Here is a 57671-nt window from a genome sequence, read left to right on the forward strand (position 1 = left end):
TGATCACCAGCAGGCTGCGCTCGGGGCGGAAGCGCCTGGCGTGTTCGGCGCGCAGCAGCGCGGCGTCGGTGGAGCTGATCGATTCGGCGGTGGCGGTGGTGCGGCCATACGGATGGTCGCCGTAGACGGCGCGCGAGATGGCGCGCTCGGCGCGGAAGGCCGGGCGCGCTTCGGCCGCCTTGAGCGCCTGCAGGGCGTTGGTCTTGGCCAGCGTGACTTCCTCTTCGGGGAAGGCCGGTGTGCGCGCCACCTCGGCCAGCAGCGCGGCCATGGCGGCGGCGTTCGACGCCAGCGCGTTGCCGGACACGGTGATGCCGTCGTTGGCGGTGGAGGCGCCCACGCTGCCGCCCATGCCCTGCGCCGCTTCGGCGATGGCGCGCGAGCTGCGCTTGGCGGTGCCTTCGTTGAGCAGGTTGGCCAGCAGGCTGGCCATGGCCGGATGCTGGGCGTCGTCGGCCGCGTAGCCGGCGCCGCGCACGGCCAGCACGAAGTCCACGCGCGGCAGGCCCTGGCGCGGCACCACCCATACTTCCAGGCCGTTGGCCAGGGTCTTCCTGGCGATCTTCGGCACCGGCAGCGGCTTGTCGGCGCCGTAGGGCGGCACCGGCGACACGGCCGGCGCTGCCGGCGCCGCGTCGTCCTTGGCGGCAGCGGCGGTCTGGGCGTGCAGCAGCGGCGCGCACAGCGTGGAGATGGCCACGGCCAGTATCAGTTTTTTCATGGTGCGCTCCTTATTTCGTGGCGGGGGCCGGGGCCGGGGTGGAGGCCGGGGCGGCCGGGGCTTCCTTCGGCGCCGGCTTGCGGTCGATCACGGTGCGGTTGGCCCGGGTCAGGTAGGTGGCCGCCACGCGCTGGATGTCTTCCGGCTTGACGCCCTCGATCCAGCCGGGGATCTTGTTGACCACCCTGGCGTCGCCCCACAGCGTTTGCAGCTTGGCCAGGGTGTCGGCGCGGTTGATATAGCTTTCCAGCTTGTTGTACCAGTCCGCCAGCATGGCCGTTTTCACGCGCTGCAGGGTGGCCGCGTCCACGCCGTCCCTGGCCACCCTGGCAATCTCCTCGTCCATGGCCGCCAGCACTGCGTCGGCGCTGCTGGTGGGCTTGTACATGGCGAACACCGTAAACAAGGTGGGGCCGTCGTATTCCCATGGGCCGGTCAGGCCGTACAGCGGCGACAGGTTGAGCGCCAGCTCGCGGCCCTTGACCAGGCCCTGGTACAGGCGCGAGGCGTCGCCGCCGGCCAGCAGTTCGCCCAGCACGGCCATCGGCGCCTGGTCCTTGCTGCCGCGCTGCGGCATCTTCCACGCCGCCGCCAGCGCCGGCACCTGCGCCAGCGCGTCGCTCTGCTCGACGCGCTTTTCAGCCGTGTTCAAGCCTTCGCTGAAGTCGCCGAAGGCCGGCGTGGGCCGCTTGGGGATGGCGCCGAAATACTTCTGCGCCAGCGCGTAGCCCTGCTGCGGCGTCACGTCGCCGGCAATGGCCAGCACCGCGTTGTTGGGGCCGTAGTAGTCGCGGTGGAAGGCGCGCACGTCGTCCAGGCTGGCGCCTTCCAGATCCTGGAAGCTGCCGTAGCCGTCGTGGTTGTTTTCCCATTTCTGGAACGCGTGCTGGCCGATGTCGATCCACATGAAGCCGCCGTACGGCTGGTTCTTCACGTTCACGCGGATCTCCTCCTTCACCACGTCCTGCTGGTTCTTCAGCGTTTTCTCGTTGAAGTCCAGGGTCTTCATGCGGTCCGCTTCCAGCCACAGGATGGCGTCCAGCGCGGAGGCCGGCGCGGTCTCGATGTAGTTGGTGAAGTCGGCGCGGGTGGAACCGTTGTTGCGCCCGCCGCCGCCGGTGATGGTCTTGTCGAACACGCCCTTGGGTGCGTTCGGCGTGCCCTGGAACATCAGGTGCTCGAACAGGTGGGCAAAGCCGGTGCGGTTCTTCGGCTCCAGGCGCATGCCCACCCGGTACACCACGCTCACGCCCACGGTGGGCGAGCTGTGGTCTTCAGTGACGATGACGGTCAGGCCGTTGTCGAGCTGCTTGACGTGGACCGGCACGTCCCAGCGGTCGGCGCCGGCAGCGCGCGCGGACAGGGTGAGCATGGCGGCAGCCAGCAGGACGGGAAGGTGGCGCATGCGCATAGGGGAGCCTTTCGAGAGCCTTTCAATCGGAGAGCGTTTTCGGCTTTTGCCGAATCAGCAATTTTGCCTGTTACATCGCAAAAGATACTCACCAATTATTGCGAATGCCACCTTTTTTTTTGGGCTAAGATGGAGCCACATCCACAACCGCCGGAGGCGCTCCATGAAACGCAGGCTGATGCTACTAACTCTTGGTACTTCCCTCCTGCTGGCCGGGCTGCCGGCGCGCGCCGCCGAACGCGGCACGCCGGAAGAAGCCATGGCCATGGCCAAGAAAGCCATCGCATTCATCAAGGCCAACGGCAAGGACAAGGCCTTCGCCGAGATCAACGATGCGCACGGCCAGTTCACCGACCGCGACCTGTACGTGGTGGTGTATGACCTGAACGGGAAAAACCTGGCGCACGGCCAGAACCCGCGCATGATAGGCAAGGACCTGATCGACATCCGCGACGGCGACGGCAAGTACTACATGCGCGAGCGCATCGAGATCATCAAGACCAAGGGCAAGGGCTGGCAGGACTACAAATTCCTCGATCCGCTGACCAAGAAGATCGAGCCCAAGTCCATGTATATTGAAAAGGTCGACGACCTGATCGTCGGCTGCGGCGTCTACAAACCGCAGTAAGGCGCACCGCCCCGCCCCTCCAAACCGTGACAGCATGCGGGTTTGCAGGTAACATGTCTGGTAAGCAACAACACCAAGAAAAATCCATGTTACTCGCCACGAAGGAGGGCTGCGATTGGCAGCGCTAAACGACGTCGCGCACTGGCGCGGCCAGATCTTCAAGCGCATCCTGCAGTTCGTCCTGGGCCTGGGCGTGGTTACGGCCGTGCCCAGCATCCTGCTCAGCATTTCGGAAAACCTGTGGTCGGTGGTGGTGCTGGACGTGGTGGCGCTGGTGTGGATACTCGGCATCCTGCGCCTGCCCGGCATCTCCTACGGCGCGCGGGTGCTGAACTTCCTGGCGGTCACCTTCATCTTCGGCGTGGGCCTGCTGGTCAAGGTGGGCCCGGTCAGCCAGATCTACCTGATGGCCGTGCCGGTACTGGCCGCGCTGCTGCTCGGGCTGCGCGCCGGCCTGTGGGCGCTGGCCATCGACACGCTGGCGCTGCTGGTGATCGGCTTCTACACCAACACCATCCCCGACCTGCAGGGCCTGGAGCTGGCCTCCTTCCTGAAATGGAGCGTGATCACCTCCAACTACCTGTTCATCACGGCGGTGCTGACCCTGTCCTGCGGCGTGCTGCTGCAGCGGCTGGAAACCTCCATCGGCGAGCTGCGCGCCACCGCCGCCTCGCTGGAACAGGGGCAGCAGGAGCTGACCGCGCTGAACGCCGAGCTGCGCCTGACCGCCGCCGCCGTGGCGCGCCTGAACGACATGGTCAGCATCGCCGAAGTGGCGGGCACCGAGCAGCGCATCATCTTCGTCAACCGCGCCTTCGAGCGGCGCAGCGGCTACAACCGCGACGCCATGCTGGGCGGCAGCCTGCGCCTGCTGCAGGGGCCGGACACCGCCACCGGCACGCTGGACCGCATCAACCAGGCCATGGCGCGCAGCGAGGCGGTGCGCGCCGAGCTGCTGAACTACACCCGCTACGGCGAGCCGTACTGGGTGGAGCGCGAGCTGGTGCCGATCTCGGATGAAGGCGGCAACAACACGCACTGGGTGGCGGTGGAGCGCGACATCACCGAGCGCAAGAAATCCGAGGACGACATCCACCGCCTGGCTTACTTCGACGTGCTGACCGGCCTGCCGAACCGGCGCCTGCTGATGGACCGCATCGACAAGCTGCTGGCCAGCTCCGAGCGCAACAGCCAGTACAGCGCGGTGATGTTCATCGACCTGGACAACTTCAAATACATCAATGACGCGCGCGGCCACGCCACCGGCGACGCGCTGCTGAAGAACGCGGCCGCGCGCCTGGCGCAGCTGATGCGCAAGGCCGACACGGTGGCGCGCATCGGCGGCGACGAATTCGTGGTGCTGCTGGCGCACCTGAGCGGGGTGCATGCCACGGCGGCGCACGCGGCGCTGGTGGTGGCCGAGAAGATCCGCGCCACCATCGCGGAGGATTTCGTGATCGACGGCCAGGCCTACAGCAGCTCGGCCAGCATCGGCGTGACCCTGCTGCCCAAGGGCGCAGCAGGCGCGGCCGGCGAGCAGAGCGCGCAGGACTTGCTGCGTGAAGCGGACATCGCCATGTACCGCGCCAAGGCGGACGGCCGCAACGGCATCGCCTTCTTCGAGGCGGCCATGCAGGCCGAGGTGGAGCAGCGCCTGAACCTGGAGCGCGATCTGGCGCAGGCGATCGAGAACCGCGAGCTGGCCATGCATTACCAGGCGCAGGTGGACAGCGACGGCGCCATCATCGGCGCCGAGCTGCTGATGCGGTGGCAGCGCGCGGACGGCAGCTGGGTGTCGCCGGCGCAGTTCATTCCGCTGGCCGAGGAATCGGGCCAGATCCTGGCGCTGGGCGCCTGGGCCATGCGCCAGGCCTGCGACGCGGTGCTGCGGCTGCAGGCGGCCGGCCATGCGCTGCCGCTGTCGGTGAACGTGAGCCCGAGCCAGTTCCGCCAGCCGCAGTTCGTGGAACAGGTGCGCGCGCTGCTGGCCGAAACGGGCGCGCCGGCCGAGCTGCTGATCTTCGAAGTGACCGAGGGCTTGCTGGTCGAAAAACTGGAGGACACGGTGCTGCGCATGCGCCAGCTGGCCGCCCTGGGCATCCGCTTCTCGATCGACGATTTCGGCACCGGCTACTCCAGCCTGGCCTATTTGAAGAAGATGCCGCTGTATGAGCTGAAGATCGACCGCAGCTTCATCCAGGACACCCCGGCCGACGCCTCGGTGACAGCCATCGTGCAGACCATCCTGGCGATGGCGCACCACCTGGGCCTGAAGGTGGTGGCCGAAGGCGTGGAAACGCAGGCGCAGGCGGACTTCCTCATCAACAGCGACTGCCACGGCATGCAGGGCTACCTGTACGCCCGCCCCGCCCCGCTGGACGCCCTGCTGGCGCGGCTGGCCGCATAATTTGGAGGGGGCGGTGGCGGCATGCCGCCGCAGCTCCCTCTGTATAAGCTGTCTTGTTCCGCCATCTCATTTTGTCTCTTTTGAACTCATTCTGTCTCGCGCTGTCCAACAGACAGAACGAGACAAAACGAGACACAATAAGAAAGGGGAATGAGCATGGTTATACAGACGCAGGCGGCAGGGGTACCGCCAGCTGCATACCTCGAACTGACGACTTATCTGCGGACATCGAACAGCACCCTGAGCGCCCCCGAGGCGCTGAGCCACGCGGTCAAACACTGGATCGCCGCCCAGCGCGAAGCGGCGGCCGCGATGCGCGGATATCAATGGAAATGCCTGTTCCTGCCATCGCGCCAGTTCACCCTGATGATGGCAGGCCCCGGCAACGCTCACGCTAATGCAACGCATCCATCACACGTCCACCCACCAATTGGAGCGGCGCATTCCCAAGCAGCGCCGGCTCGAAAATGGCGCGCTTGACGACTGATGGCGGGCGCTGTGCGCTAAAAACGGGGCGGTGTGGGCGCGGTCCGCTATCATTAGCGTTCTTCGCACCTTCCTGAACACTATGGAATTGATTGTCGTTGCGGTATGCCTGCTGGCTGCCGCCCTTGCCTACTCGTTTCGCGCCGCCGGCACCAAGCCGGTCAAGGGCAGCGATTTCTACGTGGTCTCGCGCGACGGCCGCGTGCTGCGCACGCGCGGCCCGCAGGTGAAGTGCCTGCGCGCGCTGGCCATGCCGGACGGCTTGCGCGTCACGCTCAGCAACGGCAGCCGCACCGGCCAGTTCTTCGTTCACGACCTGGTGGCCGAAGCCCACCTCCCCAACCCGTCCGGCCGCACCCGCGTGCGCCACAAGGACGGCAACAAGCGCAACAACGCCGTTGCCAATCTGGAGTGGTATTGAGGACGGCGCCTAGTTGGCCTTGGCGGCAACGTCAGCCACAGCAGGGATGGCGCTGACGGCCGGCGATGCAGGCGCTGCTGAAGGCGCGCCGATCACGTTTTCGATCTGGCGCATCACGATGGTCACGCTGGCCGGATAATCAAAGCCGGCGCCAGTATTGCGGTCGATAATATAACCAATGCCGCCGCCCACCAAGATGTTGCCCCACACCGCGCCGTTCGACTTCGACACGACGTTTGCATTGCCCGCGTAACGGTCTTTCTTGCAGTCGATGGCAAGATCGCCAGTGCTCTTGTGCACCGTGACGCTAGCCGGGCTAGTCAGAAACCAGCTACCTGCATCGTTAGTCAACGTGCAGCCGATACCAGCCACTTCCTTGTTGTCGTGCACTGTGATTACCGACAGCGGCTGCATTTTTTCGCCCGAGATCGACGCGCAGCCCGTCAGTGCCAGCAGGGCTGCCAGCGTAGCCAATTTGATCATCATGTTATTCCCGTTTCATTATATTGTTTTGGAAACCCAGCTTAGCCGATCATTGCCTACCGAAAACTAACCAATACTCACGGAAATAAAAAAAGCCCGCCGCGAAGAGACGCAGCGGGCCGGCTTCAGAAAAACAATTGCGGTGCTTACTTTTTTGTGTAGGTTTTCAGCCAGTCCAGCACCGTATGGTGCCACTGCACCGAGTTGGCGGGCTTGAGCACCCAGTGGTTCTCGTCGGGGAACACCAGCAGCTTGCTGTCGATGCCCTGGCGCTGCAGCGCGGTGAAGGTGCCCAGCGCCTGGGCGGTCGGGATGCGGAAGTCCAGGTCGCCCTGCACCACCAGCATCGGGGTCTTCCACTTGGCCACGTGGTGCACCGGGTTGAACTTCTCGTGCGACTCAACCGCCTTGTAGTACGGGCCGCCGTATTCCCACTCGGTGAACCAGATCTCCTCGGTCGAATACGCCATGCCGCGGATGTCGAACACGCCGTCGTGGTTGACGATGCACTTGAAGCCGTCGGCCCAGTTACCCTCGATCCAGTTCATCATGTAGCCGCCGTACGAGGCGCCCAGCGCGCAGCTGCGCTCGCGGTCCAGCCACGGGAACTTGGCCACCGCCGCGTCCATGCCCTTCTTCAGGTCTTCCAGCGGCTTGCCGCCCCAGTCGCCGCTGATCGAATCCGTGAACGCCTGGCCGTAGCCGGTGGAGCCGTGGAAGTCGATGAAGACCGTGGCGTAGCCGGCGCCGGCGTACACCTGCGGGTTCCAGCGGTAGCTCCACGAGTTGCCGAAGCTGCCTTGCGGGCCGCCGTGCACCAGGAAGGCGATCGGGTACTTCTGGCCCGGCTGCGCGTTCCACGGCTTCATCACGTGGCCGTACACGGTGTCGCCGTTGGCGCCCTTGAAGGAGAACTGCTCATACTCGCCGAAGCGCACGTCGGCCAGCGCGGCCTCGTTCACACTGGTCAGCTTGTCGGCTTTGGCAGGGCCGGCACCGGCGGCGCCGAGCTTGAACTTGTACAGCTGCGCGCCCGACGCCAGCGAGGCTTGCGCCATCACCACCGTGTCGCGCGCCACGCTGAAGGCCGACACGTAACCGGGGCCGGAGACGGCGCTGGCCTTGCCGCTGGCCGCGTCGATGCTGAACAGGCGGTGCTGGCCCACGTCGTCGGCCGTGGCCAGCAGGGTCTTCCCGTCCGGTGCCCAGCGGTAGTCGGCCACCGAGCGGTCCCACGCGTCGGTGAGCGCGCGCTGCTTGCCGGTGGCGACGTCCATCAGCACCAGGTGGAAGCGGTCCGCCTCGAAGGTGGGGCGCTTCATGGCGGTGTAGGCCAGGGTCTTACCGTCCGGCGAGAACTGCGCGCGGGTGTCCCAGGCAGGATTGTCGACGGTCAGGTTGCGCGGCGCGCCGCCGGTGGCCGGCACGCTGAACAGGTCGAAATTGGTGGACCAGGCTTCGGTCTTGCCGGCCACGCGGGCCGAGAACACCAGAGTCTTGCCGTCCGGGCTGAACTGGTACTCGTCATGGTCGCCGAAAGGCTTGGACGGCACGTCGCCGTCGATGGTGCCGCTCAGGCTCACCGGCGCGGCGCTGACCTTGCCGCTGGCGTCGATGGGCGCGGTGTACAGCACGTTGTTGCGGCCGTCGTTCCAGGTGTCCCAGTGGCGCACGAACAGGCGGTCGTAGACCTTGCCGGTGGCCTTGTTCTTTGCTTGCGCTTCCAGGCGCGCCTTGCTGCAGGCCAGGTCGGCGCAGTCGCGGAACACGGCCAGGCTCATGGCCAGGCGGTCGCCCTGCGGCGAGAGGCGGAAGTTTTCCACGTCCACCGGCAGGTCGGTCACGCGCGCCGCCTCGCCGCCGGCCAGCGGCAGGCGCCACACCTGGTTGCTGCCGCTGCGCGCGGACAGGAAGTAGACCGCGTCGCCGGACGGTGACCATTCGGGATCGGTGCTGCTGGCGTCGGCCTGGGTCAGGCGCACCGGCGCCGGTTTGGCCGCGCGCAGGTCCAGCATCCACAGCTGGGTGTTGCCGCGGTTCTTGTCCATATTCGTGGAACGCACCGTGTACACCACCTTGGACGCGTCCGGCGACAGCAGCGGGCTGCCGACGCGTTCCATTTTCACCAGGTCTTCCACGGTAAAGCCGCGCGGGGCGGCTTGTGCGTGCTGAGCACCGGACGCGGCAAGCGCGGCCGCCAATACCAGCAGACGTAATTTCATGCGGTTATCTCCGACATCGTTATAAAAAAGGCCAGCTTGTGGCCGGCGCAGTCGGACATAATACCAAGAATTGCGGGCGAAAGAGGCCCGCCGGCGCCCCGCGGGAGCCGGCGGAAAAGGGAGACACCGCGGACGGCGGACTCGCCCGCGGCTTGCTACAACACCCTCAGCGCGGCGGCCCGGCATTGGTACCGGCACAGCGTGCGCCGCAGGGACGCGCATTCGCGTCCCGCTAAGATTCAATATAGCGAGCTTTCGCGGCGCCGAGATAGTATTTTTCTCGCCCCCGCCCGCCGCACATAGCGTCCCTGCATGCCCCTGCGCCACGTGCACGCCCTTGCGCTACAATGGCAGCCACACCCGTCCCCTCTCCCATCACGCCCCCGAATTTCGACCATGCACATCGACTTTGAAACGCCGGACCAGCCCGAAATCATCGCCCTCATCGCCGACCTGGACGCCTACCAGCTGACCCTCTATCCGCCGGAAAGCGTGTACGCGCTGGACCTGGCCTCGCTGAAGCAGCCCAATGTGCTGTTCGCGGTGGCGCGCGGCGCGGATGGCGCGGCGCTAGGCTGCGGCGCCATGGTGGTGACGCCGGCGTTCGCCGAGGTCAAGCGAATGTACGTGCGGCCGGAAGCGCGCGGCCAGGGCCTGGCGCGGCGCATGCTCACGCTGCTGGAACAGGCCGCCGCGCAGCGCGGCGCGGCGCTGTACACCCTGGAGACCGGCCCGTCGCAGCCGGAGGCGATCGCGCTGTACGAACGGCTGGGCTACCAGCGCTGCGGCCCGTACGGCGACTACCGCGACGACCCGCTCAGCGTCTTCATGCGCAAGGCGGTGCAATGATGGCGCAGCCGGCCGCACCGCAAGACAGCCTGCTGGAACTGCGCGACCTGGCGCGCGCCTTCGCGGCAGAGCGCGACTGGGGCCAGTTCCACACGCCCAAAAACCTGGCCATGGCACTCACGGTGGAAGCGGCCGAACTGGCCGAGCACTTCCAGTGGCTGCCGACCGGCGCCGACCACGAGCTCGACGCGCGCAAGCGCGAAGGCATCCGCCATGAACTGGCCGACGTGATGCTGTACCTGATCCAGCTGGCCGACAAGACCGGCGTGGACCTGCGCAGCGCGGTGCTGGAAAAAATGGAGCTCAACCGCGCCAAATACCCGGCCGAGCAGGTGCGCGGGGATATGCGGAAATATAACGAATATTGAGTGCATGGGCGGCGCATTGGCGGCGCATTGGCGGCGCGTTGGCGGCGCATTGGCGGCGCGTTGGCGGCGCGTTGGCGGGTTACGCGCTGCGCGCTAACCCGCCCTACGGCAGAGCCGTCGCCCTCGTATTTTCCGTAGGGCGGGTTAGCGGCAAGGCCGCGTAACCCGCCAGGCGCACCTCACCGCAGCCCGAGCGCCTTGCGGATCTCGCCCAGCACCAATACCCACGCCGGCGAGGTGGCGGCCACCTCATCATAATGGCTGGCATTGGGCAGCACCACCACCTCGGCCGCGTCGCCCGCCGCCCTGGCGCGGCGCGCGTAATCCTGCGCCACGCGCACCGGCGACACCGTATCAAGCTCCCCCGTGACGAGCACCGTGCGCACCCCGGCCGGCAGCAGCTCGGCCGGCGACGTGTCCGCAAACACGTCCGGCCGCGCCGCGCTGGGCAGGCCGGTGAGCTGCACCATGTCGCGCTCGCAGCTGGTCTTGATCAGCTGCTCCTCGTTGCGCAAATCCGCCAGCCCGCCCAGGCTGATCACCTGCGGTATGGCCAGCGGCGCCGCGCGCCACACGGGGCTGGACTGCGGCAGCCGGTGGCGCGACGCGGCCCACTGCGCCAGATGCCCGCCGGCCGAATGGCCCACCGCCACCACGCGCGTCAAATCCAGCCCGTGCGCGTCCGCCTCCTGCCTGAGCCGGTCCACCGCCGTGGCCACGTCCTGGTACATGCCTGGGTAGCCGCCTCCCTCCTCGTCCACCCTGCGGTACTCCACGTTCCACACCGCGATGCCGTGCTTCACCAGGTCCCCCGCCATGTTGTGCATCTGCGCGATGCCGCCGAAATGCACGGTCCAGCAGCCGCCGTGGATCAGGATCACCACCGGGAACGGTCCCGGCCCGGCCGGCTTGAACAGCTCCACGAACTGCGACGGCGCGCCGCCGTAGGCCAGGTGGCGGTCCGGCTTGGGGCCGGACAGCGCCAGGTAGTCCTGCAGCGTCATGGGCGCGGCCGTGGCTGCGGCGTGGCCGCCGGCTGCGCCGGCAATGGCTGCGGCACACAGGGTCTTGCGGAAGGTGGTCAGCATGGGCTATCCATAAAAAACGGGACAAGGCGCAGCATACCGCGCCTTGCCCCGGCTGTCATGCCGCCTTAGAACTTGTAGCTGGCGCGCGCGTAGTAGTAGCCGCCATTGATACCGAACGGCGAGAACGAGGGATAGACCGTCACCGCCGAGTTGTCCAGGTTGGCGCGGTACACGGCCAGCAGCTGGGCGTTCACCTGGTCCGGATACTTGTTGAACAGGTTGTTGCCGCCTGCCGACAGGGTCCAGCCGTTGCTCATGCGGTAGCTCACTTCCAGGTCGGTGACCGCCGTCACGCCGATCTCGGTCTTGTAGTAATCCGCGCCGTCCGGCGTGCCCCATTCGGACGACTTGCCATAGATCGCCTCGCGCAGGTTCACGGTCCACGCGCCCTTCTTCCACAAGGCGCCCAGGTTCAGGCGCATTTTAGGCGACGCGGTCTCGATGTCCGAGATGGCGGTCTTGTCGAGCAGGGTTTGCGGCCGCAGCTGCACCGGCGCCTGGTTCACCTTGATGACGGTGACCTTGTTGTAGTTGGCGGCCGCCGACCAGTCCACCCTGCCATAGTCGCCGTAGTTGCTGTTCAAGGTGGCCACGAACTCCAGGCCGCGCGAGCGGGTGTTGACGGCGTTGGAGAAGATGTTGATACCGGTCTGCACCACCGTCGGATCGAGCACGTTGCCGTTGGCGAGGATGGCCGCCGTGACCGCCGGCGAGTTGTCCGCGCCGCCGGAGCCGTACAGCGAACCGCTGCCGACGATGCGGTCGCGGATGGTGATCTGGTAGGCGTCCAGCGTGAGCGCGACATTGCTCGACGGGTTGAGCACCAGGCCGGCGCTGAAGTTGGTGGACTTCTCCGGCTTCAGGCCATTCACGCCCACCAGCGCGGCGCCCGGCGAATTGGGCGCCAGCTGCACGAAGGCGCTGCGCGGCGACACATTGGTGGCCGAATAGTACTGCTCGGCCAGCGTGGGCGCGCGGAAGCCGTTGCTGACCGTGCCGCGCAGCGCGAAGGCGGGCGAGAAGTCGTAGCGGCTGGTGATCTTGCCCACCTTGGCGTTGCCGAAGTCGCTGAAGTGCTCGTAGCGCGCGGCCAGGTCCACCGTCAGCGCGTCCACCGGGAATACGATCAGGTTGGCGTACACCGCCTTGTTGTTGCGGTCATGCTTGCCGGCGTCGGTCAGCGAGAAGCCGGGATAGGACTGCGAGCCCTCCTTGTAGCGCGAGAACTCGTCGCCGGCCTGGATCTGGTACTTGTCCACCCGGTACTCCAGGCCGAGCGCGAAGGTGGCCGGCCTGGTCCCCACCAGGTTCAGTTCACGGCTGAAGTCCAGGTTGTTGGTCCACTGGGTGGCGATGAAGGCGCCGGCGGCAAACACGGTGGGCGTGAATCCCTTGTCCTGGTACAGCGACACGTTGGCCGAATCCTCGACCCCGATTTCCGCCTTGTCGCGGCCATAGGTGGTGCTCAGCTCCCAGTTCCAGGCGCCCGCGAGCTTGCCCTTCATGCCGGCGGTGAACGCATAGTCCTGGTCCTTGATGGTTTCCTTGGGGCTGAAACCGAGCGGATAAACCTGCGGCAGCCGGTTGGGCATGCGGTAGTTCTCGTAGGCGCGCGCCTCCTTGCGGCCCACGGTGCCGAAGGCGTAGAGGGAAGTATCGTCGTCGATGTCGTAGCCGGCGTTCACGCCGAAGACGGTGAGGTGGTACTGCGCGTCGCCGCTGATCTTGTTCAGGTTGGGGTAGCCCGGCGCCTGCAGCAAGGGCATGTTCTTGATGTTGGCCGCGTCCACCACGCGCGGATCGAGGCCGCCGCGGTTGGAAAAGTCGTGGTATTTCGATTCCGCGCTCAGGCTCACGAAGGCCCGGTCGAACGGCGTGAAGCCGGCGTTGCCCATGCCGTCGGCGGTCCTGCCGCCGCCGTCGGAGTAGCCGCCGCCGTTCACGTTGAAGGTGCCGCCCTTGTTGTTGGACTTGAGGATGATGTTGATCACGCCGGCGATGGCGTCGGTGCCGTACTGGGCCGCCGCGCCGTCCTGCAGCACCTCGATGTGGTCGATCATGGCCACCGGGATGTAGCTCAGGTCGGCCGCCGCCCCGCCCTGGAACGGCCCGCCCAGCACCGCCAGGTTGGAGGTGCCGTGGCGGCGCTTGCCGTTCACCAGCACCAGGGTGTTGTTGGGGCTCAGGCCGCGCAGGCGGGCCGACAGGGTCAGGTTGGCGGTGTCGCCGCCGAAGGCCTGGGCCGTGAAAGACGGCAGGTTCTGCGCCAGCGCCTGCATCAGGTCGGGCTGGCCGGTGCGCGCCAGCGAGGCGTTGTCCAGCACCTGGATGGGCGAGGCGCTGTTCTCCACCTTCAGGCCGCTGGCGCGGGTGCCGGTGACGATCACCGCGCCCGCCGACGAGGGCGTGACGGCGGCGCCGGCCACCGCGTCGGCCTGCGCGCCGCTGGCTTCTTCCGCCGCATACGAGAGTCCCGAGTACAGCACCATGATGGCTGCTGCGCATGCTTTCAGTCTGGCCTTCTGCATAACGATACCCCTTCAATGTTGATATGGTTTGGTGCTTATTTTTTTGCGGCGACCACTTCGATTTCCACCAGCCAGCCCGGCACGTTCAGCGCGGCCACCTGCATCACGGCGCGCGCGGGCAGGTTGGGCTGGCTGCCGCCGAAGTACTGCGTGTAGGCTTCCATGAAGCCCTTCACGTCGGCGCGGCCGCCCTTGGCCGGGTCGCCCACCAGGAACACCTGCATCTTCACCACGTCGCCCATGGCCAGGTTCATGCTCTTAAGGATCTCGTCGATCTTTTTCAGCACGCCCATGGTCTGGGTCTTGGTGTCGCCATAGGCCGCCAGCGAGTCCGGCGCGGCGGCCTTGTCGATCACCGGCGGCACCTGCCCGCTGATGAAGTGGATGGTGGCGTTGGGCGGCAGCGTCACCGCCTGGGCGATGGGAAAATCCGAGCCGGGGATCTTGTGGCGGACAATCTCTTGCGCCTGCGGCTGGACCTGGGACTGGGCCTGGGCCAGGCCGGCCGAGGACAGCAGCGCCAGCATGGCGAAGGCGTTCGATACGGTAGTTTTGTTCATGGCTGCTTTCAGTGTTTGTTGGACATCTGGCCGTTCGCGTATTGCGGCACGCCGAGCTGGCTGCGCAGCGCGCCCACTTCTTCTGCCTTCAACGGCGGCGCCTTGTTGCCCCAGGCCGCGCGCGCGAAACTGAGCACGGCGGCGATGTCGTCGTCGCTCAGGCTGGCGCTGAAGTCGGGCATGCCGCCGCGCCCCTGCAGCAGCACCATGGCCACCTCCGGCGCGGGCCCCTGCACCAGCGGATTGCCCGCCAGCGCGGGGAAGGCACCCGGTATGCCCTTGCCGCTGGCCTGGTGGCACGCGGCGCAGTTCTTCTGGAACAGCGCCTTGCCGTCGGCGCGCGCGTGCGGCGCCGCTGCCAGGGCGGCGACGGCCGACGCGGCCGCCATCAACGTTGCGGTGGAACGCCTCATGCGCTGGCCCTTTCATGGATCTTGGCCAGCTGCTGCCAGGCCGACTCGATGGCGCCGGCCTGCCAGCCGGTCAGATAGCTCAGGTGTTCGCCGGCCAGCAGCACGCGGCCCTCGCCCTCCAGCAGCACCGGGTAGGCCTGCTTGCGGCTCTCGTCGTTCCAGTCGGCCCAGCCGCCCAGGTTGTACTGCACCCGGTGCCAGGCCACCGAAAAGGCGCTCTCGAACGATTCGCGGTAGGCGGGGAAGATCTTTTCGCCCGCCGCCACGGCGAATTCGGCGCGCTCGGCCGGCGTCATGGCGCTTACCTCGATGGCCGCCGTCTGGTAGTTGTAGTAGCCCAGCAGCACGCCCTTCTGCTTTTGCCAGCTGGACGAGGGCAGCGAAATGGTGTTGATGCCCTTGATGTCGGTGAGCACGTGGCCGCCGTAGATCTGGTCGTCCTCTTCCCAGAAGCGGCGCTTCATCTGCAGGCCGATTTTGCCGACCGGCGCATAGGCCACCTGCTTGATGGCGGCCTTGAACTTGGGAGAGAAGTCGGTGTCGATCATGCGCAGCACGGACAGCGGGATGGTGCACAGGCAGTAGTCGGCCTGCACGGTGGCGACCTTGCCGCTGGCGGTGTCCTTGTAGGTCACCGCCACATGGTTTTCGCCGTGGCGTATGGTCTGCACCTCGGCGCGGAAACGGATGTTTTTTCCGACGCGTTTTTCAAACGCCTTCGCAATCTGGTCCATGCCGCCCACCGGCTGGAACATGGTGTTCTGCATGGGGAAGTCCTGCACGGCGCTGTACACATTGCCGACCTTCGATTCCAGCAGCTCCCTGAAGCCCAGCGGGTCGGACTCCTTGCCCGCGCCGGGCATCATGCCGGCGCCGGGATTGACCGCGTAGCCGCGCCCGCTGCGCCCCTTGTAGCGCAGGTCGCCCGCGTCCAGCTGGCCTTCGTGCGCCAGGTAGTCCAGCAGCAGTCGCTGGTCCTGCTCGGTGAGCGCCTGGTCGATCTGCTTGGATTTGACCGACTTGGCCAGCAGCTCGGCCACGTGGCCGCGCATGTCGGCCTTGATCTGCGCGGGCCGCAGGCGCTGCCGCGACAGCGGACCGCCGTTTTCCAGGTAGACGATGGAATGGTCGTTATCGTTCACCATCACTTCCAGCGGCACCTCGAACAAGCGCGTGTAGTGCAGCGTGGACTGGTGGTGCAACGGGATGCGCCACGGACCGTGGTTGATGTACTGGCCCTGGTCGAACTGGCAGCGCTGCTCTTCGCCGCCCAGCTCCGTGAGCGCGAAGCCCTTGCGCGCGGTCTGGCAGCGCCCGCCGGCAAAGGCTCGCGCTTCCAGCACCTGGCACTGGTAGCCCAGCTTGGCCAGCTCGAACGCCGCCGTCATGCCGGCCAGGCCGGCGCCCAGGATCACCACCTTCTTGCCCTTGCCGCTGCCGCTCAGGGCGGGCGGCGCGGACATCGTCGACTCGATGCCCATGCCCCAGGCACTCATCGTGTTCAGCATCAGGCCCGTGCCGCCGACTGCTGCGGCCCGGTACAAGAAATCTCTCCTGCTTATCATCGGCAACCTCCAGGTAGTTGAAACTACCCTGATTGCTTAGCAATCGCCGTGCCAATAAATCATAAATGTAATATACATATGCGAAATAAAACAAAGATCGGCAAAGCGTAAAAACAATGTGGCTGCGTGGCGGCGCCGCCCCAGAGCGGCAGCCGGCGGTCCGGCGCGGCGGCGGCGAACGGACTCTTTTCCCGCGCGCGCAACTCTATTTTGCAGTGCAGCATACTGCCGTCCACGACAATGAAAAAGGCCGTGGCGGGTAAGCGCCACGGCCTGTCACTTTCAATGTGCTATTTTGATGCAGCGCACCATCGCGATGCCCCGCCAAGGGGAATGCTAGCCTGCCAGCGCGGCCACGATGCGTTCGAAACTGGCGTACTGGCCCGGCGGCGCAATGTGCTGGCGGGCCAGGAAGTCGCTGGCGCGCAGGCGCGCCACCTCGGCCGACGACAGGCGCCGGTGCGCCACGCTGCGCTCGGCGATATGGCAGGCGTGGAAATGCATCGGCGCCTGCGGGTCGAGCAGGTAGATGGTGTCCAGGCTGGAGGTGTCGCACGCGACCTTCACGTGCCACTGGCCGCGCTGTGCGGCGCGCTCGAACCAGCGCCCTTCCACCGCCCGCCCGCAGCTGTAGTAGGTGCCGTGCAGGCAGATCCCTTCGGCGGTGACAACCGCGTCGTGCACCGGCAGCAGGCTGCAATGGACCAGCTCCTCGGCGTACTGCCGCAAGGCCGTGCCGCGCTGTGCCACGCCCCAGTCCCACAGCTGCTGCGGCGTGGTGCCGTCCGGCTGGCGCGCGTGGTTGTAGGCCAGCACGCCGTTGATGACGATGCGGGTGAACTGCTCCAGGTCGAGCACGGCGTCCAGCCGTCCGCACGGCAGCGGCGCGGCCACGCCAGCCTCGCCCGCGGCCGCTACCGCTTCAGACGCAGCTGCCGCTGCGGCGGTGTCGCTGGCTGTGGCCGTGGCCGTGGCTGTGGCTGTGGCTGTGGCTGTGGCTGCGGCTGTGGCTGTGGCTGTGGCTGTGGCCGTGGCTGTGGCGGTGGCTGTGGCGGTGGCGTTGGCTGCGCCCTGGCCAGCGGCAGCGGCATCGAGCGGGCGCAGCGTGAAGCGCTTGCCCAGCTCCGCGCTCCACGCCGACGGTGCCTGACCCGGTGCGACCAGGCAGCGCACGTTGAAGTTGTTCAGCAGCGTGCTGTCGGCGCCGTCGTCGGCATTGCCCAGCAGCGCCGCGTCGGCGAACAACAGTTCCGGCAGGTGGCGCGAGGGCCACGCGCCGGACGGGATATCGAGGCCGTGGCGCAGGCAGTAGCGGCGCTTGTCGGCCGCGCTGTTGGCCAGCGCCATCAGCGCGTGCGGCCAGCTGGGTTGCTCCATGCTGACGTAGACGCCCGCCACCACGCCGCTGAAAATGTCCGTTACCACGTACAGCCAGGGCTTGCCGGTCGCCTGGTTGCGGTCCGCGCGCGACACCAGCTGCACCTCCGCCCGCACCGCTTCCACGCGGAAGGCCGCGCCGGGACGGCCAGGGCGCGCGATGTCGCTATCGGCCGCCAGCGGCGGCGCCATGCGCTGCGGCTCCATCATGTGGTCCTGCTCCAGCCAATAGCTGAACTGGCCGAAAGTGGGCAGCTCCTGCACCGCATCGTGGCGCTGCACGCGCAAGGTGCCGGGGGCGATGCTGCGCCGGCAGAAGAAGTCGCGCAGCATCTGGTCGAAGATGGCGCGGCGCGACAGGCCCGGATGGGTGGCCGGATGGCGCGCCACGGCAACGCGGAACACCGCCCGCATCTGCGCGTCCACGTTCACGCCAGGCGCCGCGCCTTCCTTGCGCGGGCGCCCGCGCTTGACGCCTTCGGAGGCCGCGCGCGTCTTGCCGCGCCCGCCGGATTTGGCGTAGTCGGGCAGCAGCGCGTTCGGCGTCTGGCCGCGCTGCCAGTAACGGCGCAGGTAGCGGTAGATGGTGGGGTGCGACACGCCGTGGCGCTGGGTGTACTCCGACACCAGCTGGCCGCGCCGGCGCGGCTCATAGATGGCCGGCTCCATGGCGGTCAGCTCGCGCACGATCTCCCAGGCGCGGGCGCGCAGCTTCAGGTGCTTCTCCGGCAGCATGTCCTGGTTCACCACCACCATATAGGGATCGTCGGGCAGCAGCCGCGCGCGCCCCGAAGCCAGGTCGGCCTGCAGCACGGCCATGCGCGCCAGCTCCGCCTCGGCGCTGAGCGCCTGCACGTCGTACACATAAGCGGCGGTTTGCGCCGCATCTATCCACAGCACGCGGATCGTTTTGCGATCCGGCCCCGCGTATTCAAGAAGGTCATTTCGGGATATCACGTCACCCTCGCTGGACAGGAAAATAATGCTGTAGAAGCAAATTCCAGGCCAGATGGCAAAAAACAGTGCTTGCGGGGCGTGGCGGGGATAGCGCTAGCAAACCGCGCCCTGTTCCCGGGATGTTTTGGTGCGCCGCAGCAGCGGGCTGCACCGCCAGCGTGCGCGCGGACGAAAAAAAGGGCCTTGCGGCCCTTTGGGTTTACTGCATTCCTCGCGGATTACTTGAACTTGTTGAACTTGCCCGGCTTGCGCAGCGGCTTGTCCGTGCCCGGCACTTTTTTAGCCGCCACCTTGCCCGGCGCCGCTTTCGGCGGCGTGTGCTTGGCCGATTCCGGCGGCATGGCGTCGGCGTGGCTGATGCGCAGCTGCTGGCCGCCCACCCACACCTTGCCCAGGTGCTGGAACACGTCGTCCGGCATGCCGTCCGGCAGTTCGAGCACGCTGTGGTCGTCGAAGATCTCGATGCGGCCGATGTACTTGGCTTCGATGCCCGCCTCGTTGGCGATGGCGCCGACGATGTTGGACGGCGTGGCCGCGTGCTTGCTGCCCACCTCGATGCGGAAGGCGCTCATCGGCAGGCTGACCTTGTTCTTGTCCTTCTTTTTCTTCTTCGGTGCGTCATCGTCGAAGGCCGGCTCGCTGTCGTCGGCTTTCGGGGCCAGTTCCGGCTCCGCCTTGGCGGCCTTCTTCGGCGCCGGAGCGCGTTCGGCCGGGGCTGCGCGTTCTGCCGGAGCCGCACGCGGCGCGGCCGGAGCACGGGCCGGGGCCGGTGCCGACGCAGCTGCCGCAGGGGCCTGCTCGCCGTCGCGGCTCAGGCGGATCACCTGGCCGGCGATCTTCACGCCTTGCAGGTGGCTGATGGTGTCCTGCGCCAGGTCGCTCGGCATGTCGAGCACACTATAATCGTCGTAGATCTCGATGCGGCCGATGAACTTGGAGTCGATCCCCCCTTCGTTGGCGATGGCGCCGACGATATTGCCCGGCTTGACGCCGTGCTGGTAGCCCACCTCGATGCGGTAGGTCTGCATGCCCGCTTCCGGTTCGCGGACCACGCGTTCCTTTTTCGGGAAGGCGCGCTCGCCGCGGTCCGGGCGCTCGGCGCGCTCGAACCTATCGCCACGGTCGCCGCGGTCGCCACGGTCAAAGCGCTCGCGCTCCGGGCGGTCGCCGCGCGCGGCCTGGGCGGCCGCTGCCGCCTGCGGCGAGTCGTGCCAGCCGGTTTCCTTCTTCTTGTCCAGCAGCAGGGACTTGCCGCCGCGCGCCATGCTGGCCAGCGCCGCCGCCACCTCGATCGCCGGCACATTGTGCTCGCGCTCGTAGTCTTCGATCAGGCCCTGGAAGTGTTCCAGGCCGCCCTTGGCCAGCACGGCGGTGATCTCGTCCTTGAACTTGGCCACGCGCACGTCGTTTACCGCCTGCAGCGACGGCAGCTCCATCACGGACACCGGCTGGCGCGTGGCGCGCTCGATGGCCTTGAGCAGCGGGCGCTCGCGCGGGGTGATGAACAGGATGGCTTCGCCGCTGCGGCCGGCGCGGCCGGTACGGCCGATGCGGTGGGTGTAGCTTTCCGGGTCGTGCGGCACGTCGTAGTTCACCACGTGGCTGATGCGCTCCACGTCCAGGCCGCGCGCGGCCACGTCGGTGGCCACCAGAATGTCGATCTTGCCATCCTTGAGCTGGGCAATGGTGCGTTCACGCGCCGCCTGCTGCATGTCGCCGTTGATGGCGGCAGCCGAGAAGCCTCTGGCGTTCAGGCGCTCGGCCAGTTCCTCGGTGCCCATCTTGGTGCGCGAGAAGATGATCATGCCGTCGAACGGCTCCGCTTCCAGGATGCGGGTCAGCGCGTCCAGCTTGTGCATGCCGCTCACCAGCCAGTAGCGCTGGCGGATGTTCTCGGCGGTGCCGGTCTTGGCGGCCATGGTCACTTCGGCCGGGTTGTTCAGGTAGGTGGTGGCGATGCGCTTGATCACCGACGGCATGGTGGCCGAGAATAGCGCGGTCTGGCGCGTGGCCGGGGTCTCTTTCAGGATGCGTTCGACGTCGTCGATAAAGCCCATGCGCAGCATTTCGTCCGCTTCGTCCAGCACCAGGGTCTTCAATTTGGAGATGTCCAGCGAGCCCTTGTCCAGGTGGTCGATCACGCGGCCGGGGGTGCCCACCACCACGTGCACGCCGCGCCGCAGCGCCGACAATTGCGGGCCGTAGCTCTGGCCGCCGTAGATCGGCAGCACGTGGAAGCCGGGGATATAGGCGGCGTAGCGCTGGAAGGCCTCGGCCACCTGGATCGCCAGTTCGCGGGTCGGCGCCAGCACCAGCGCCTGCGGCGCGGTCAGCTTGGTGTCGATCTGGGACAGGATGGGCAGCGCGAAGGCGGCGGTCTTGCCGGTGCCGGTCTGGGCCTGGCCCAGCACGTCGCGGCCGTCCAGCAGGTAGGGGATGGTCGCGGCCTGGATAGGCGACGGCGACTCGTAGCCGACCTCTTTCAGCGATTTGATCAGCGCGGGGCTGAGGTTAAGGTCGGAAAATAGCGTAATTTCGGTATTCGGTGTTCCAGACATGGCGTCACTCACAAGTATGTTCGAATCGCCCAATGCGAAACAAAAGCGCTAGTTTACTCTCTCCGGGCCGAATAGGGCCAATTCACGCCAATTCGGGCGAATTACGGGCATATCGCCGGCGGCATCCGGGACCGGCTAACGCCCGCGCGGCAGCGCAAAACTGCTCGACATTTCGGCCGGGGTGAAGAATTTCCGGGTGCGCGCCAGCAGCTCGCCGTCCCGGCTCAGGTGCTCCAGCATGGCCGCCAGCTGCGCCGCATCGTCCGGCGCGGTCTTGCGGGAGATGTAGACGCCGCTGGTGGAAGGCGGAATGCCGGCCAGCCGCGTGTAGTGCACGCGCTGGCCCAGCGAGTCGCGCAGGCCCGCCTCCTCCAGCGCGCCGGCGAAGGTATTGGAGGGCATGTAGGCATAGCTGGCGCGGCCGATGTCCATCTTGCGCGCGATGGTCTGCGGATCCTTCACGTATTCCAGCCTGCCCTGCTTGTCCAGCCGCGCCAGCAGCGCCAGGTAGGCCGGGCCGTAGTTATAGCTGCGCACCACGTTGAGGCGGATGCCGGGGCGCGCCAGCAGCTCCTCGGTGGAGCGCGGCGGGTCGGCGTCGGTAGACACCAGCATCCATTCCGTGCCTATCATGGGCACATAGCGGCCCCACTGGTCGCGTTCGGGCACCTGCACCGCGCCCACCATCAGGTCCGCCTCGCCCTGGCGCAGCATGGCCTCGGCGCGGGCGCGCGGCACCACGGGAAAGACGAATTCGCAGCCGGCGCGGCGGCCCCGCTCGCGCAGCAGCTCGGGGTAGACCCCGCCCACCTCGCCGCTGGCCTCGTTCACCGTCATCATCCGGCCCAGCGAGGACGCCGGCACCACGATGGCGCGCGAACACGCGGCGCCGGCACAGGCGGGCAGCGCGGCGGCCAGGACGGCGGCGGCAAGGAAGGCAGTGCGTATCATCGGCGCATGTTAACACGGCCGCTCCATGGCTGCAGGCGCATACCCGGTATAGCCACAGCCTGCGGTTCGGCGCGCCGCGCGCCCGGCATGATGGGCCTCCACAAAGGAGCCTCCCATGAATATGAACACCATCTTCCGTCCTCCGTTCAGCGAAGAACAAGCCGCCGTGCTGGACCCGATCAACGAATATTTTGCAGGCCACGCCAACGACGACGCGGCCCGCATGCGCGCTGCCTTCCTGCCCACTGCGCACATCGAATCGATGCGCGAAGGCGTGTTCACCTCCTGGCCGCTGGACCTGTACTGCGAACGTTTCAAGGGCGCCCCGGCCGCCGACGAGGCCGACCGCGAGCGCATCGTGGACTGGATCGACGTGCAGGGCAGCGCAGCCTGCGCCCGCATCACGCTGGTGCACGGCGCCACCACCTTCACCGATTACTTCGTACTGCTCAAGACCGAAGCGGGCTGGAAGATCGCCAACAAGGCCTTCCACGGCCAGCCCACGGCCGACTGACCCTCGGCGCAGCTATCCCACGCAGCTACGCCAGGCCGCAACGCCATGTTATAAGATAGCCAGCCGGCGCCGCCCGCCACACGCGGCGGTGCCGCCCTGACCGATCAATCCGAACATGGAGCAGCAATGCGTCTGACCTCGCGCCTTACCCCCTTCGCCATCGCCGCCGGCCTCACCCTGGCGGCCCACTCCGTCCATGCCCAGCAAGCCATCGTGCGCGAAGCGCCGCTGCGCGCCCACCTGTCCTTCCTGGCCGACGACCTGCTGGAAGGGCGCGGCACCGGCCAGCGCGGCGGCGACCTGGCGGTGCGCTACCTGGAGACCCAGGCTGCGCTGATGGGCCTCAAGCCGCTGGCAGACGGCACTTACCGCCAGCCGGTGCGCTTCCAGGGCACCAGGCTGCTGCCCGCCAGCTCGGTGGCCTTCTACGCCGGCAGCGGCACGCGCCTGACACCCATCCCCGGCCAGGGCATCGTGTACGGCACCGGCAGCGGCAAGGCCAGCCTGAACTTCGAAGCGCCGCTGCTGTTCGTCGGCTACGGCGTCAAGGCGGAAGAGGAAAACTGGGACGACTACAAGGGCGCCGACGTCAAGGGCAAGATCCTGGTCATGATGGTCAACGACCCGCAGCCCACCGCAGAGGAGCCGAACCGCTTCGCCGGCAAGGCCTACACCTACTACGGCCGCTGGCTGTACAAGTTCGAGGAAGCTGTTCGGCGCGGCGCCGCCGGCGCACTGCTGATCCACACCACGCCGTCGGCCTCCTATCCGTGGTCGGTGCCGGCCAATGGCTTCAGCCACGAACGCTTCCACCTGAACGCGGGCGGCAACAACATCGAGGGCTGGCTGCACGAGGACACGGCGCGCGAGCTGGTGGGCGCCTCCGGCTTCGACCTGGACGAGCTGCGCCGCCGCGCAGAGCGGCGCGACTTCCAGCCGGTGGACCTGAAGGCCACCGCGCGCGTGGAGCTGCGCAGCGTGGTGCGCCAGGTGGAGCAGTTCAACGTGGCCGGCATCGTGCCGGGCACCGATCCCAAGCTCAAGGAACAGGCCGTGGTGTACTCGGCGCACTGGGACCACCTGGGCGTCGACGAGGGCGTCAAGCGCGACGACAAGACCGACCATACCTACAACGGCGCCATCGACAACGCCTCCGGCACGGCCGCGCTGCTGGCCATGGCGGCGGAGGCGGTGAAGCACCCGGCCAAACGCACCCAGGTCTTCCTGTGGCCGGCGGCTGAGGAGCAGGGCTTGCTGGGCAGCGCTGCCTACGTGGCCAACCCGGCCTGGCCGCTGGACAAGACCAGCGCGGACCTGAACCTGGACAGCATGAATTTCGCCGGCCGCACCCGGGACATCGGCGTGGCGGGCGCGGAACGCAGCAGCCTGTACGAGACGGCCGGCCAGGTGGCCAAGAAAATGGGGCTGAAACTGGCGCCCCTGATTCCGGACCTGTCGGGCGCTTACTTCCGCGCCGACCATTTCAATTTCGCCAAGGCGGGCATCCCGGCGTTTAACGTCGGCTCGGCCGTGTTCTCCGGCGACGGCCATTTCGAGTTCGAGAAGGACCAGCAGGCCTCCAGCGACAGGCTGGTGTCGTTCAAGAAGGATTACCACCAGGTGACGGACGAGTACCGCCCGGAATGGGACTTGTCCGGCATGGTGCAGCAGGCGCAGTTCACGCTGAACCTCGGCTATGCGGTGGCCAACGCGCCCACCATGGCCAGCTTCAAGAAGGGCGATGCGTTCGCAAAGGTGAAGCGTTAGGCGGCGCTGCGGCGGGTTACGCGAGTGCCTCGCTAACCCGCCCTACGGGACCACGGGCGGGCGTGGCGACCGGGGGACGTAGGGCGGGTTAGGCCGCAGGCCAAGACCCGTACGCCGCCACAGCGTCACGCAGGCGCCGCATCCTGCCTTTCCCATTCGGCGCGCACGCCGGCTTCCCATTCGTCCGGGTCGGGCGCGTACAGGTGGACCGGCTGCGGCGCCGGCCCGTCCGCCGGGCCCATGCGCTGGTACACGAACACGCTGGTCCAGGCCACGCTGTTGGACGGGAAGTGGTGCAGCAGGCGGAAGGCCGGATGCGCCAGCGGGAAGGTGGTGCAGCTCACCAGGCAGCCCTGCGGCAGCTCGCGCGCCAGCTTGGCCGCCAGCGCGTCCATCAGCGGCGCGAAGCAGGTGCTATAGATGAACACCAGGCTGGCGCGGCTGACGTCCGCTTCGAACATATTTTGCTCGCGCAGCACGATGCGCGCGTCCAGCGCCAGCAGGTGCCGCAGCGTGGCGGCGTGGCCGAAAGGCAGCGCCAGCGGCGCATCCGCGTCCACTCCTTGCGGCGACAGCGCGGCCAGCAACCCTTGGGCGCGGTCCAGCAGGCGCGCGCGGCGCTCCACCGCCATGCCGTGGCGGTAGCCCATCAGCTCCACACCGGTGCAGCGCGCGAACGGCAGGGCCAGCGCGGCCGACATCACCACCTTGCCCAGGCCGCTGCCCAGGTCCATCATCTCCCCGCCCGGCGCCACGTAGCGGCGGATGGCGTCAAAGTAATTCTCCAGCTCGTAGCGCTGGAACTCCCCGTAGATCAAACTGCCGTCGTCGACCAGCCATTGGCGCAATTCGGCGTCGCTCACCTGCTCCAGTTCCAGCGTGCCCGGGGCCGGCGGCGCCGGTTCCGGCGGCAGCATGCCATGGCGCTGGATGCTGGCCGGCAGCAGGCCGATCACGTAGCGCAGGTGGGGCTTCATGCGGGCGATGAAATAACCGCGCCGGGACGGATCGCGGAAGGCGCGCCGCAGCGCCAGGCCGATCTCGGTGAAGCGCGCGAAACGGCCGCTGTCGAGCAGCGCGCGCAGCGGCCGCACGTGCAGCTCGCCGCCCTCCACGCTGTCCAGCAAGGCTGCCAGCACATCCTCCGCCGTGGCGCAGGCGGACGGCACGGCGGCGGGCCGGTCGGCGCGGCGCCAGGCCGGAGTGTTCGGGTTGGCCGGCTCGCTCATCGCTTTCCTCAGCAGGGCTGGCCGGCCAGGCGGGCCTCGTTCTCGACCAGCACCGCCTCGAACGCGGCGGCCGGCACCGGGCGGCTGAAGTAGTAGCCCTGCATCTGGCGGCAGCCGTGCTGGCGCAGGAAGGCCATCTGCTCCAGCGTTTCCACGCCCTCGGAAATCACGTCCAGCTTCAGGTTGGCCGCCAGCGCAATGATGGTGGTGACGATGGCCGCGTCGTCCGGGTCCACGGTCAGGTCGCGCACGAAGGTCTGGTCGATTTTCAGGACATCGATCTCGAAGCGCTTCAGGTGCGCCAGGCTGGAATAGCCGGTGCCGAAATCGTCGATGGCCAGCAGCACGCCCAGCTTCTTCACCTCGTGCATCACGGCGATGGCGTGCTCCACGTCGTTCATCACCTGGCTCTCGGTCAGCTCCAGCTCCAGGCAGGCCGGCGGCAGGCCGGTTTCGGCCAGCACCGCGGCCACCGACTGCACGAAGTCCGGCTCGGCCATCTGGCGCGCCGACACGTTGACGGCCATGCGCAGGCCGTCGCGCTGGCCGGCGGCGCGCCAGGCCATCAGCTGTTCGCACGCGGTGCGCAGCACCCAGGCGCCCACCGGCAGGATCAAGCCGGTTTCCTCGGCCAGCGGGATGAAGCGGTTCGGCGCCACCATGCCCAGCTCCGGATGCTGCCAGCGGACCAGCGCTTCCATACCGACGATGCGGCCGCTGGCCGTGTCCACCTGCGGCTGGTAGTGCAGTACCAGCTCGCGCCGCTCCAGCGCGGTGCGCAGCGCGCCTTCGATCAGCATGCGCTCGCCCAGCTGCTCGTTCATGGCCGGCGTGTAGAACTGGTAGTTGTTGCCGCCCATTTCCTTGGCGCGGTACATGGCGATGTCGGACCGCTCCATCAGCGCGCCGGGGTCCACGCTGTCGTCCGGATAGACCGCGATGCCGGCGCTGCAGGTGAAGAACAGTTCCTGGCCGTCGATCAGCAGCGGCGCGGCCAGGCAGTCCAGCACGCGCTGCACCTGGTCGGCGCGCGGCGAGAGCGCGCCCTGCTCGGGCAGCAGCATCAGCGCGAACTCGTCGCCGCCGATGCGCGCCACCGTGTCCACCGGGCGCAGGGCCAGCTGCAGCCGCTCCGCCACCGCCTGCAGCAGGCGGTCGCCGCCCTTGTGCCCGAGGCGGCTGTTGGTGAACTTGAAGCGGTCCAGGTCGATCGACACCACCCACAGCGCATGCCCCTTGCGCTCCGAGTGCGTGATGGTCTGGCGCAGCCGGTCCAGCAGCAGCACCCGGTTCGGCAGGCCGGTCAGCGCGTCGTGCGTGGACTGGTGGTGCAGCTCGGTCTCGTAAGCCTTGATGGCGGTGATGTCGTGCATGAAGGAGACGAAATGGGTCACTTCGCCGTGCTCGTCGCGCACCGGCGACACGTAGACGTCATTCCAGAACATGGCGCCATCCTTGCGGTAGTGGCGCAGCACGGCGTGGCCTTCGCGCTGTTCGCGCACCGCCGCCGTCAGCTCCTTGACGCCCGGCTGGTCCGTGTCGTCGCCGTGCAGCATGCGCGTGCTGCGGCCGATCAGCTCCGCGCTGGGGTAGCCGGTCAGGCGCTCGAACGCGGGATTGACGTAGACGATGCCATAGCGCGGCGCGCCGTCCGTGATCATGATGGCGTTGACGTTCGATTCGATGGCCCGGTCGCGCAGCCGCATGGCGCGGTTGACGTCCTTCAGCTCGGCGGTGCGCTGGTCCACGCGGTGCTGCACGTCGCGGTTGCGGCTGGCCAGCGAGTGCACATAGGCTGCTCCCAGCACGCTCACGATGGCGCCCAGCGCCAGCGTGAAGATGGAGGCCAGGTGGTCGCTCACCGGCACGCCGCCGGGCTGGCTGGCCACCATCAGCCAGGTCTTGCCGGCCACGTCGAAGGGCTGCACCAGGCGCGCCGGCTGGGCCGGATACATCCACGACGGCAGGGTGGCCTGCGCGGGTGGCGGCGGCAGCGCCTCGAACACCAGCGCCTCGGGCTCCTGGCCGTCGCTGGCGTAGACCTTCAGGTTTAACCCCAGGTTGCCGCGCAGGCCGGCGGCGGCGTAGATCTTTTCTATCATGTCGGCCGGGCGCATCACCATGGCCGTCTCGCCCACCAGGGCGGCGCGGCGCGCAGCCGGGTCGGCCGGCGCGGCGCCGAACCGGAACACCGGCATCGACACGATCACGCCCAGGCGCGGTTCCGGTCCCTGGGCCAGGCGCACCAGCTTGCTGGCGGCGGGCTGGCCGCTGTCGTAAGCCTGCTGGCGCGAGCCGCCGTCCACCACCGGCCACGCCGTGTCCAGGCCCAGCGCGGCCCGGTTCTCGGCCAGCGGTTCGATGAACTCGATCACGCGGTAGCTGGCGCGCTCCCCGGCCGGCACCGGCCTGCCGTCGCGCATTTCGGTCAGCGTGAGCCCCGGCACCACGGCGCCCAGTTCGGCCTCCAGCGCGGGGCGCTCGGCGTGGCTGATGAAGCGCAGGTGGCTGATGCCCTGCACGTAGGGCGCGCGCTCCAGGATGGGGCGGGTGAACAGATGGAATTCGTCGCGGCTCACCTGCGCCCGGCTGGCAAACAGCTGGTTCACCGAACTGAGGCCGGCGATGGCGTTGCCGACGCCCTGCTGCAGGGCGAACAGCCGCGCGTGCGCGCGCTGCATGAAAGCGAGCGACACCTTGTCCTGCTCCAGCCGGCTCACGCCGCCGAACAGCAGCGCCGTACACCCCAGGCCGCACAGCAGGGCCAGCGCCATGGGGCGGTACTTCGCCCACCTGCCGGGCAGCGGCTGGGCGGTGGCGGCATGGAAAATGGGAGAAGCGCTAATCGGGTTCACCCGTCGTGGATGCTGGTAAAGCCACAAGATTAGCATGGATGGCGCTGGCGCGGCGGCATCAGAAGGTGCCGCTGAGCATATAATGGGCTCATCGTGTACATTCGTGGCAACTCGTGGCAACTATGGCTTCCTCCTTCGCACGCGGCATGGCCTGGCTGGGCACAGCACCGGCGTTACTGCTGGCGCTGGCCCTGGCGCTGCTGCCGGCAGGTCCCGCCCGCGCCAACACCGCCGTGCTGTACGGCGGCGGCGTGGTGGCCGGCTGCAGCTACGCCGCCGCCAGCAGCACCTACACCTGCGCGCCCTTCCCGTCCACCCAGGACGTCACCATCGCCAGCGGCTACACGGTGGTGCTGACGGGCCCCATCGATTTCGACTACAACCAGCAGCTCAACATGAGCGGCACGGCCCAGCTGCGGGTGGCGGGCAACCTGGATATCGCCGGGATCAAGGCTTCCAACCTGAACATCACCGGCGGCTCGCTGATCAGCAGCGGCCAGTTCAGCATGGGCGCCCAGCCGCAGACCATCGTGGCCGACGTCAGCGCCGCCAGCATGAAGATCGGCACCGGTTCGACCACCAAGGTGACCGGCAACCTGACCGCCACCGGCCAGATCGACATCGCCTCGCACGCCACCATCATCGGCGACATCAGCGGCGGCAAGGTCACCACCGGCTCGCCGGTGTCGCTGACGGGCGACGTGACGGCCAGCGTATCGTTCAACCTGTCCTCGGGCAGCACGCTGGACGGCAACCTGGTGTCGCCCGTCGTGTCGCTCGACCCGTCGCCGTCGCGCGTAAACGGCAACGTCACTGCCAGCACCTCGCTCACCATCGGCTCGTCCAGCAGCATCAACGGCAACGTGGTGGCCGGCGCGGTGGTGCTGCAGTCGTCGGAAGCCTACATCACCGGCACGGCCCTGGTCGACACGCTCAAGCTGAACTGGCACGGCCGGGTGTACCAGGCCGTCACCTGCCGCAACTACACCAGCGGCAATCCCTGCACCTGCGTGGATGACGACAGCGGCTACAGCAACACCAGCTATGCGACCGTGTGCACCGCGCCGGCCACCAACAACGCGGTCCACCACTACCAGATCACACACGACGGCGCCGGATTGACCTGCCAGCCGGAAGCGGTCACCGTCAAGGCGTGCGCGAATGCCGACTGCAGCGCGCTGTACAACGGCACCGCGCAGCTGAAGCTGGCGCCCAATTCGGTGGACTCGCCGGCACCGACCGTCTCGGTCGCCGGCGCCGGCGGCACCGGCTACGTGCGCCAGACCACGGCAGGCAACGCCACACTTGCCGTCGTCGCCAACAGCGCCAGCCCGGCGCCGACGGCGGGCGCCAACAGCACGGTGTGCATCGGCGGCGGGACTGGCACGCCCTGCGTCATGAAATTCAGCGAAGCGGGCTTCGATGTTTCCGCCGTTGACCACAAGGCCGGCGAGAGCGCGCAGTTCACTGTCAAGGCCATGATGGCGGACCAGGCCAATCCGTCCAGCTGCATACCGCTGATTGCCAACAGCAGCAAGACCATCGTCATGCGCTGCGGTTACGTGGACCCGTCAAGCAATACCAACCCCAACATCGCCGGCCGCAACGTCAGCCTTGCCGGGGAGTCGCCCTCCACCGCCGCGCTGGCGTGCGGCAGCGGCAGCCCATCCGGCGGCGCCGCTGGCAATCTGTCGCTGCGGTTCGACCAGAACGGCGTGGCCAGGGGCACCATGGTCTATAACGACGTGGGCAAGGTGGCGCTGTCGGCCGAATACACTGCCGGCAACGCCAACTTCGTCACCGGCAGAAGCACCGACATCCTGGTCGCGCCCTACAAATACAGCATCGTCCAGGCCAGCAAGGCCAATCACACGCCCGCCTCCAACGCGGCCGGCGAGGTCTTTGCCAAGGCCGGCGAGGTGTTCGCCGTGCGGGTAACCGCACTCAGCATGAACGACGTGGCAACCTCCAACTTCGGCCGCGAAAGCAAGCCAGGCCAGTTCGAACTGACGCACGCGCTGGTCGATCCGGCCCCGGCCGCCGGCAATGCCGGCACGCTCACCGCGCCCGACCAGAGGGCGATGGGCATCGCCATCAACGCCGGCGCTGCCGGCGCCACGCCGGGCAGCTTCCTGATCAACAACCTGAGCTGGAACGAAGTCGGCATCATCCAGATCACTGCCACCACCCTGACCGGCGGCGACTACGCCGGCATCTACAAGGGCATGGCTGCCGCGCTGGCCGGCAAGGGCAGCAGCGGCAACGTCGGCCGCTTCATTCCGGACCATTTCGACGTCACCCTCGCCGGGGCCGGCGCGCCGCCCTTCATGGCCTGCCCGGCAGCCGGGATTTTCCCGATCTCCTGCAGCGGCGGCTGGTTCGTTTACGCGGGCCAGCCTTTCGGGCTGAACCTCGCTGCCATGAGCGGCGGCAGCGCGCCCGCCCTGACCAGGAACTACGCGGGCAGCTACGCCCGCGCGATTGGCATCACCGCCTGGAACGCGGCAGGCGCCACCGGCAACGCCAACGACAATCCCGAATATCGCCCGCTGGACAATGCGGCCACCAGCATGCCAGCCCGCCCGGAGGACGTGGGCGGCCCGGGCGGCCCCACCGTCACGACGGACTTCACCTTCACCGCCGGCACGGGCCAGGGCGGGGTCAAGTACGCCTTCACCAAGGATTTGCGCACCGCCGACCAGTTGACCAAGATCTCGCGGCCGGTCAATGTGTTCTTCCGCGCCACCGACAGCGACGCCGTGACCTCGCTGCGCGCGGGTGCCGTGGAAGCCGGCCTCGCGGTGGCGGCCGGGCGCCTGCAGGTGGCGCACAGCTATGGATCGCCGCTGCTCAAGCGGCGCGTGGAGGTGGAATCCCAGTACTGGACCGGCACCCAGTTCCTGCATAACAGGGCGGATTTCACGCAGAGCACCGGCGCGCTGGCCGGCAGCGGCATGCTGACCTACGAAGCCTGCACCAGGAGCTTGAACCCGGGCGGCGCCTGCTACGCCATCGGCGCGGACAGCACTCCGCCCACGCTGCTGTTCGACACCGGCCGCTCCTTCCTGCGCCTGAATGCCCCCGGCCTGGGCCGCGACGGCAGCGTGAACCTGCGCGTGAACGCCATTCCCTGGCTCCCCAGCACGGCCGGCCGCCTCACCTACGGCGTGTACCGTTCGCCAGTGATCTACCTGCGCGAACTGCACTGAGCGGCGCAGCGGCCGCCCGAACTGCGGTAGCATGGCCGTTTTCCCCACCAACGGCAAAGGAACGGGCATGGACGGCACTTCCAAGTGGATCGAGATACAGGGCGGCGACGGCGCCTTCGGGGCCTACCTGGCGCTGCCGCGCGCCAGCAGCGCCGGCGGCGCGCCCGGCATCGTGCTGCTGCAGGAGATTTTCGGCGTCAATGAACACATCCGCAGCGTGGCCGAACAGTACGCGGCGGACGGCTACGTGGTGCTGGCGCCGGACCTGTTCTGGCGCCAGGGCCAGCGCATTGAACTGGGCTACGGCGAGGCCGACTGGCAGCGCGCCGTGCAGCTCAAGAAGGCCAGCGACATCAAGCAGGCCCAGGCCGACATCCGCGCCGCCGCGCAAGCCCTGCGCGCGCTGCCCGGCGTGGGCGCCAGGATCGCTTCGCTGGGCTTTTGCTACGGCGGCCTGCTGTCCGACCACGCGGCCGCCAACGGCGACGTGGACGCGGCCGTGGCCTATTACGGCGGCGGCATCCAGGACGCGCTGGCACGGGCCGACGAGATCCACGTGCCGCTGATGATGCACTTCGGTGCCCGCGACAGCCACATTCCGCTCGACGCGGTCAAGCACATCGCCGAGCGCTTCGACGAGCGCGACAACGTGGAAGTGCACGTCTACACCGAGGCCGAACACGGTTTCAACTGCAGCCACCGCGCCAGCTACCGCCAGCAGCCTGCCGCGCTGGCGCACGGCCACACGCTCGTGTTCCTGAGCGAAACCATCTAGCGCCGTCTCTCCCCAATGGCGCATAGTATGCCGCCACGCGCGGCGGCATACTGCAGGCTACCGCTAAAGTCCGCAGGAGAACCGCATGAGCAGCAACGCCAGCAATGCCAGCAACGCACACAACGGCAGTCCCGACCCCGTCCTGATCCTCATCAACGGCTGTTTCCACACGGTCGACAAATCCAAGCCGCAGGCCAGCGCGGTCGCCATCCAGGGCGGACGCTTCCTGGCCGTGGGCGACGCCGACGAGGTAATGCGCCACCGCACGCCCACCAGCCAGGTGATCGACCTGAACGGGCGCACCGTGGTGCCCGGCCTGAACGACTCGCACCTGCACCTGATCCGGGGCGGCCTGAATTACAACCTGGAGCTGCGCTGGGAGGGCGTGCCCTCGCTGGCCGACGCGCTGCGCATGCTCAAGGAACAGGCGCTGCGCACGCCCAGCCCGCAGTGGGTGCGCGTGGTGGGCGGCTGGAACGAATTCCAGTTCGCCGAGAAGCGCATGCCCACCCTGGACGAGATCAACGCCGCCGCGCCGGACACGCCGGTATTCGTGCTGCACCTGTACGACCGCGCCCTGCTGAACCGCGCCGCGCTGCGCGTGGTGGGCTATGACAAGGACACGCCCAACCCGCCCGGCGGCGAAATCCAGCGCGACGCCTCCGGCAACCCGACCGGCATGCTGATCGCCCGCCCCAACGCCATGATCCTGTACGCCACCCTGGCCAAGGGCCCCAAGCTGCCGCTGGACCTGCAAGTCAATTCCACGCGCCAGTTCATGCGCGAGCTGAACCGCCTGGGCGTGACCTCCGCCATCGACGCCGGCGGCGGCTTCCAGAACTACCCGGACGACTATTCCGTGGTAGAGCAGCTGGCGCGCGACGAGCAGCTCACCATCCGCATCGCCTACAACCTGTTCACGCAGAACAAGGGCAAGGAACTGGAAGACTTCGAGAAGTGGACCGGCATGGTGACCCCGGGCCAGGGCACGGACTTCTACCGCCACAACGGCGCCGGTGAAATGCTGGTGTTCTCGGCGGCCGACTTCGAGGACTTCCTGGAACCGCGCCCGGACCTGAACCCGGACATGGAAGCGGAACTGGAAAAGGTGGTGCGCCACCTGGTGAGCAAGCGCTGGCCGTTCCGCCTGCACGCCACCTACGACGAATCGATCTCGCGCATGCTGGACGTGTTCGAGAAGGTGAACCGCGACATCCCCTTCGGCGACCTGCACTGGATGTTCGACCACGCCGAGACCATCAGCCCGCGCAATATCGAGCGCGTGAAGGCGCTCAACGGCGGCATCGCCATCCAGCACCGCATGGCCTTCCAGGGCGAGTACTTCGTGGAGCGCTACGGCACGGAGGCGGCCAAGGCCACGCCGCCCATCAAGCGCATGCTGGAAAACGGCGTGCCGGTGGGCGCCGGCACCGACGCCACCCGGGTGGCCAGCTACAACCCGTGGACCGCGCTGTACTGGCTGGTGTCCGGCCGCACCGTGGGCGGCATGCGCCTGTACGACGCGGGCGCCAAGCTCTCGCGCGACACGGCCATCGAGCTGTGGACGGCAGGCAGCGCCTGGTTCTCCAGCGAGCAGGGCAAGAAGGGCCGCATCCAGGAAGGCATGCTGGCCGACCTGGCGGTGCTGTCGGCGGACTTCTTCACCGTGGACGAGGATGCCATCAAGGGCATCGAATCCGTGCTGACCGTGGTCGGCGGCAAGGTGGTCTACGGCCAGGCCGAGTTCACGCCGCTGGCCCCGCCGCCGATTCCGGTGCTGCCGGACTGGTCGCCGGTGGCCAGCACGCCCGGGCACTGGCGCACGGCCGCTCCCGCGCCTGCCGCCAAGGCCGCCGCCCTGCCGCACCAGTGCCAGGGCCCGTGCGGGGTGCACGCGCACGCACACGACCGCGCGCGCCGGTCCAAGGTGCCGGTGTCGGACTTCAGCGGCTTCTGGGGCGCGCTGGGCTGCAGCTGTTTCGCATTCTGACGGAGGCGCGCATGAACTATACGAAAATCGCGCTGGGGCTGGTGCTGTCCTTCGTGGTGGGCGCCGGCTGCAAGCTGTTCGGCATCCCGGCCGCCTCGCCGCCGGTACTCAGCGGCGCGCTGCTGGTGTTCGCGATGAGCAGCGGCTACTGGCTGGTGGACCGCTACCTGGCACGCAGCCAGGCCCGCGGCCAGTCCCGTCCCGCTGCGCAGAACAAGCAGCACTGCGGCGGCCACGCGCTGGAAGGCGCCGCCAAGGAGGCGTCCAAATGAGCGCGCTCTTCATCGGCGCCCTGCTGGGGCTGGCCGTGGGCGGCGTGTGCCGCTGGTTCGACATCCCCTCCCCTTCGCCGCCGACGCCGGTGGGCGCGCTGCTGGTGGTGGCCATGACGGCGGGCTACGTGGCCGCCGGCATGCTGTAGCGCAGCGCCGCCGAGCGGCTCATTTGCGCAGCGGCCGCACTTGCAGCGTGGCGCCGATGAGAAAGACCAGGAACAGGATGCCGGCCGCCATCTTGAGCCACTCGGCCTCGGGGCTGGCGGCCAGCGGACTGCCCACCGGCAGGCGCACGGCGGTTTCCGTCATGGCAGGGATCATGTGGAAGAAAAAGGTCAGCGAATAGCTCACCGTCATGACGGCGGCGGCCCTGGCGCCGAACAGGCTGCCGCGCGCGGCCAGCCAGGCCAGCCCCAGCACCAGCAGGGTCATCAGGCCCAGTGCGTGCGGCTTGCCGAAGCCGCCGCGCTCGAAGATCCCGAAGCCGGTCAAGCAGGTCAGCACCGTGGCCCAGATGTAGACCTGGCCCAGGGTGTTGGCGGGGTTGATGCCCTTGTCGCGGAAAAAGGCGGCCAGGCCGGCGATGAGCGCGACCAGGCTGATGGCGGTATGGATGGTGCCGAGCGGAGTAAGTCCTAGCATGGTGTCTGTCCTCGGGTGATGTTGGCCAGTCCATGCTAATACTGTTGAGCCTTGCCGTCTTATGGCAAAAGGCAGGGACAAGGGAACGCTGCGCTAGAATGTCGATATGTCTTTTAAGAAACTTCTGCCCCAGGCAACCCTGCTGCTGTCGCTGATGCCGCTCACTGCGGCGGCGGCCGGCGCGCTGCGCGTGGGCGGTTTCGTGGTGGCGCCCATCGTGCTGGGCAACGCCGGGGCCCCGCTGCACGGGGCGCTGCGCGACTACTTGGAACAGGAGGTGGTGGCGCGCGGCGTGGCGCTGGAATGGACGCCAGCCACCTCGCTGCCGCGCGCCATCGAAAACCTGAAAAGCGGCGCCATCGACATCCTGCTGGTGACCAGCGAACGCTACGACCACCTGCCGGAGGTGGCCATGTTCAACTGGTCCTACCTGCGTACCCAGCCGCACCTGGCCGCGCGCAGCGACGCGCCGCTGCAGGCGGTGCAGTCGCTGCAGCAGCTGGCCGGCATGGAAATCGGCTGGGTCGGCGGCACCACGGTGCCGGCGCCGCTGCAGAGCGTACCCATCCAGTGGAAATTCCTGTCGGTGCCGGACTGGCAGAGCATGAATATGCGCAAGCTCAAGGCCGGCCGCATCCAGGCGGTGTTTTTCGAGAACAGCTATTCGCCGCGCTATTTTGCCGCCAGTGAACACGTCGACATCAAGCTGCTCAAGCTGCCCATGGCCGAACGCCACTTCACCATGGCCTACTCGGCCAAGGCCGACGCCGCCGCGATCGCGCGCTTCAACAAGGTGGCCGGCAGCGCCTTTGCCAACGAACAGTTCAAGGCCTATCTGGACCAGTACATGAGGAAATGACGCGGGCTTGCGGCAGCGCAAACCGGGCGCCAGTTTCCACTGTATCGTCGGCCGTATCGTCCGCTGCGGCGCGCCGCCGGCCGCCCGGGGCCGCTACAATGGCGGGACGGATATGGAGGCTGCCATGCGATCGAATGCGCTGAGAATGCTGGTTCTGTCCTTTGCCCTCGCGGGCGTGGCTGGCTGCGGCGGCGGTGGCGGCAGCGCCCCCGTGGTCACGCCGCCTGTCACGCCACCGCCCCCTCCGCCGGTCACCCCGCCCGCCACGCTGCAGCTGGCATTGCAGAGCGTGGCCAGCGGGCTGGCGCAGCCGCTATACCTGACCGCGCCGGCCGGCGACAGCCGCCTGTTCATCGTCGAGCGCCCGGGCCGCATCCGCATCGTCGCCAACGGCGCCCTGCTGCCCACGCCCTTCCTCGACATCAGCAGCAAGACCTCCACCACCGGCGAGCGCGGCCTGCTGTCGGTGGCCTTCCACCCGCAGTACGCCCAGAACGGCAGCTTCTTCATCTACTACACCGACCTCAACGGCGACATTGCCGTGGACCGCATGAAGGTTTCCACCATCAACGCCAACCTGGCCGATCCCGCCACCGCCGGCCGCGTGATCACCATCCCGCACCGCGAGTTCAGCAACCACAACGGCGGCCAGCTGGCCTTCGGCCCGGACGGCTACCTGTACATGGCCACCGGCGACGGCGGCGGCGCGGGCGACCCGGCGCGCAACGCCCAGAACCTCAACTCGCTGCTGGGCAAGATCCTGCGGCTGGACGTGGGCATCATCGTGCCCGGCCAGACCTACGGCATCCCTTCCGGCAACCCGTACGCGGGCCAGGCGGGCCGGCGCGGCGAGATCTGGGCCTACGGCCTGCGCAACCCCTGGCGCTTCGCCTTCGACCGCACCGACGGGCTGCTGTACATCGCCGACGTGGGCCAGGACCAGCGCGAGGAGGTGGACGTGGCGCCCGCCGCGCAGGGTGGGCAGAACTACGGCTGGAACATCATGGAAGGCACGGCCTGCTACAACGCCGCCAGTTGCGACCAGACGGGGCTGACCCTGCCGGTGTTCGAATACCTGCACGGCGCCAACGACGCCAACGGCTGCTCCATCACCGGCGGCTATGTCTACCGGGGCACGGCCATTCCCGAGCTGGCGGGCACGTATTTCTACTCGGACTTCTGCAAGGGCTACCTGAAGAGCTTCGCCTACCGCAACGGCACAGTCAGCGCGGCGCAAGAATGGACGGTGGACAACCCGGGCAATGTCCTGTCCTTCGGACAGGACGCGCAAGGCGAGCTGTATGTGCTGGCCGGCAGCGGCCAGGTGTACCGCATCATCCGGCGCTAGGGGCCGGGCGGGTTAAAATGACGGGTATCGCAACCCGCCCTTCGCTTGATCGCTAATTTCGCCATGGCACGCCTGAAACTTGAATTCCCGGAAGACCAGTTTTACTTTTCCACCCAGCTGACCGTGCGCGTCACCGACATCAACGGCGCCAACCACCTGGGCAACGATTCGATGATCTCCATGATCTCGGAGGCGCGCGCACGCTTCCTGTACGACTTCGGCGTGCGCGAGACGGAAGGCGACGGCAACGGCATCATCGTCACCGACCTGGCCACCACCTACAAGGCCGAGGCCCACGCGCGCGACCATTTGCTGTTCGAGGTGGGCGTGATGGACTTCAACAAATACGGCGGCGACATCACCTTCCGCATCACGCGCCCGCAAGACCAGGCGCTGGTGGCCATGGCCAAGTCGGGCTTCGTGTTTTTCAACTACAAGAGCAGCCAGGTGGTGCCGATGCCCGAGGACTTCCTGGCGAAGTTCCCCCGGGTTAACTGGCTGGACTAGACCGCAAGGCCAGGCAGCGCCTTAGCCCCGCGCCCCGCGCACCTTCACGCCGAAGGTCTTGCTGAACCAGTCGTCCACCATCTGCTTCTCGAAGCGCAGCGACTCGTTGGACGTGGCCAGGCGCGCGCGGTCCATATAGTTCATGTCGGACAGCTTGGCTTCGCCGCTGTTGAGCACCTTGCCGCCCTCTTCCAGGCGGTAGCGCAGTTCCATGCGCGGCCAGTCGGCCATGCCGCGCATGACGCGGATTTCGTTGGCGCCGCGGCGGGCAAAGTCGATGCGCCCGGCCAGATCCAGGTCGGTTATTTCCACTTTCAGTTCCTGCCCGGCGGGCAGCAGCTTGCCCAGCTCGGCGAAGTGCGAGCTCAGGTCTTCCAGCACGCGCTCGCGGTCTACCGGCGAGAACGGCATGTCGACGAATTTATCGGCTTCGATATAGGTGACGGTGGCGCCGGCCAGGGCGCCGCCGCTGGCCAGCGCGGCCAGGCTCGCCAGCACGGCGGCGGCGGCGGTATGACGTAGTGCACGCATGATGATCCTTTCAAATAGAGCATAGCGGATCGTGTCAATATACTCCGTTTGCCAGCCCTTGCCCCGCCTTGAAATGATTTCTTACGAATAATACAAAAGGGCGGCGCCATCGCTGGCGCCGCCCTTGCCGCAGCAGTATTCCCGCCCTGTTAAACCTTAGCTGCCGATGCGGCCGCCGTCATTCTTGGTGATGACGATGGTGGCCGAACGCGGACGCTTGCCGGCGCCGTAGCCGACGCTGGCAGGCCACTGGCTGGTGTACTTGCTCGGGTCGGCCAGGTTGGCCTGGGCCGTGCCTTCGCCCGGGTGCTGGATGTTGACGAACAGCGCCTTGCCGTCCGGCGTTTCGCAGATGCCGGTCAGTTCGCAGTCCACCGGGCCCACCAGGAAACGCTTCAGCGTGTCGGCGGTCGGGGTCTTGCCGACGTAGGTGTCCACGGCCAGGGTGGCGCCGGCCGTGGTCGGGTAGCTCAGGGTAACTTTCTTGCCGTCGCCCACCTGGCCCGGCAGGCCGGCCAGCATCATGCAGTTGGTCACGTCGGTGTAGGCGCCGTCGTCGGTCTGGATCCAGCAGATGCCGGTGGATGGGCTGAAGGCCAGGCCGTCCGGGCTGGAGAAGTCCTGGTCCGAGGTCAGGTTCGACAGGTTGACCTTGCCTGCATCCGCGCCGCTTTCGGCGCCGAACAGGTAGACGTCCCAGCTGAAGCTCAGCGCGGTGGAGCCGGCCAGCGCTTCCTTCAGGCGCAGGATGTGGCCGTTCGGGTTGCCGTTCTGGGCGCTGGTGCCCTTCATGTCGGTGTAGGCGCGCGGGTTGGCGCTGTCCGGCGCCAGGGCCGACGAGCCGCTCGGCGTGGCGCTACGGTTGCTGTTGTTGGTCAGCGAGAAGTACACCTCGCCGTTGGCCGGGTTCACCGAGCACCATTCCGGACGGTCCATCTTGGTGGCGCCCACCGCGTCGCCAGCCAGGCGGGCGTTGACCAGCACGTCGGCCTGGTCGGCGAATTTGTAGCCGGCGTAGGCGGCGATCAGCGGGTTGCTGATGGACAGCTCGATCCAGCTGCCGGAACCGTCGGCGGCGAACTTGGCCACGTACAGCTTGCCCGAGTCCAGGTATTTGTCGCCGGTGGCCAGCAGGTCGGCCGGGGTGGCGTCGGCCGCGTTCCACACGGCGGTGGAAACGAATTTGTAGATGTACTCGTTGCGCGAATCGTCGCCCATGTAGACTGCCAGCGCCTGGCCGGCCACCACTTTGCCGAAGGCTGCGCTCTCGTGCGCGTAACGGCCCAGCGCGGTGCGCTTCTTGACCGCCTTGGTCTTGTTGTACGGATCGGCTTCCACGATGTAGCCCATGCCGTTCATTTCGTTGCGGTAGTCGTCGCTGCCGTCCACGGACGCGCCCAGCTTGCTGATGTTCCAGCGGCCGTACTTGTCGTCGGCGCCGCCGCTTTCCCAGCCGTGGCGCGACGCGGCACCCTGGCTGCGGCCGTAGCGGTTCAGCGAGGCCACGCTCTTGTCATTGCCGCGCGCGGCATTGTCGGCCGCGCCGCGCACGAAGTAGCCGGACCAGTTCTCTTCACCGGACACGAAGCTGCCCCACGGGGTCTTGCCGGTGCCGCAGTTGTTCAGGGTGCCGCGGGTCTTGGTGGCGTCCTTGGAGTACTTGGTCACCAGCAGGGCGTTGCCGCGCGCCGGGCCGGAAATCTCGCACTCGGTCAGGCAGGTGACGCGGCGGTTGAAGGCCGAGTCCTTGACGTATTCCCACTTGCCGCCGGCCTTGCGCACTTCGACCATGGACAGGCCGTGCAGCGCGGTTTCGCGGTCGATTTCAGCGGCCGGGCGCGGCAGCGTGTTGGTGCCGCCGTTGGCGTGGATGAAGAAGGACGACAGCTGCTGGTTGGTGGTGGCTTCATGGTTGACTGCCAGGATGCCGCGGTCCACCGCGCTGGCGGACGCCTTGCCGTCGGCGCCCAGGCCGAAGAATTCCATGCCGTCGTGGTGGTCGCCGGCGCGGTTTTCAAAGTCGGCGTCGGTGCCGTCGTTCTTGAAGGCGGTGGCGGTGGCGGTCAGCGGATCGCCCAGCGCGTACAGCACGCTGGCGGTGTAGCCGGCCGGCACGGTGACCACGTCTGCCAGGCTCTTGGCCACGGCGGTGAAGCTGAGCAGCTTTTCAGCGGGCGGCGGCGGGATCACCGGGTCCGGCACGGTGGGCGAGACGATGTTGTCGCCGCCGCAGGCGCTCAGGCCCATCGAACCGAGCACCACGGTTGCGGCGCTGGCGGCGCCGCCGCGCAGCAGGTTGCGGCGGCTGATGCGCTGCTCCAGCACGGTGCTGAAATGCTCGTTCGGGGTGTCGTTATAGCCGATGTCGTCTGGATCGATGGAAGCTGGCACGCGGTCTTTGCTGTTCATGGTTCTTGTCTTGTAAGAGTGGAGGGGCTGAGACGCCGCCATTCTATGCAAGGAAAATGACAACATTGTGACGTCGTATTGTGCGTTCGCGCACGGCGCGCGCGGCAGCCCCGGGCGCACACTGCGCTATCGCACTGCGGAGGCCCCATGCCGGAAGGTCCATCCATTGTCATCCTCAAGCAAGAAGCGGCCGCATTCACCGGCCGCACCATCGCCGCCGCCGGCGGCAACAGCAAGGCGGTGGACTACGCCCGCCTGGTGGGCCAGCCCGTGGTGGCGCTGCGCAGCTGGGGCAAGCACTTCCTGATCGAACTGCCCGAGCTGGTGCTGAAGATCCATTTCCTGTTGTTCGGCAGCTACCGCATCAATGCGCGCAAGGACGCGCCCCCGCGCCTGAGCCTGCAGTTCCAGGGCGGCGGCGAGTTCAATTTCTACGCCTGCTCGGTCAAGCAGCTGGACGGCGGCCCGGGCCGGCTCGACGCGCTGTACGACTGGCGCGCCGACGTGATGGCGGACCAGTGGCGGCCGGCCCTGGCGCTGAAGAAGCTGCGCGCCGCGCCCGCCATGCTGGCGTGCGACGCCTTGCTGGACCAGGATATTTTTTCGGGCGTGGGCAACATCATCAAAAACGAAGTGCTGTTCCGCTTGCGCATCCATCCGCTGTCCGAAGTGGGCGCGCTACCGGTCGCCAAGCTGCGGGCGCTTGTCAAACAGGCGCGCGAATACAGTTTCGAATTCCTGGCCTGGAAGCAGGCCTACGTGCTCAAGCAGCATTGGCTGGTGCACACGAAGAAAATGTGTCCACGTTGCAAAATCCCTTTAAGCAAAGGCTATCTGGGGCAAAGCAGGCGCCGCAGCTTTCATTGTGAAAGCTGCCAAAAACTGTACAAAAATACACCACGCGCGCCGGATTGTTGTTAAGCTTGCGTGTAATGTTTATTGCCAGTTGTTAATCTGCTGGCGGTGGGACTACAATCAAAAGAGTGCGCCTAAAAATTGCGCATACAAGTGTCTATTTGCGGAAATACGCCTTATGTCTTTTCTGTCCACATCCGCGCCCAAACTGGCGCCCTGGAAAGTCCTGCTGGTTGATGATGAACCTGATATCCACGACGTCACCAAGCTGACGCTGAGCCGCTTCCGCCTGGACGGCCGCGCCCTGAGCTTCGTGCACGCCTACAGCGGCGCCGAAGCGAAGGAAGTGCTGGCGCGCGAGCAGGACATCGCGCTGGTCTTCCTGGACGTGGTGATGGAGCAGGAAGACAGCGGCCTGGAAGTGGCGCGCTGGATGCGCCAGGAGCTGGACAACCAGTTCACCCGCATCGTGCTGCGCACCGGCCAGCCGGGCCAGGCGCCGGAAGAGCGCGTGATCGTCAATTACGACATCAACGACTACAAGGAAAAGACCGAGCTCGACCGCACCAAGCTGTTCACCACCACCTTTGCCGCGCTGCGCGCCTACCGCGACATCATGAAGGTGGAGGAAGCGCGCATTGCGCAGCTGAACTACCGCGAGGGCCTGGAGCGCGTGATAGCTGCCTCGGCCCACATCTTCCAGCAGCGCAACCTGAAAGACTTCGCCAACGGCCTGCTGCAGCAGGTGGTGGCGCTGCTGCGCCTGGAAAACAGCATGCTGCTGCGCCTGCGCGCGGCCACCGCCATCAGCGGCGAGAACCAATACGAAATCCTGGCCAAGATCGGCGACGAGGAAAACATCCTCACGCCCGAGCTGCTGGCCCAGCTGGACGACGCCAAGAGCAACCGCATCTCCAAGGTGCAGGGCGACACCTATGTCGGCTACTTCCCCAACAGCAGCGGCAAGGCGTCGCTGCTGGTGCTCAAGGGCGTGGAGGAAATCTCCGACATCGACACCAAGCTGCTGGAAGTGTTCTGCTCGGGCGTGGCGATCGCCTTCGACAACATCCTGCTGACGCAGGAAATCACCGACACCCAGGCCGAGCTGATCCTGCGCCTGGGCGACGTGGTGGAATCGCGCTCGAACGAAGCGGGCAACCACGTGCGGCGCATGTCCGAGGTGTGCCACCTGCTGGCGGTGGCGGCCGGCCTGCCGGACGAGGAAGTGGCCGTGCTGCGCCACGCCGCGCCGATGCACGACATCGGCAAGATCGCCACGCCGGACGCGGTGCTGCTCAAGCCGGGCAAACTCGACGCGGCCGAGTGGGAAATCATGAAGCAGCACCCGGCGGTGGGCCTGTCCATCCTGGACGGCTCGCAGCGGCCGATCCTGAAGGCGGCCGCCGTGATCGCGCACCAGCACCACGAGAAATTCGACGGCAGCGGCTACCCGCAGGGCCTGCGCGGCGACAACATCCACCTGTACGCGCGCATCGTGGCCGTGGCCGACGTGTTCGACGCGCTGATGCACAAGCGCTGCTACAAGGACGCCTGGCCGGTGGACCAGGTCGTGGCCCACCTGCGCGAAGTGGCCGGCCACCACCTGGACCCGGTCTACGTCGAGCACCTGATCAACAACATCGACAAGGCGCTGGCCATCAACGAACGCTTCCCCGACTGAACCGGGGGCAAAAAAAAACCGGCGGACGCCGGTTTTTTTTCGCCGGCCCGGACTCAGGCTTGCTGCTTGCCGTGCTGCACGCGCGGGAAGCGCAGGTTGTAGTGCAGGCCCATGTTGGGGGCGCTCACCACCTTCACCGTACCGCCCAGCGGCCCGGTCACCAGGTTGTACAGGATGTGCGCGCCCAGGCCGCTGCCGCCGGAGCCGCGCTTGGTGGTGAAGAAGGGGTCGAACAGCTGGCTCAGGGTGCCCTGGTCCATGCCGATGCCGTCGTCGCTGTAGTCGAACTGCACGTGCTCGCCCTCCACCCGGCCACGGATCTTGATCGAGCCGGACTGCCCCTCGCCGAAGCCGTGCACCAGCGAATTGACCACCATGTTGGTGACGATCTGCGACACGGCGCCCGGGAAGCTTTCCATCTGGATGTCCGGCGGGCAGTCCACCTCCACCGCGATCGGCTTGCCCTTGAGCTTGGGCTGCAGCGACAGCAGCACTTCGTCCAGGTATTTGCGCAGGTTGAAGCTGCGCACATTGTCGGAGGACTGGTCCACCGCCACCTGCTTGAAGCTGCGCACCAGCGCGGCCGCGCGCTGGGTGTTGGTGGTCATGATGCGCAGCGACTGGTCGACAATGTCGAAGAACTGGTTCAGCCCCTCCTCGTCCAGCGCCCCGCTGGCCAGGTCTTCCTTGGTCAGCTTCAGTTCCTGCACCAGGTGGCTGGTGGCGGTCACGCAGATGCCCAGCGGGGTGTTGATTTCGTGCGCCACGCCGGCCACCAGGCGGCCCAGCGAGGCCAGCTTCTCCTGCCTTACCAGCTCGCCCTGCGCCGCCTGCAGCTGCGTCAGCGCCGTGTTCAGCGCCGCGTTCTGCTCTTCCAGCGCACTCTTGGCGCGCCGGATGGCGCGGTCGGCCTGCAGGCGCGAGATCACCACCGCCACGTGGCTGGCCATGAAGGCCAGCACGTCCAGGTCGGACTGCGAATAAATCATGTCCTCGTCGTAGCTTTGCACCACCAGCACGCCGTAGGCATAGTCGTTCAGCAGGATGGGCGCCCCCATCCAGCTGGTGATCTCTTCATTGCCCAGCGGCCGCTCCACTTCGCCGGACGCCATCAGCGCCAGGTAGCCCTCGCGGTCCAGCAGTACCGGCTGGCGCTGCTTGAGGATGTAGGAGGTCATGCCCACGCCGTAGGAGAAGCTGGTGCATGGCGCCGCCGGATCCTTCTCGTCGACGAAGTACGGCACCGTGATCTCGTTGTTGCTGGGGTGGTAGAGCGCGATCAGGAAATTGCGCACCGTCAGCACCTCGCTGATGGCCTGGTGCAGGCGCTGGTACATGGTGGTGCGGTCCCATGCGCCGCCCGACAGGCTGGCGATCTCGTACAGTGCGCGCTGCAGGTTTTCCGCGCGGCGGCGCTCGGCCACCTCGTATTCCAGCGCGGCGGTGCGTTCGTGCACGGCGCGCTCCAGGCGGTCCATGCTCTGCAGGCCTTGCAGGGCGCTGGAGACGTGGCTGGCGATCAGCTGGAACAGCGCCTGGTCTTCCTCGTTGAAGGTGTGCTGCTTGTCGTAGCTCTGGATCACCATGGCGCCCAGCACCTGCTGGTTGTGGTCCACCAGCGGGCAGCCCATCCAGTGCTCGGCGGTGGTGCCCAGCCCCCAGCTGCTGCCGTCCACGCCGCGCGAATTGTGCTCCTCGGCCGTCATGATCAGGCGCTGCCGGTTCAGGATCACCCAGGCGGTCGGCGACTGCTCCGGCGAGGCCAGCTCCACCACTTCACTGCTGTCCGGTGCCTCATCCACCTCGTCCACGAAATAGACGAAGCGCACCGAGTTGGGACGGCCCTCGTCGCTCAGCGCGACATAGAAGTTGGCCGCATACATGATGCGGCCCAGCGCCTCGTGCACCGCCTGCACGAACTCGGCAATGTCGGTGCAAGTGCTCGATTTCTGCCCGATTTCGAGCAGGATGCTTTGTACGGCTTCCAGGCGGCTGAGACGGCTTTCCATCGATTTTTCCTATGTGCAAGTCAGCACAGGAATGGTAACAGTTCAGGCTGGCCGGCGGTAGCCGCTTTCTATCCACGCTGTGGCGCTTGCCACACTGAGTTTGAAGGTCGGCAGCGCGCGCACCTGGGCCAGCTCGTCGCCATAGGGGTCGAAGGCGGTCAGGGTGGCGTAGGGCTCGTCCTCGTCCGGCGTGATGTCGAAGTTGACGGTGATGTAGGCCGCGCCCTCGGTGTTCACGCGCACGCTCTTGTGCAGCTGCGCGTGCAGCTGCTGCTCGTGGCGGCGCAGCACCTCGTTGGCGGTCTTGACCAGGGTGTTGAAGGCGTTGACGTCGAGTGGCTTGGGATTTTTCTTGTCGCGGCCCATGGTCCAGGGGCCCACCAGCGCCGGCTCCGGCTCGCCGTCCTTGATCATGGCCACGGCCCAGCCTTCGTCTTCGTCATTCTTGATCACGCGCGCGGTCCAGCCATTGGCTTGCCACAGGCGGTCTTCCTGCACCAGGGTGTCCTGCTCGTCGTCGGAAAGGAGAATATCGTCAGTCATGGGCGCTCGCTTTACTGGATATATATACAGTTAAAAACCGTATCATATCGCAATTTACGTCTTGCGCGGAACTGTTGTCGAATTGCGCACCATCAGTTCCGGCTTCAGGCGGATTTCCATCTGCCCGTCCCCGGCCCCGCCTTCCGCCCCTTCCGCCCGCAAGCGGCGCAGCACCAGCTGGGCCGCCTGCACGCCCATGGCGTGGTGGCCGATGCGGATGGTCGTCAGCGGCGGATTCACCATGTCCACGAAGGGCATGTCGTTGTGGCCCACCACCGACACGTCCTCCGGGCAGCGCAGGCCGCGCTCGCGCAGCGCGTCGTAGCAGCCCAGCGCCAGCAGGTCGTTGCCGGCCAGGATGGCGGTGGCCTGCGGATAGCGCGCCAGCGCGCCCAGGCAGCCGGCGCGGCCTGCCTCGCGGGTGTAGGCGCTGCAGTCGAACAGCCACATGTCCTCGCGCGCCACGCCGTGCGCGGCCAGCGCCAGTTCGTAGCCCTCGCGCCGCAGGTGGCCGGTGGACAGCGTCTGCGGCCCCACCAGGTGCACGATGTGGCGGTGGCCCAGCGCCAGCAGGTGCTCCACCGCCAGCCGCATGCCCGCGTACTCGTCGTTCACCACGCTGGACACGCGGCCCCGGTCCTCGCTGCGGTTCACCGTCACCAGCGCCACGCCGGCTTCCAGGCAGTGCGTGACAATCGGATCGTCGCGCGTGGCGGTGGCCAGGATCAGGGCGTCCACCTGGCGCGCCAGCAGCTGGTCCACCACGAAGCGCTGCTGTTCCGGGTCTTCGCCGGCATTGGTCACCAGGGCCACGTAGCCGTGCTTGCGCAGCTCGTCCTCGATGCCCAGCACGATGGGCGGAAACACCGGGTTGGTGATATCGGGCAGTATCACGCCGACGATGTTGGAGCGCCGCGTGCGCAGCGCCGCCGCCATCTTGTTGGGCCGGTAGCCGTGCCTGGCTGCCTCCTTCAGCACGCGCTGGGCCACCTCCTCGCCCACCATGTGCCGGGTTTCCGGGTCCATCACGCGGCCCACCGTGGAGGTGTGCACGCCCAGGATTGCCGCCAGGCCCTTGAGCGTCATCTTTTTCTGCTGCATAGGCTGTTCCGCACCTTCCGCTAATCGATGTCGTATTTTCGCACGCCGGGGCTGCCCAGCGTAAACGGCGCAATTAATGCGAACGTTCGCAAATATTTTTCAGATGTTCTTGATTTGGCCGCTTGTTCTGCTAACATCAAGCCAATGCGAACGTTCGCATAACTATTCCAGCATGGAGGAGACAGCCAGTGGACATGAATACCGCCAACATCATCGACGGCGAGGCATCCGTCACCGCCGTGGCGCACGCCGCCATGGCCCGCACGCCCGATCCCCGGCTGCGCCAGCTGGTGGCCGCCTTTGTCGACCACATGCACGCGCTGATACGGGAAGTGGACCTGACCGAAGCAGAATTCGACACGGTGCTCAAGTTCGTCACCGACATCGGCCAGCAGACCAACGACGTGCACAACGAGGTGGTGCTGGCGGCCGACGTGCTGGGCATCTCGACCCTGGTCGCGCTGCGCAACAATCCGCAAAACCAGGGCCAGAGCGCGGCCGCCCTGCTCGGCCCCTTCTGGCGCGCGGCCGCGCCGCTGTGCGCCAACGGCGACTCGATTGCGCGCGGCGACACGCCCGGCACGCCCATGCACGTGTACGGCCAGGTGCGCGGCGTGGACGGCCAGCCCATCTGCGGCGCCAAGGTCGACGTGTGGCAGGCCTCGCCGGCCGGCCTGTACGAAAACCAGGACGCGCAGCAGCCCGAGATGAACCTGCGCGGCTATTTCATGACCGGCGAGGATGGCCGCTACAGCTTCCGCACCGTGCGGCCGGCCGGCTATCCGGTCCCCACCCATGGCGCGGTGGGCGTGCTGCTGCGGCTGCAGGAGCGGCACTGCATGCGGCCCGCGCACGTGCACTTCATGGTCTCCCACCCGCGCTGCAAGACGCTGATCACCCAGGTCTTCGCCGACGACTGCGACCACCTCGGCAGCGACGTCTCCTTCGGCGTGACCAAGCCGCTGGTGGGGCAGTTCGTGCGCCACGCGGCCGATCCGGCGGCCGGGGCCGGCGAGTACTACACCCTCAATTACGACTTCGTGCTGGAGCCGGGCGAGAGCTGCTTCCCCGAAGCGCCCATCAAATAAAGGACTACGCATGCCCACATCATCCCTTCCACTCGCCGGCCAGGTGGCTGTCATCGCCGGCGGCGCGGGCGCCATCGGCTACGCCAGCGCGCAGCGCCTGGCCGCCCGGGGCGCGCGCGTCGTGCTGCTCGGCCGCGCCGGCGGCGACGCGCACGCCAAGGCCGCCTCGCTGCCCGCCGTGCCGCGCGCCGGCGGCGCAGGCTCGCCCACCAGTGCGCACGCCGCCGATGGCGCGCACTGCGCCATCGACGCCGACCTGGCCGACAGCGCCGCGCTGGCCCGCGCCGCCGCCGAGGTGCGCGAGCGCTACGGCCGCGCCGACATCCTGGTCAACTCGGCCGGCTTCACCCAGCCGGTGCCGCACGCCGACCTGGACGCGCTGACCGACGACCTGATCGACGCCATCTTCACCGCCAACTGGCGCGCGCCGTTCGCCGCGATCCGTGCCTTCGCGCCGCTGCTGCGCGCTTCCGGCCACGGGCTGGTGGTGAACATCTCCTCCATCGCTGCCAGCACCGGCATCGGCAGCAATGTGGCCTACTGCGCCGCCAAGGCCGGCCTGGATACCATGGCCAATTCCCTGGGCCGCGCGCTGGCGCCGCAGATCCGCGTCATCAACGTCTCGCCCGGCGTGGTGGACAGCCACTTCGTGCCCGGCCGCGACGCCGCCTTCAACGACAAGCAAGCGGCCACCACCCCGCTCAAGCGCATCGGCCAGCCGGACGACATCGCCGCCGCCGTCGAAGCCTGCGCCACCACGCTGTTGTTCGCCACCGGCAGCGTGATCCGCATCGACGGCGGCCGCCATCTCGGCGCGGCCTGAGGAGCGCAGATGAACAAGACCATCATCACCTGCGCCGTCACCGGCAACATCGTCAAGCCGGAGCAGCATCCGGACCTGCCGGTCACGCCGCGCCAGATCGCGCAAGCCTGCCTGGACGCGGCCGACGCCGGCGCCGCCGTGGTCCACATCCACGTGCGCGACCCGCGCAGCGGCCTGCCGTCCATGGAGCTGGACCACTACGCCGAAGTAATGCAGCGCATCCGCGAGCAGAACCGCGACCTGGTGATCAACCTCACCACCGGTCCCGGCGGCCGCTTCATCCCCAGTGCGGACGACCCGCAGGTGGCCGCCCCCGGCAGCACCCTGATGCAGCCGGAAAAGCGCGTGGCCCACATCGCAGCGCTGCGCCCGGACATCGCCACGCTGGACCTCAACACCATGAATTCCGGCGCGGACGTGGTCATCAACACGCCCGCCAACGTGCGCCGCATGGCCAGGGTGATACGCGAGGCGGGCGTGCTGCCGGAGATCGAGATCTTCGATTCGGGCGACCTGCACCTGGCGCGCGACCTGATCGCCGACGGGACCCTGGCCGGGCCGGGCCTGTTCAGCTTTGTGCTGGGCGTGCACTACGGCTTCAACGCCAGCCCGGAAACCATGGCCTATGCGCGCGGCCTGCTGCCGCCCGGCGCAATGTGGACCGGCTTCGGCATCGGCCGCCACGAATTCCCCATGGTGGCGCAAGCCTGGCTGCTGGGCGGGCATGTGCGGGTCGGCTTCGAGGACAACCTCTACATCGCCAAGGGCAAGCTGGCCAGGGACAACGCGGAACTGGTGGCGCGTGCGCGGCTGATCGTCGAATCGCTGGGCGGCGCCGTGGCCAGCGCGGCCGAAGCCCGGACCATGCTGAACCTGCACGGCGGGTTACGCGGCTGCGCCGCTAACCCGCCCTACGCAAACCAGGCAACCCAGGCAAACGGAACTTAGACCTGTAGGGCGGGTTAGCGGCATGCCGCGTAACCCGCCAAGCGCCGCCGCAAAGCCATCAGCACCACCAACACAAAAGGAGAACCACATGAACACCGTACGCGTTACCGAAAAAGCCGCCAGCATCGACCTGCTGGCCCCCACCCTCTCCACCACCGAGCGCCCGCGTGCGCAGCCCGGCCAGTGCGTGATCGAAGTCCACAGCGCCGGCGTGAACCCCAGCGACGTGAAGGCCGCGCTGGGCGCCATGCCGCACGCCATCTGGCCGCGCACGCCGGGCCGCGACTACGCCGGCGTGGTGATCGACGGTCCCGCCGAATGGATCGGCAAGGAAGTGTGGGGCAGCGGCGGTGAACTGGGCATCCGCCGCGACGGCACCCACGCGCGCTACCTGGTGCTGGACACCGCCGCCGTGCGCGCCAAGCCGGCCAGCGTGCCGATGCTGGAGGCAGGCGCGGTGGGCGTGCCCTTCATCACCGCCTACGAAGGCCTGCGCCGCGCCGGCCTGCCGCAGGCGGGCGAAGTGGTGCTGGTCATGGGCGGCAACGGCAAGGTGGGCCAGGCCACCATACAGCTGGCCACCCGCGCCAGCGCCCGCGTGTTCGCGGTGGAACGCAGCAAGGAAGCGTACATCGGCCATGCCAGCGGCGCGGTTGACATGATCGCCGCAGATACCCAGGACATCGCCGCCTACGTGCGCGACAAGACCGGCGGCCACGGCGCGGACATCGTCTACAACACCGTCGGCAGCCCCTACTTCGAACAGGCCAACGCGGCGCTGGCCACCGGCGGGCGGCAGATCTTCATCTCCACCATCGAGCGCGCGGTGCCCTTCGATATCTTCGCCTTCTACCGCGGCCAGCACACCTACGTCGGCATCGATACCCTGGCGCTGGACTCGCTGGCCTGCGCCCGCATCCTCGACGCGCTGGCGCCCGGCTTCGCCGACGGCACGCTGAAGCCTTTCCCGGTACTGGCCGACACCATCTACGCGCTCAAGGACGCCCTGCAAGGCTATCGCGCAGTGCTGGGCGGCGCGCGCGAGCGTGTGGTCTTGCAGCCGGCCCTGCAGCCCGCCCTGTAGCCATGAACCTGACGCGCTACCACGCCGCCCCCGCCTACTATCCGCCCAACCACGAAGGCATGCACTGCCTGCGGTTGCAGGGGCACGAGGCGGGACCATCCGACACCCTGTGGCTCGGCCTGTCGCACCTGCTGCCCGGCGGCGGCACCACGCTCGACGCATCCGGCGTGGAGAAGCTGTACGTGGTGCTGGAAGGCGAAGTCACCATCGTCACCGAAGACGGCGGACAGGTGCGCGAGCACGTGCTGCGCCAATACGATTCCGCGCGCCTGGCGCCCGGAGAAAAGAGGGCCTTGAAGAACAACACCAATCACCCGGCCAGCATCCTGCTCGCCATGCCATACCAGTCAAACAAGTTGTAAACAATACGCTAGACCTTGATCGAAGCACACGACGAAGTATTGGAGGAGACACATGATTACCACCAGCCCCACCGGCGCGGGCGCGCTGCCGCCTGCGGTCCGCACCCGCAAGCCCTTCTACGCCATCCTGTACGTGCAGGTGCTGTTCGCCATTGCGCTCGGCATCCTGCTCGGCCACCTGGATGCCAAGCTGGCCGTCGACATGAAGCCCCTGGGCGACGGCTTCATCAAACTGATCAAGATGCTGATCGGCCCCATCGTGTTCTGCACCGTGGTGAGCGGCATCGCCGGCATGCAGGACATCAAGAAGGTCGGCCGCATCGGTTGCAAGGCCCTGCTCTACTTCGAGCTGGTGTCCACTTTCGCGCTGTTCATCGGCATGGCGGTCGGGAACTGGGTGCGCCCCGGCGACGGCTTCAACGTCAACCCCGCCACGCTGGACGCCAAGGCTGTTACCGACTACGTGGGCAAAGCCAAAAACATGACGCCCACCGACTTCTTCCTCAACATCATCCCCAACACGGTGGCGGACGCCTTCGGCAAGGGCGACGTGCTGCAGGTGCTGCTGATTTCCCTGCTGTTCGGCTTCGCGCTGTCGGCCATGGGCAGCCGCGCCAAGCCTGTCACGGAGCTGATCGACATGGCCTCACAGGCGGTGTTCGGGGTGATCAACTTCATCATGCGCTTCGCCCCCATCGGCGCATTCGGCGCCATGGCCTTCACGGTCGGCAAATACGGCGTGGTCTCGCTCGGCCCGCTGCTCAAGCTGATCGGCACTTTTTACCTGACCTCGGCGCTGTTCGTGCTGATCGTGCTGGGACTGGTGGCGCGCGTGGCCGGCTTCAGCATCATCAAGTTCCTGGTCTACATCAAGGAAGAGATTTTCCTGGTGCTCGGCACCAGCTCGTCGGACACGGCGCTGCCCACCCTGATGGCCAAAATGGAGAGGCTGGGCTGCTCCAAACCGCTGGTAGGCCTGATCGTCCCCACCGGATACACTTTCAACACCGACGGCACCAGCATCTACATGACCATGGCGGCGCTGTTCGTGGCCCAGGCCACCAACACGGACCTGAGCCTGCTGCAGCAGCTGGCCATCTTCGGCGTGGCCATGCTGACCTCGAAAGGGGCCAGCGGCGTGCAGGGCGCCTCCTTCATCGCGCTGGTCGGCACGCTGGCCGTGGTGCCCACCATTCCGGTGGCCGGCATGGCGCTCATCCTCGGCATCGACCGCTTCATGAGCGAGGCGCGCGCACTGGTCAACATGATAGGCAACGGCGTCGCCACGGTGGTCATGGCGCGCTGGGAAGGTGAACTGGACCGCGACAAACTTGCCGCCATCCGCTAAAGGACAATACCATGAACAACACCGCACTCTCCCTCAGCCTGAGCGCCGTGGCGCTGGCCCTGGCCCCCGGCTACGCCGCCGCGCAAAGCAACGTCACCGTCTACGGCCGCCTGAACGTGGCCATGGAACACATGGAAACCTCGGCCGCCGGCGCCGCAGCCAATGGCAGGCCCCTCAGCGTCACGCGCCTGGTCAACAACCGCTCCGTGTTCGGCTTCAAAGGCGTGGAAGACCTGGGCGGCGGCACCAAGGCCATCTTCCAGATCGAAGGCACGCTCTCGCCCGACACCGGCGAAGGCAGCCCGGCCCAGCGCGACACGCGCGTGGGCCTGGAAGGCGCCTACGGCCAGCTGTTCCTTGGCCACTGGACCACGCCCTACAACAACAGCACCTCCGGCCTGGACCCGTTCTACCCCACCACGGCCGGCTACATGAGCATCCTGGGCAACGGCGCCGGTTCCACGGTGGACAACGTGGGCAACGTTTCGTCCTTCGACCGCCGCCAGCAGAACAGCATCAGCTGGTATTCGCCGGCCTGGAACGGCCTCACGCTGCGCACCGCGCACGGCATCAGCGAGGAGCGCCCGGCTGGCGGCGCCAAACCCTCGCTGACCTCGCTGGCCGCCGTCTACGAGCAGGGGCCGTGGTACGCCGCGCTGGCGCTCGAGCGCCACCACGACTACCAGGGCAAGGGCCGCGACGACGACGGCAGCAAGCTGGCGGCAGCCTACCGCTTCGCCAACCGGCTGGGCGAAACCCGCCTGGCCGTCATTGCCGAGAAGCTGAAGTACGAAACCGCCACCGGCAAGCTGGAACAGACGTCTTATTATGTCTCGGCCACGCATCAGGCCGGGCCGCACGGCCTGCGCCTGGGCCTGGCCCACGCCGGCGACGGCAAGGGCGCGTCCACCCAGAAGATCGGCTACATCAAGCGCGGAGCGGACAGCGGCGCCACCCACGTCACCTTGGGCTACGACTACACGCTGTCCAGGCGCAGCAGCCTGTACGCCTACTACACCCGGCTGGACAACCAGGCCAACGCGCTGCACGACTTCGCCATCAACGCGCTGACCGTGAGCGCCGGTGCCACGCTCAAGGGCGCCGCCTTCGGCATGCGGCACGCGTTCTGAACCCGCCTTTGTAAACGGCGAAGCCCGCATGATGCGGGCTTTTTATTTGGTGGGTTTATTCCCGTGGGTCTGCGCTAGGCAGCCAATAGCGACATAGCAGGCCGGGGCGGCGGCGCGATCGGCGGCCCCAGCGGGGTGCGGCGCGGATCAATCGCCGGCTCCGGCATATGGTAGGTGTAGGGATTGATGATGATCGGCGGAATGGTAGGCGGCGCCGACGGCGGCCCCTTGGGTCCGCCCGAACACTCAGTCGCGCTACGCTGGCGCATTGCACTGCCGAATCCCGAGGATATCGATTGACCCTCGCTCAGTTCTAGCCAAGCCATATTGCCCTCCATGTGCAAGATAGGTATTCAGTATAGGCAAACATATCTTTAATTCAAGGTCGGATCTGCCGGTTTCTTTGGCAGCCGGGGCAAAATCACCGCTTGTCGCCGCCGTCCGCCATTGATCCCGCGAATTCTGCGCTCCATCGCAATCCGGTGGCCCGGCGCCCATCCGGGCCGTAAAGTTACACCATGCCAAGTACGAACCACCATGACTTTACGGGGAACCTGAAATGAAAAAACTGCTCGCCATCACCCTCATCGCCCTGCTCTTTATTGCTGCCTGGAATACGCTCGATACAGGCGACATGGTGCTGCACCTGGGTGACGAAGAATTCGACGGTCCGCTGGGCGTGTTGCTGGGAATCACTTTCGGCGGCCTGGGCTTGCTGATTGGCGCCGTGGTCATGGTCTGCGTGGCGGTCTTCCTCGGCTTCCTGTTCGCCGGCCTGGGCGTGCTGATGGTAGCCGGCCTGCTGATGCTGGCGGTGGTGCTGCTGGCCGTGATGTCGCCGCTGATGCTGCCGCTGCTCATTCCAGCCGCCATCATCTGGTTCATCGTGTCGCGCAACCGCAAGCAGCGCGCCCGCCAGCACATTCCCGCCAAGGACATGGATCCGCAAGCGGCGATCTGACCACGCGCACTGCACTCAGGCGGCCGGGGGAGCATCCTCCGGCCGTTTCGCTTCCTCCCCCGGCATTTCTGCGGGCCCGCGCTGGGCCACCTGCTCCACTCTGTTGCGCCCGCCGCGCTTGGCGCAGTACAAGGCCTTGTCGGCCCGCACCAGGACCGCGTCGCCGCTGGTGTCGGCCGGGTCCAGCGCGGCGATGCCGATGCTCACCGTGACCGACAGCGAGCGCCCTTCCACCTCCACCGGCGTGCCGGCGATGCGCTGGCGCAGGCGCTCGGCAAAGGCGCTGGCGGCCGCCAGGTCGGCGCCCGGCAGCAGCACCGCGAACTCCTCCCCGCCCACCCGGCCCAGGGTGTCGATCTTGCGCTGGCTGTCGCGCATCAGCGCGGCCAGGTGGCGCAGCACGGCGTCGCCGGTGGCGTGGCCGTATTCGTCGTTGACGCGCTTGAAATGGTCCAGGTCCAGCATCAGCACCGCGCCCTGCTCGCCGACGTCGCGCTGCAGGCGCGCCTGCTCGTCGTCCAGGCGCGCCATGAACTCGCGCCGGTTCGGCAGGCCGGTCAGGAAATCGGTGGTGGCCAGCACCAGCAGCTCGTCGTTCATGCGCTTGCGCTCGGTGATATCCACGGTGGACACGATCACGAAGTCCAGGCTCTGCGTGTGCCCCGGCATGACCAGCAGCGTCAGCTCGTTCTGGCGCTGCACGCCGTCCAGCCGCTCGAAGCTGCTTTCGCAGGCGAACAGGTGGGCGCCCTGGGCCAGCGCCACCAGCGCCTGCGCGAAGGCCGGCATGGCGCCGGCATCGAAGTTCTGCGCCAGCGTCAGCGCCGTGGCGTCCTTGCTGCCGGGCGGGGCGCCCACCTGGGCCAGCGCGGCCGCGTTGACGTCCGTGATGCGCACCAGGCCGGCCAGCCGCGCCACCTGGCTGGGGTTGGCGCGCAGCCAGGCCGGCACATCGTCCACGCCGGAGCGCTCCAGCTCGGCCAGCGCGGCGCGCACCGCCGACCAGTCCTGCTCCCACAGCGCCACGGGCGCGTGGTCGTACAGGCTGCGGAAGCGCGCCTCGCCGGCACGCAGGGCCACCGCCGCCTGGGCCTGCTCGATGGCGATGCCGGCCAGGCGCGACGCCTGCTCCATCAGCGCCAGCTGGGCCACGCCGGGTGCCTGGGCGGCGCGGTGGAAGATGGCGAACGTGCCCAGCACCGCGCCGTTGGCGGCGCGGATCGGCTCGGACCAGCAAGCCTGCACGCCGGCCTGGCGCGCCAGGTCGCGGTACTGCGACCACAACCCATCCTGCGCGATGTCGGGCACGATCACGCGCCGGCCCAGCTGCACCGCCTGGCCGCAATAGCCCGCCGGCGGCTCCACCGGCTGGCCGTCGATGGCCACGCACAGGAAAGGCGGCAGGCTGGGCGCGGAGCGCACGTGCAGGTGGCGGCCGTCCTCGTCCAGCAGCAGGACGGCGCAGCGCAGTCCGGGATGGCCGTCCTCCACGCCCCGCACCACGCTGTCGAGGATGGTCTGCAGCGGCGCGCCGGTGGCCAGCAGCTCCAGCACCTGGCGCCGGGTCTGCTCGCGCCGCTCGCTCTGGGTGCGCTCGGTGATATCGCGGAACGACCACAGCCGCGCCGGCGCGCTGCCCAGCTTGAGCCCGCGCGTAAACAGTTCGATCACCCGGCCGTCGCGCAGGTGCAGCAGCTCGTGCTGCACCTCGTTCTCGCCCTGGCGCCGCGCCACCGCCGCCAGGAACACGGACGGCTGCGCCAGCTGTTCGGCCACCTGCTGCAGCAGGATGGCGCCGTCCTGCTGCCAGTCCAGGTGCTCGGGCACATTCCACAGTTCGCGGAAGCGGCGGTTGGAGTTGAGCACGCCGCCTTCGAAATTGTCGACCAGGATGCCGTCCACGGTGGAGTCGAGGATGCTGCGCAGCACGGCCTGGCTGCGCTGCGCGCTGTCGGCCATGTCCAGCAAGCGGTCCTGGCCCTCTTTCAGCTCGGCGGTGAGCTGGCGCGCCCGGCTCAGCGCGCGGCGCGCCTTCAGGCTGCTACGGGCCAGCAGCCATGCCAGCGCCGCCAGCACCCCGCTGAGCACCACGCCGGCACCGCCGATCAGCTGCACCTTGCCGTCGCGCTCGGCGCCCACGCCGCTGCCGGGCACGCCGCTGATGCGCACCGTCCAGCGGTGGCCGGCCAGGCTGATCTTCTGCATGGTGTGGCGCATGCCGGGCTGCGGCGGGCCGGGCCGGCTGTCGTACATGCGGCTGGCCACGTTCAGCTCCTCGCCGTCGTAGATCTCCACGTCCAGCTTGGCGGCCCGCTCACCGCCCAGCCCGGCCATCACGTCGCCCAGCCGGAACGGCGCGTACACCCAGCCGGTCAGCGCCGCGCGGCGCTGCTCGATGGTGTGCTGCGGCTGCGCATTGTGGTACACCGGCAGCACCAGCAGGAAGCCGGCCTGCTCCGGCTCGCCTTCGCGTTCATCCTCCTGCACCAGGCGCAGCTTGCCGCTCATGGCCGGCAGGCCGGAATCGCGCGCGCGCTCCAGTGCGGCGCGCCGCACCGGCTCGGACAGCGGATCGTAGCCGAAGGCCTTCAGGTTGCTGCCGCTGAAGGGCTCGATATAGACGATGGGAGCGTACTGCGGCCTGTCGCCGGGCGGACGCACGGTGTAGTCGGGGAAGCCGTCGCGCCGCACCGCCAGCGTGTGCACCTCGCGCTGGCCGCCGCCCACCAGGCGCATATAGCCCACGCCCTGGATGCCGGGAAAGTGCTGGTTCAGGTGCTGGCCGTCCAGGTAGCGGTGGAATTCTTCGCGGTCGACGAAATCGGAGCTGATGTA

General features: G+C 67.5%; 47 protein-coding genes (2 of these 47 only partly in view). 26 read left to right on the forward strand and 21 right to left on the reverse strand.

The genetic code is table 11. From position 1 onward, the window contains the following. Both ASC94_RS27320 and ASC94_RS27325 read right to left on the reverse strand, forming a co-directional pair. Positions 1-721, reverse strand: partial view of a pitrilysin family protein gene (locus tag ASC94_RS27320; protein WP_056403817.1) — the beginning only. 722 nt of this gene lie to the left of the window's left edge; 721 of the gene's 1443 nt are visible here — the first part of the coding sequence; its start codon is at positions 719-721; its stop codon lies off the left edge, out of view. Between the two features lie 10 nt (positions 722-731). After that, entirely contained in the window at positions 732-2126 is a 1395-nt protein-coding gene (locus ASC94_RS27325; protein WP_229417430.1) for a pitrilysin family protein, read from the reverse strand. A gap of 169 nt (positions 2127-2295) precedes the next feature. On the opposite strand from ASC94_RS27325, the gene ASC94_RS27330 reads away from it, so the two are divergent. From ASC94_RS27330 to ASC94_RS33320, 4 genes are all read left to right on the forward strand, one after another. Continuing rightward, positions 2296-2760, forward strand: coding sequence for a cache domain-containing protein (locus tag ASC94_RS27330; RefSeq protein ID WP_056403824.1), 465 nt, complete (start codon positions 2296-2298; stop codon positions 2758-2760). A 115-nt stretch (positions 2761-2875) separates the two neighbouring features. Further along, positions 2876-5167: a bifunctional diguanylate cyclase/phosphodiesterase gene (locus tag ASC94_RS27335; RefSeq protein ID WP_056403827.1), complete on the forward strand. Its 2292-nt coding sequence runs from the start codon at positions 2876-2878 to the stop codon at positions 5165-5167. 150 nt (positions 5168-5317) lie between these two features. Further along, entirely contained in the window at positions 5318-5647 is a 330-nt protein-coding gene (locus ASC94_RS32830) for a hypothetical protein (protein WP_157201616.1), read from the forward strand. A gap of 88 nt (positions 5648-5735) precedes the next feature. Continuing rightward, positions 5736-6074: an HNH endonuclease gene (locus tag ASC94_RS33320; protein WP_056403829.1), complete on the forward strand. Its 339-nt coding sequence runs from the start codon at positions 5736-5738 to the stop codon at positions 6072-6074. A gap of 9 nt (positions 6075-6083) precedes the next feature. Here the strand turns inward: ASC94_RS33320 and ASC94_RS27345 are convergent, their stop codons facing one another. Further along, positions 6084-6560: a hypothetical protein gene (locus ASC94_RS27345; RefSeq protein ID WP_200955837.1), complete on the reverse strand. Its 477-nt coding sequence runs from the start codon at positions 6558-6560 to the stop codon at positions 6084-6086. Positions 6561-6703: 143 nt separating this feature from the next. Then, a complete protein-coding gene (locus ASC94_RS27350) occupies positions 6704-8779 on the reverse strand; it encodes a S9 family peptidase (protein ID WP_056403832.1) in 2076 nt (691 codons plus the stop codon). Between the two features lie 396 nt (positions 8780-9175). On the opposite strand from ASC94_RS27350, the gene ASC94_RS27355 reads away from it, so the two are divergent. Continuing rightward, positions 9176-9628 (forward strand): GNAT family N-acetyltransferase, encoded by a 453-nt coding sequence (locus tag ASC94_RS27355; RefSeq protein WP_056403837.1) that lies wholly within the window; start codon positions 9176-9178, stop codon positions 9626-9628. Next, the gene (locus ASC94_RS27360) at positions 9628-9996 is read left to right on the forward strand and encodes a nucleotide pyrophosphohydrolase (protein WP_056404345.1); all 369 of its coding nucleotides are present in this window, start codon (positions 9628-9630) and stop codon (positions 9994-9996) included. Before ASC94_RS27355 ends, ASC94_RS27360 begins: the two co-directional genes overlap by 1 nt. A 179-nt stretch (positions 9997-10175) precedes the next feature. Here the strand turns inward: ASC94_RS27360 and ASC94_RS27365 are convergent, their stop codons facing one another. The 8 genes from ASC94_RS27365 to ASC94_RS27400 all read right to left on the reverse strand — a co-directional run bounded on the left by ASC94_RS27365 (position 10176) and on the right by ASC94_RS27400 (position 21993). Continuing rightward, positions 10176-11084, reverse strand: a complete 909-nt coding sequence (locus ASC94_RS27365; protein ID WP_056403839.1) for an alpha/beta hydrolase — start codon at positions 11082-11084, stop codon at positions 10176-10178. Between the two features lie 65 nt (positions 11085-11149). Further along, entirely contained in the window at positions 11150-13612 is a 2463-nt protein-coding gene (locus tag ASC94_RS27370) for a TonB-dependent siderophore receptor (protein WP_056403843.1), read from the reverse strand. A 35-nt stretch (positions 13613-13647) separates the two neighbouring features. Next, positions 13648-14172 carry a RidA family protein gene (locus tag ASC94_RS27375; RefSeq protein WP_056403846.1) on the reverse strand — a complete coding sequence of 175 codons (525 nt, stop codon included), beginning with the start codon at positions 14170-14172 and terminating at the stop codon, positions 13648-13650. An 8-nt stretch (positions 14173-14180) separates the two neighbouring features. Next, positions 14181-14585, reverse strand: coding sequence for a cytochrome c (locus ASC94_RS27380; protein ID WP_056403849.1), 405 nt, complete (start codon positions 14583-14585; stop codon positions 14181-14183). After that, positions 14582-16150, reverse strand: a complete 1569-nt coding sequence (locus ASC94_RS27385; protein ID WP_056403852.1) for a flavin monoamine oxidase family protein — start codon at positions 16148-16150, stop codon at positions 14582-14584. The genes ASC94_RS27380 and ASC94_RS27385 overlap by 4 nt, the downstream gene beginning before the upstream one ends. A gap of 336 nt (positions 16151-16486) precedes the next feature. Continuing rightward, positions 16487-18427 (reverse strand): nucleotide exchange factor GrpE, encoded by a 1941-nt coding sequence (locus ASC94_RS27390; RefSeq protein ID WP_056403855.1) that lies wholly within the window; start codon positions 18425-18427, stop codon positions 16487-16489. A 275-nt stretch (positions 18428-18702) separates the two neighbouring features. Next, positions 18703-21042 (reverse strand): DEAD/DEAH box helicase, encoded by a 2340-nt coding sequence (locus tag ASC94_RS27395; protein WP_056403858.1) that lies wholly within the window; start codon positions 21040-21042, stop codon positions 18703-18705. 135 nt (positions 21043-21177) lie between these two features. After that, on the reverse strand, positions 21178-21993 hold the full coding sequence (locus ASC94_RS27400; RefSeq protein ID WP_056403860.1) for an ABC transporter substrate-binding protein: 816 nt from the start codon (positions 21991-21993) through the stop codon (positions 21178-21180). A gap of 115 nt (positions 21994-22108) precedes the next feature. On the opposite strand from ASC94_RS27400, the gene ASC94_RS27405 reads away from it, so the two are divergent. Then, entirely contained in the window at positions 22109-22507 is a 399-nt protein-coding gene (locus ASC94_RS27405; protein ID WP_056403863.1) for a nuclear transport factor 2 family protein, read from the forward strand. Positions 22508-22633: 126 nt separating this feature from the next. Next, complete coding sequence (locus tag ASC94_RS27410; RefSeq protein WP_056403867.1) at positions 22634-24274, forward strand: M28 family peptidase; 1641 nt, start codon at positions 22634-22636, stop codon at positions 24272-24274. Positions 24275-24399: 125 nt separating this feature from the next. Here ASC94_RS27410 and ASC94_RS27415 read toward each other — a convergent pair whose 3' ends face one another. Together ASC94_RS27415 and ASC94_RS27420 are read right to left on the reverse strand one after the other, a co-directional pair. Then, entirely contained in the window at positions 24400-25503 is a 1104-nt protein-coding gene (locus ASC94_RS27415; protein ID WP_056403871.1) for a histone methylation protein DOT1-like protein, read from the reverse strand. Positions 25504-25511: 8 nt separating this feature from the next. Next, positions 25512-28358 (reverse strand): EAL domain-containing protein, encoded by a 2847-nt coding sequence (locus ASC94_RS27420; protein ID WP_307718855.1) that lies wholly within the window; start codon positions 28356-28358, stop codon positions 25512-25514. 122 nt (positions 28359-28480) lie between these two features. Between ASC94_RS27420 and ASC94_RS27425 the strand changes: the two genes are divergently transcribed. The 5 genes from ASC94_RS27425 (at position 28481) to ASC94_RS27445 (ending at position 34753) form a co-directional block, all read left to right on the forward strand. Then, positions 28481-31567 (forward strand): DUF6701 domain-containing protein, encoded by a 3087-nt coding sequence (locus ASC94_RS27425; protein WP_056403877.1) that lies wholly within the window; start codon positions 28481-28483, stop codon positions 31565-31567. A 67-nt stretch (positions 31568-31634) separates the two neighbouring features. Beyond that, positions 31635-32342, forward strand: coding sequence for a dienelactone hydrolase family protein (locus ASC94_RS27430; RefSeq protein WP_056403880.1), 708 nt, complete (start codon positions 31635-31637; stop codon positions 32340-32342). An 85-nt stretch (positions 32343-32427) separates the two neighbouring features. Continuing rightward, positions 32428-34332: an amidohydrolase gene (locus ASC94_RS27435; protein ID WP_056403883.1), complete on the forward strand. Its 1905-nt coding sequence runs from the start codon at positions 32428-32430 to the stop codon at positions 34330-34332. Positions 34333-34343: 11 nt separating this feature from the next. Next, positions 34344-34604 (forward strand): DUF1427 family protein, encoded by a 261-nt coding sequence (locus tag ASC94_RS27440; RefSeq protein ID WP_056403886.1) that lies wholly within the window; start codon positions 34344-34346, stop codon positions 34602-34604. Then, positions 34601-34753, forward strand: a complete 153-nt coding sequence (locus tag ASC94_RS27445) for a DUF1427 family protein (protein ID WP_056403889.1) — start codon at positions 34601-34603, stop codon at positions 34751-34753. Before ASC94_RS27440 ends, ASC94_RS27445 begins: the two co-directional genes overlap by 4 nt. Before the next feature lie 19 nt (positions 34754-34772). Here the strand turns inward: ASC94_RS27445 and ASC94_RS27450 are convergent, their stop codons facing one another. Beyond that, positions 34773-35249 (reverse strand): hypothetical protein, encoded by a 477-nt coding sequence (locus ASC94_RS27450; RefSeq protein ID WP_056403893.1) that lies wholly within the window; start codon positions 35247-35249, stop codon positions 34773-34775. 106 nt (positions 35250-35355) lie between these two features. On the opposite strand from ASC94_RS27450, the gene ASC94_RS27455 reads away from it, so the two are divergent. From ASC94_RS27455 to ASC94_RS27465, 3 genes are all read left to right on the forward strand, one after another. Then, entirely contained in the window at positions 35356-36108 is a 753-nt protein-coding gene (locus ASC94_RS27455; protein WP_056403896.1) for an ABC transporter substrate-binding protein, read from the forward strand. 145 nt (positions 36109-36253) lie between these two features. Further along, the gene (locus ASC94_RS27460) at positions 36254-37456 is read left to right on the forward strand and encodes a sorbosone dehydrogenase family protein (protein ID WP_056403899.1); all 1203 of its coding nucleotides are present in this window, start codon (positions 36254-36256) and stop codon (positions 37454-37456) included. A gap of 63 nt (positions 37457-37519) precedes the next feature. Further along, positions 37520-37963, forward strand: a complete 444-nt coding sequence (locus ASC94_RS27465; RefSeq protein WP_056404347.1) for a thioesterase family protein — start codon at positions 37520-37522, stop codon at positions 37961-37963. Between the two features lie 21 nt (positions 37964-37984). Here ASC94_RS27465 and ASC94_RS27470 read toward each other — a convergent pair whose 3' ends face one another. Then, positions 37985-38494: a DUF3016 domain-containing protein gene (locus tag ASC94_RS27470; RefSeq protein WP_056403902.1), complete on the reverse strand. Its 510-nt coding sequence runs from the start codon at positions 38492-38494 to the stop codon at positions 37985-37987. Between the two features lie 156 nt (positions 38495-38650). Then, positions 38651-40903 carry a PhoX family phosphatase gene (locus ASC94_RS27475; RefSeq protein WP_056403905.1) on the reverse strand — a complete coding sequence of 751 codons (2253 nt, stop codon included), beginning with the start codon at positions 40901-40903 and terminating at the stop codon, positions 38651-38653. Between the two features lie 147 nt (positions 40904-41050). On the opposite strand from ASC94_RS27475, the gene ASC94_RS27480 reads away from it, so the two are divergent. After that, a complete protein-coding gene (locus ASC94_RS27480; protein ID WP_056403907.1) occupies positions 41051-41824 on the forward strand; it encodes a DNA-formamidopyrimidine glycosylase family protein in 774 nt (257 codons plus the stop codon). Positions 41825-41936: 112 nt separating this feature from the next. Next, on the forward strand, positions 41937-43439 hold the full coding sequence (locus ASC94_RS27485) for a response regulator (RefSeq protein WP_056403911.1): 1503 nt from the start codon (positions 41937-41939) through the stop codon (positions 43437-43439). A gap of 53 nt (positions 43440-43492) precedes the next feature. Here the strand turns inward: ASC94_RS27485 and ASC94_RS27490 are convergent, their stop codons facing one another. From ASC94_RS27490 to ASC94_RS27500, 3 genes are read right to left on the reverse strand one after another with little or no spacing between them, the layout of a single operon-like run. Beyond that, entirely contained in the window at positions 43493-45448 is a 1956-nt protein-coding gene (locus ASC94_RS27490; protein WP_056403913.1) for a GAF domain-containing protein, read from the reverse strand. Positions 45449-45490: 42 nt separating this feature from the next. Continuing rightward, positions 45491-45991, reverse strand: a complete 501-nt coding sequence (locus ASC94_RS27495; protein ID WP_056403915.1) for a hypothetical protein — start codon at positions 45989-45991, stop codon at positions 45491-45493. 54 nt (positions 45992-46045) lie between these two features. Continuing rightward, complete coding sequence (locus ASC94_RS27500) at positions 46046-47092, reverse strand: LacI family DNA-binding transcriptional regulator (RefSeq protein ID WP_056403918.1); 1047 nt, start codon at positions 47090-47092, stop codon at positions 46046-46048. A 194-nt stretch (positions 47093-47286) separates the two neighbouring features. Here ASC94_RS27500 and ASC94_RS27505 point away from each other — a divergent pair, with 194 nt between their 5' ends. The 8 genes from ASC94_RS27505 (at position 47287) to ASC94_RS27540 (ending at position 54836) form a co-directional block, all read left to right on the forward strand. Beyond that, positions 47287-48180, forward strand: a complete 894-nt coding sequence (locus tag ASC94_RS27505; RefSeq protein WP_056403921.1) for a dioxygenase — start codon at positions 47287-47289, stop codon at positions 48178-48180. A gap of 10 nt (positions 48181-48190) precedes the next feature. Next, the gene (locus ASC94_RS27510; protein ID WP_056403924.1) at positions 48191-49003 is read left to right on the forward strand and encodes an SDR family NAD(P)-dependent oxidoreductase; all 813 of its coding nucleotides are present in this window, start codon (positions 48191-48193) and stop codon (positions 49001-49003) included. Between the two features lie 9 nt (positions 49004-49012). After that, positions 49013-49951, forward strand: a complete 939-nt coding sequence (locus ASC94_RS27515) for a 3-keto-5-aminohexanoate cleavage protein (protein ID WP_082616889.1) — start codon at positions 49013-49015, stop codon at positions 49949-49951. Positions 49952-50039: 88 nt separating this feature from the next. After that, positions 50040-51035, forward strand: a complete 996-nt coding sequence (locus ASC94_RS27520) for a zinc-binding alcohol dehydrogenase family protein (protein ID WP_056403929.1) — start codon at positions 50040-50042, stop codon at positions 51033-51035. A gap of 2 nt (positions 51036-51037) precedes the next feature. Next, the gene (locus tag ASC94_RS27525) at positions 51038-51397 is read left to right on the forward strand and encodes a cupin domain-containing protein (RefSeq protein ID WP_056403932.1); all 360 of its coding nucleotides are present in this window, start codon (positions 51038-51040) and stop codon (positions 51395-51397) included. 52 nt (positions 51398-51449) lie between these two features. Then, the gene (locus tag ASC94_RS27530) at positions 51450-52745 is read left to right on the forward strand and encodes a dicarboxylate/amino acid:cation symporter (protein WP_056403936.1); all 1296 of its coding nucleotides are present in this window, start codon (positions 51450-51452) and stop codon (positions 52743-52745) included. Positions 52746-52756: 11 nt separating this feature from the next. Beyond that, positions 52757-53875, forward strand: a complete 1119-nt coding sequence (locus ASC94_RS27535) for a porin (RefSeq protein WP_056403941.1) — start codon at positions 52757-52759, stop codon at positions 53873-53875. Positions 53876-54434: 559 nt separating this feature from the next. Next, the gene (locus ASC94_RS27540) at positions 54435-54836 is read left to right on the forward strand and encodes a hypothetical protein (RefSeq protein WP_056403944.1); all 402 of its coding nucleotides are present in this window, start codon (positions 54435-54437) and stop codon (positions 54834-54836) included. Between the two features lie 15 nt (positions 54837-54851). On the opposite strand, the gene ASC94_RS27545 is transcribed toward ASC94_RS27540, so the two are convergent. Next, positions 54852-57671 carry the 3' portion of a CHASE domain-containing protein gene (locus ASC94_RS27545; RefSeq protein ID WP_056403946.1) on the reverse strand. It continues 246 nt past the right edge of the window, so 2820 of the gene's 3066 nt are visible here — the last part of the coding sequence; the start codon falls outside the window, past its right edge; the stop codon is at positions 54852-54854.

This window comes from Massilia sp. Root418 (genome assembly GCF_001425265.1).
Classification (GTDB): Bacteria; Pseudomonadota; Gammaproteobacteria; order Burkholderiales; family Burkholderiaceae_D; genus Rugamonas.

Bases quoted from the DNA above. Each gene is read 5' to 3' on its own strand.
- ASC94_RS33320 (WP_056403829.1), top strand. From the start codon at position 5,736: ATGGAATTGATTGTCGTTGCGGTATGCCTGCTGGCTGCCGCCCTTGCC.
- ASC94_RS27485 (WP_056403911.1), top strand. From the start codon at position 41,937: ATGTCTTTTCTGTCCACATCCGCGCCCAAACTGGCGCCCTGGAAAGTC.
- ASC94_RS27330 (WP_056403824.1), top strand. From the start codon at position 2,296: ATGAAACGCAGGCTGATGCTACTAACTCTTGGTACTTCCCTCCTGCTG.
- ASC94_RS27515 (WP_082616889.1), top strand. From the start codon at position 49,013: ATGAACAAGACCATCATCACCTGCGCCGTCACCGGCAACATCGTCAAG.
- ASC94_RS27410 (WP_056403867.1), top strand. From the start codon at position 22,634: ATGCGTCTGACCTCGCGCCTTACCCCCTTCGCCATCGCCGCCGGCCTC.
- ASC94_RS27460 (WP_056403899.1), top strand. From the start codon at position 36,254: ATGCTGGTTCTGTCCTTTGCCCTCGCGGGCGTGGCTGGCTGCGGCGGC.
- ASC94_RS27530 (WP_056403936.1), top strand. From the start codon at position 51,450: ATGATTACCACCAGCCCCACCGGCGCGGGCGCGCTGCCGCCTGCGGTC.
- ASC94_RS27430 (WP_056403880.1), top strand. From the start codon at position 31,635: ATGGACGGCACTTCCAAGTGGATCGAGATACAGGGCGGCGACGGCGCC.
- ASC94_RS27495 (WP_056403915.1), bottom strand. From the start codon at position 45,991: ATGACTGACGATATTCTCCTTTCCGACGACGAGCAGGACACCCTGGTG.
- ASC94_RS27455 (WP_056403896.1), top strand. From the start codon at position 35,356: ATGTCTTTTAAGAAACTTCTGCCCCAGGCAACCCTGCTGCTGTCGCTG.
- ASC94_RS27510 (WP_056403924.1), top strand. From the start codon at position 48,191: ATGCCCACATCATCCCTTCCACTCGCCGGCCAGGTGGCTGTCATCGCC.
- ASC94_RS27370 (WP_056403843.1), bottom strand. From the start codon at position 13,612: ATGCAGAAGGCCAGACTGAAAGCATGCGCAGCAGCCATCATGGTGCTG.
- ASC94_RS27450 (WP_056403893.1), bottom strand. From the start codon at position 35,249: ATGCTAGGACTTACTCCGCTCGGCACCATCCATACCGCCATCAGCCTG.
- ASC94_RS27470 (WP_056403902.1), bottom strand. From the start codon at position 38,494: ATGCGTGCACTACGTCATACCGCCGCCGCCGCCGTGCTGGCGAGCCTG.
- ASC94_RS27405 (WP_056403863.1), top strand. From the start codon at position 22,109: ATGAATATGAACACCATCTTCCGTCCTCCGTTCAGCGAAGAACAAGCC.
- ASC94_RS27435 (WP_056403883.1), top strand. From the start codon at position 32,428: ATGAGCAGCAACGCCAGCAATGCCAGCAACGCACACAACGGCAGTCCC.
- ASC94_RS27505 (WP_056403921.1), top strand. From the start codon at position 47,287: ATGAATACCGCCAACATCATCGACGGCGAGGCATCCGTCACCGCCGTG.
- ASC94_RS27395 (WP_056403858.1), bottom strand. From the start codon at position 21,042: ATGTCTGGAACACCGAATACCGAAATTACGCTATTTTCCGACCTTAAC.
- ASC94_RS27385 (WP_056403852.1), bottom strand. From the start codon at position 16,150: ATGATAAGCAGGAGAGATTTCTTGTACCGGGCCGCAGCAGTCGGCGGC.
- ASC94_RS27445 (WP_056403889.1), top strand. From the start codon at position 34,601: ATGAGCGCGCTCTTCATCGGCGCCCTGCTGGGGCTGGCCGTGGGCGGC.
- ASC94_RS27355 (WP_056403837.1), top strand. From the start codon at position 9,176: ATGCACATCGACTTTGAAACGCCGGACCAGCCCGAAATCATCGCCCTC.
- ASC94_RS27540 (WP_056403944.1), top strand. From the start codon at position 54,435: ATGAAAAAACTGCTCGCCATCACCCTCATCGCCCTGCTCTTTATTGCT.
- ASC94_RS27360 (WP_056404345.1), top strand. From the start codon at position 9,628: ATGGCGCAGCCGGCCGCACCGCAAGACAGCCTGCTGGAACTGCGCGAC.
- ASC94_RS27400 (WP_056403860.1), bottom strand. From the start codon at position 21,993: ATGATACGCACTGCCTTCCTTGCCGCCGCCGTCCTGGCCGCCGCGCTG.
- ASC94_RS27535 (WP_056403941.1), top strand. From the start codon at position 52,757: ATGAACAACACCGCACTCTCCCTCAGCCTGAGCGCCGTGGCGCTGGCC.
- ASC94_RS27520 (WP_056403929.1), top strand. From the start codon at position 50,040: ATGAACACCGTACGCGTTACCGAAAAAGCCGCCAGCATCGACCTGCTG.
- ASC94_RS32830 (WP_157201616.1), top strand. From the start codon at position 5,318: ATGAGCATGGTTATACAGACGCAGGCGGCAGGGGTACCGCCAGCTGCA.
- ASC94_RS27345 (WP_200955837.1), bottom strand. From the start codon at position 6,560: ATGATGATCAAATTGGCTACGCTGGCAGCCCTGCTGGCACTGACGGGC.
- ASC94_RS27415 (WP_056403871.1), bottom strand. From the start codon at position 25,503: ATGAGCGAGCCGGCCAACCCGAACACTCCGGCCTGGCGCCGCGCCGAC.
- ASC94_RS27440 (WP_056403886.1), top strand. From the start codon at position 34,344: ATGAACTATACGAAAATCGCGCTGGGGCTGGTGCTGTCCTTCGTGGTG.
- ASC94_RS27425 (WP_056403877.1), top strand. From the start codon at position 28,481: ATGGCTTCCTCCTTCGCACGCGGCATGGCCTGGCTGGGCACAGCACCG.
- ASC94_RS27490 (WP_056403913.1), bottom strand. From the start codon at position 45,448: ATGGAAAGCCGTCTCAGCCGCCTGGAAGCCGTACAAAGCATCCTGCTC.
- ASC94_RS27465 (WP_056404347.1), top strand. From the start codon at position 37,520: ATGGCACGCCTGAAACTTGAATTCCCGGAAGACCAGTTTTACTTTTCC.
- ASC94_RS27325 (WP_229417430.1), bottom strand. From the start codon at position 2,126: ATGCGCCACCTTCCCGTCCTGCTGGCTGCCGCCATGCTCACCCTGTCC.
- ASC94_RS27480 (WP_056403907.1), top strand. From the start codon at position 41,051: ATGCCGGAAGGTCCATCCATTGTCATCCTCAAGCAAGAAGCGGCCGCA.
- ASC94_RS27500 (WP_056403918.1), bottom strand. From the start codon at position 47,092: ATGCAGCAGAAAAAGATGACGCTCAAGGGCCTGGCGGCAATCCTGGGC.
- ASC94_RS27525 (WP_056403932.1), top strand. From the start codon at position 51,038: ATGAACCTGACGCGCTACCACGCCGCCCCCGCCTACTATCCGCCCAAC.
- ASC94_RS27380 (WP_056403849.1), bottom strand. From the start codon at position 14,585: ATGAGGCGTTCCACCGCAACGTTGATGGCGGCCGCGTCGGCCGTCGCC.
- ASC94_RS27365 (WP_056403839.1), bottom strand. From the start codon at position 11,084: ATGCTGACCACCTTCCGCAAGACCCTGTGTGCCGCAGCCATTGCCGGC.
- ASC94_RS27350 (WP_056403832.1), bottom strand. From the start codon at position 8,779: ATGAAATTACGTCTGCTGGTATTGGCGGCCGCGCTTGCCGCGTCCGGT.
- ASC94_RS27375 (WP_056403846.1), bottom strand. From the start codon at position 14,172: ATGAACAAAACTACCGTATCGAACGCCTTCGCCATGCTGGCGCTGCTG.
- ASC94_RS27475 (WP_056403905.1), bottom strand. From the start codon at position 40,903: ATGAACAGCAAAGACCGCGTGCCAGCTTCCATCGATCCAGACGACATC.